53 protein-coding genes (2 of these 53 running past the window's edge) are annotated in these 54,953 nt (G+C 69.4%); 35 read left to right on the forward strand and 18 right to left on the reverse strand.

The window, feature by feature from the left end; all coding sequences use genetic code 11:
• The 4 genes in view from AC07RM_RS10465 to gloA2 are tightly spaced (at most 45 nt apart) and all read left to right on the forward strand, a layout consistent with a single transcriptional unit that may run on beyond the window.
• On the forward strand, positions 1-287 hold the final stretch of the coding sequence (locus AC07RM_RS10465) for an alkene reductase (protein WP_495334411.1). It extends 817 nt beyond the left edge of the window; the window shows 287 of its 1,104 coding nt (coding positions 818-1,104); the start codon falls outside the window, past its left edge; its stop codon occupies positions 285-287.
• A 45-nt stretch (positions 288-332) separates the two neighbouring features.
• Entirely contained in the window at positions 333-818 is a 486-nt protein-coding gene (locus AC07RM_RS10470; protein ID WP_093343645.1) for a RidA family protein, read from the forward strand.
• Complete coding sequence (locus AC07RM_RS10475) at positions 815-1,288, forward strand: GNAT family N-acetyltransferase (protein WP_495334412.1); 474 nt, start codon at positions 815-817, stop codon at positions 1,286-1,288. Before AC07RM_RS10470 ends, AC07RM_RS10475 begins: the two co-directional genes overlap by 4 nt.
• Positions 1,285-1,689 carry an SMU1112c/YaeR family gloxylase I-like metalloprotein gene (gloA2, locus tag AC07RM_RS10480; RefSeq protein ID WP_495334413.1) on the forward strand — a complete coding sequence of 135 codons (405 nt, stop codon included), beginning with the start codon at positions 1,285-1,287 and terminating at the stop codon, positions 1,687-1,689. Before AC07RM_RS10475 ends, gloA2 begins: the two co-directional genes overlap by 4 nt.
• On the opposite strand, the gene AC07RM_RS10485 is transcribed toward gloA2, so the two are convergent.
• The gene (locus tag AC07RM_RS10485; RefSeq protein ID WP_398495220.1) at positions 1,686-3,092 is read right to left on the reverse strand and encodes a sensor histidine kinase; all 1,407 of its coding nucleotides are present in this window, start codon (positions 3,090-3,092) and stop codon (positions 1,686-1,688) included. The two genes, gloA2 and AC07RM_RS10485, sit on opposite strands and share 4 nt — an antisense overlap.
• 13 nt (positions 3,093-3,105) lie before the next feature.
• The gene (locus AC07RM_RS10490; protein WP_093343640.1) at positions 3,106-3,795 is read right to left on the reverse strand and encodes a response regulator transcription factor; all 690 of its coding nucleotides are present in this window, start codon (positions 3,793-3,795) and stop codon (positions 3,106-3,108) included.
• Between the two features lie 137 nt (positions 3,796-3,932).
• On the opposite strand from AC07RM_RS10490, the gene AC07RM_RS10495 reads away from it, so the two are divergent.
• The 5 genes from AC07RM_RS10495 to AC07RM_RS10515 all read left to right on the forward strand — a co-directional run bounded on the left by AC07RM_RS10495 (position 3,933) and on the right by AC07RM_RS10515 (position 8,279).
• The gene (locus AC07RM_RS10495) at positions 3,933-4,805 is read left to right on the forward strand and encodes an alpha/beta hydrolase (RefSeq protein WP_093343639.1); all 873 of its coding nucleotides are present in this window, start codon (positions 3,933-3,935) and stop codon (positions 4,803-4,805) included.
• 160 nt (positions 4,806-4,965) lie between these two features.
• On the forward strand, positions 4,966-5,256 hold the full coding sequence (locus tag AC07RM_RS10500; protein ID WP_093343637.1) for a phosphopantetheine-binding protein: 291 nt from the start codon (positions 4,966-4,968) through the stop codon (positions 5,254-5,256).
• Complete coding sequence (locus tag AC07RM_RS10505) at positions 5,253-6,554, forward strand: beta-ketoacyl-[acyl-carrier-protein] synthase family protein (RefSeq protein ID WP_495334414.1); 1,302 nt, start codon at positions 5,253-5,255, stop codon at positions 6,552-6,554. Before AC07RM_RS10500 ends, AC07RM_RS10505 begins: the two co-directional genes overlap by 4 nt.
• Positions 6,555-6,600: 46 nt before the next feature.
• The gene (locus AC07RM_RS10510) at positions 6,601-7,737 is read left to right on the forward strand and encodes a sterol desaturase family protein (protein WP_495334415.1); all 1,137 of its coding nucleotides are present in this window, start codon (positions 6,601-6,603) and stop codon (positions 7,735-7,737) included.
• Between the two features lie 59 nt (positions 7,738-7,796).
• A complete protein-coding gene (locus AC07RM_RS10515; RefSeq protein ID WP_296788401.1) occupies positions 7,797-8,279 on the forward strand; it encodes a GNAT family N-acetyltransferase in 483 nt (160 codons plus the stop codon).
• A gap of 7 nt (positions 8,280-8,286) precedes the next feature.
• On the opposite strand, the gene AC07RM_RS10520 is transcribed toward AC07RM_RS10515, so the two are convergent.
• Positions 8,287-10,545, reverse strand: a complete 2,259-nt coding sequence (locus tag AC07RM_RS10520) for a heavy metal translocating P-type ATPase (protein ID WP_495334416.1) — start codon at positions 10,543-10,545, stop codon at positions 8,287-8,289.
• 147 nt (positions 10,546-10,692) lie between these two features.
• Here AC07RM_RS10520 and AC07RM_RS10525 point away from each other — a divergent pair, with 147 nt between their 5' ends.
• Entirely contained in the window at positions 10,693-10,887 is a 195-nt protein-coding gene (locus tag AC07RM_RS10525) for a heavy-metal-associated domain-containing protein (protein WP_057591827.1), read from the forward strand.
• A gap of 68 nt (positions 10,888-10,955) precedes the next feature.
• On the forward strand, positions 10,956-11,303 hold the full coding sequence (cueR, locus tag AC07RM_RS10530) for a Cu(I)-responsive transcriptional regulator (protein ID WP_398495232.1): 348 nt from the start codon (positions 10,956-10,958) through the stop codon (positions 11,301-11,303).
• Positions 11,304-11,307: 4 nt separating this feature from the next.
• On the opposite strand, the gene AC07RM_RS10535 is transcribed toward cueR, so the two are convergent.
• On the reverse strand, positions 11,308-12,282 hold the full coding sequence (locus tag AC07RM_RS10535; RefSeq protein ID WP_490877042.1) for a YcjF family protein: 975 nt from the start codon (positions 12,280-12,282) through the stop codon (positions 11,308-11,310).
• 560 nt (positions 12,283-12,842) lie between these two features.
• Here AC07RM_RS10535 and AC07RM_RS10540 point away from each other — a divergent pair.
• Both AC07RM_RS10540 and creC read left to right on the forward strand, forming a co-directional pair.
• The gene (locus AC07RM_RS10540) at positions 12,843-13,655 is read left to right on the forward strand and encodes a response regulator (RefSeq protein ID WP_495334417.1); all 813 of its coding nucleotides are present in this window, start codon (positions 12,843-12,845) and stop codon (positions 13,653-13,655) included.
• Complete coding sequence (gene creC / locus AC07RM_RS10545) at positions 13,652-15,088, forward strand: two-component system sensor histidine kinase CreC (protein ID WP_093343627.1); 1,437 nt, start codon at positions 13,652-13,654, stop codon at positions 15,086-15,088. Before AC07RM_RS10540 ends, creC begins: the two co-directional genes overlap by 4 nt.
• Before the next feature lie 4 nt (positions 15,089-15,092).
• On the opposite strand, the gene AC07RM_RS10550 is transcribed toward creC, so the two are convergent.
• The 4 genes from AC07RM_RS10550 to creD all read right to left on the reverse strand — a co-directional run bounded on the left by AC07RM_RS10550 (position 15,093) and on the right by creD (position 20,944).
• The gene (locus AC07RM_RS10550; RefSeq protein WP_495334418.1) at positions 15,093-15,704 is read right to left on the reverse strand and encodes a hypothetical protein; all 612 of its coding nucleotides are present in this window, start codon (positions 15,702-15,704) and stop codon (positions 15,093-15,095) included.
• 80 nt (positions 15,705-15,784) lie between these two features.
• Positions 15,785-18,169 (reverse strand): penicillin-binding protein 1A, encoded by a 2,385-nt coding sequence (locus tag AC07RM_RS10555; RefSeq protein WP_495334419.1) that lies wholly within the window; start codon positions 18,167-18,169, stop codon positions 15,785-15,787.
• Positions 18,170-18,182: 13 nt separating this feature from the next.
• A complete protein-coding gene (locus AC07RM_RS10560) occupies positions 18,183-19,499 on the reverse strand; it encodes a glycoside hydrolase family 3 N-terminal domain-containing protein (protein ID WP_495334420.1) in 1,317 nt (438 codons plus the stop codon).
• Positions 19,496-20,944 (reverse strand): cell envelope integrity protein CreD, encoded by a 1,449-nt coding sequence (creD, locus tag AC07RM_RS10565; protein ID WP_495334421.1) that lies wholly within the window; start codon positions 20,942-20,944, stop codon positions 19,496-19,498. The genes AC07RM_RS10560 and creD overlap by 4 nt, the downstream gene beginning before the upstream one ends.
• A gap of 187 nt (positions 20,945-21,131) precedes the next feature.
• On the opposite strand from creD, the gene AC07RM_RS10570 reads away from it, so the two are divergent.
• Genes AC07RM_RS10570 through AC07RM_RS10590 form a run of 5 tightly spaced genes read left to right on the forward strand, consistent with a single transcriptional unit; the run spans position 21,132 to position 26,757 of the window.
• Positions 21,132-23,204, forward strand: a complete 2,073-nt coding sequence (locus tag AC07RM_RS10570; protein ID WP_495334422.1) for a VIT and vWA domain-containing protein — start codon at positions 21,132-21,134, stop codon at positions 23,202-23,204.
• A gap of 17 nt (positions 23,205-23,221) precedes the next feature.
• Positions 23,222-24,157 (forward strand): exosortase Q, encoded by a 936-nt coding sequence (gene xrtQ, locus AC07RM_RS10575; protein WP_495334423.1) that lies wholly within the window; start codon positions 23,222-23,224, stop codon positions 24,155-24,157.
• A 43-nt stretch (positions 24,158-24,200) separates the two neighbouring features.
• Entirely contained in the window at positions 24,201-24,728 is a 528-nt protein-coding gene (locus AC07RM_RS10580) for a hypothetical protein (RefSeq protein ID WP_495334541.1), read from the forward strand.
• Positions 24,725-26,014 (forward strand): biosynthetic peptidoglycan transglycosylase, encoded by a 1,290-nt coding sequence (locus AC07RM_RS10585; RefSeq protein WP_495334424.1) that lies wholly within the window; start codon positions 24,725-24,727, stop codon positions 26,012-26,014. The genes AC07RM_RS10580 and AC07RM_RS10585 overlap by 4 nt, the downstream gene beginning before the upstream one ends.
• Positions 26,011-26,757, forward strand: coding sequence for a GNAT family N-acetyltransferase (locus AC07RM_RS10590; RefSeq protein WP_495334425.1), 747 nt, complete (start codon positions 26,011-26,013; stop codon positions 26,755-26,757). The genes AC07RM_RS10585 and AC07RM_RS10590 overlap by 4 nt, the downstream gene beginning before the upstream one ends.
• An 11-nt stretch (positions 26,758-26,768) precedes the next feature.
• Here AC07RM_RS10590 and AC07RM_RS10595 read toward each other — a convergent pair whose 3' ends face one another.
• Positions 26,769-27,500: a TetR/AcrR family transcriptional regulator gene (locus tag AC07RM_RS10595; RefSeq protein WP_495334426.1), complete on the reverse strand. Its 732-nt coding sequence runs from the start codon at positions 27,498-27,500 to the stop codon at positions 26,769-26,771.
• Positions 27,501-27,631: 131 nt separating this feature from the next.
• Here AC07RM_RS10595 and AC07RM_RS10600 point away from each other — a divergent pair, with 131 nt between their 5' ends.
• From AC07RM_RS10600 to AC07RM_RS10620, 5 genes are all read left to right on the forward strand, one after another.
• The gene (locus AC07RM_RS10600; RefSeq protein WP_495334427.1) at positions 27,632-29,101 is read left to right on the forward strand and encodes a carotenoid oxygenase family protein; all 1,470 of its coding nucleotides are present in this window, start codon (positions 27,632-27,634) and stop codon (positions 29,099-29,101) included.
• The gene (locus tag AC07RM_RS10605) at positions 29,098-29,661 is read left to right on the forward strand and encodes a hypothetical protein (protein ID WP_208511711.1); all 564 of its coding nucleotides are present in this window, start codon (positions 29,098-29,100) and stop codon (positions 29,659-29,661) included. Before AC07RM_RS10600 ends, AC07RM_RS10605 begins: the two co-directional genes overlap by 4 nt.
• 52 nt (positions 29,662-29,713) lie before the next feature.
• Positions 29,714-30,613, forward strand: coding sequence for a pirin family protein (locus tag AC07RM_RS10610; protein ID WP_057591842.1), 900 nt, complete (start codon positions 29,714-29,716; stop codon positions 30,611-30,613).
• Positions 30,614-30,705: 92 nt separating this feature from the next.
• A complete protein-coding gene (locus AC07RM_RS10615) occupies positions 30,706-31,779 on the forward strand; it encodes a flavodoxin family protein (RefSeq protein WP_093343610.1) in 1,074 nt (357 codons plus the stop codon).
• Between the two features lie 150 nt (positions 31,780-31,929).
• Positions 31,930-32,502 (forward strand): Spy/CpxP family protein refolding chaperone, encoded by a 573-nt coding sequence (locus AC07RM_RS10620; RefSeq protein WP_093343608.1) that lies wholly within the window; start codon positions 31,930-31,932, stop codon positions 32,500-32,502.
• Positions 32,503-32,602: 100 nt separating this feature from the next.
• Here AC07RM_RS10620 and AC07RM_RS10625 read toward each other — a convergent pair whose 3' ends face one another.
• Positions 32,603-33,040 (reverse strand): serine/threonine protein kinase, encoded by a 438-nt coding sequence (locus AC07RM_RS10625; protein WP_093343607.1) that lies wholly within the window; start codon positions 33,038-33,040, stop codon positions 32,603-32,605.
• 377 nt (positions 33,041-33,417) lie between these two features.
• On the opposite strand from AC07RM_RS10625, the gene AC07RM_RS10630 reads away from it, so the two are divergent.
• Genes AC07RM_RS10630 through AC07RM_RS10640 form a run of 3 tightly spaced genes read left to right on the forward strand, consistent with a single transcriptional unit; the run spans position 33,418 to position 36,424 of the window.
• On the forward strand, positions 33,418-34,146 hold the full coding sequence (locus AC07RM_RS10630; RefSeq protein WP_172705372.1) for an endonuclease/exonuclease/phosphatase family protein: 729 nt from the start codon (positions 33,418-33,420) through the stop codon (positions 34,144-34,146).
• A 14-nt stretch (positions 34,147-34,160) separates the two neighbouring features.
• The gene (gene clsB, locus AC07RM_RS10635; protein ID WP_093343605.1) at positions 34,161-35,432 is read left to right on the forward strand and encodes a cardiolipin synthase ClsB; all 1,272 of its coding nucleotides are present in this window, start codon (positions 34,161-34,163) and stop codon (positions 35,430-35,432) included.
• Entirely contained in the window at positions 35,429-36,424 is a 996-nt protein-coding gene (locus AC07RM_RS10640; protein ID WP_495334428.1) for a lysylphosphatidylglycerol synthase domain-containing protein, read from the forward strand. Before clsB ends, AC07RM_RS10640 begins: the two co-directional genes overlap by 4 nt.
• On the opposite strand, the gene AC07RM_RS10645 is transcribed toward AC07RM_RS10640, so the two are convergent.
• Positions 36,415-36,990 carry an acyloxyacyl hydrolase gene (locus AC07RM_RS10645; protein ID WP_495334429.1) on the reverse strand — a complete coding sequence of 192 codons (576 nt, stop codon included), beginning with the start codon at positions 36,988-36,990 and terminating at the stop codon, positions 36,415-36,417. The genes AC07RM_RS10640 and AC07RM_RS10645 overlap by 10 nt on opposite strands.
• Before the next feature lie 226 nt (positions 36,991-37,216).
• Between AC07RM_RS10645 and AC07RM_RS10650 the strand changes: the two genes are divergently transcribed.
• Positions 37,217-37,738: a polyhydroxyalkanoate granule-associated phasin gene (locus AC07RM_RS10650; protein WP_495334430.1), complete on the forward strand. Its 522-nt coding sequence runs from the start codon at positions 37,217-37,219 to the stop codon at positions 37,736-37,738.
• A 7-nt stretch (positions 37,739-37,745) separates the two neighbouring features.
• On the opposite strand, the gene AC07RM_RS10655 is transcribed toward AC07RM_RS10650, so the two are convergent.
• The 6 genes from AC07RM_RS10655 to dnaA all read right to left on the reverse strand — a co-directional run bounded on the left by AC07RM_RS10655 (position 37,746) and on the right by dnaA (position 45,968).
• Entirely contained in the window at positions 37,746-38,993 is a 1,248-nt protein-coding gene (locus AC07RM_RS10655; protein WP_495334431.1) for a metallophosphoesterase, read from the reverse strand.
• 119 nt (positions 38,994-39,112) lie between these two features.
• Positions 39,113-39,601 carry a hypothetical protein gene (locus tag AC07RM_RS10660; RefSeq protein ID WP_093343599.1) on the reverse strand — a complete coding sequence of 163 codons (489 nt, stop codon included), beginning with the start codon at positions 39,599-39,601 and terminating at the stop codon, positions 39,113-39,115.
• A gap of 127 nt (positions 39,602-39,728) precedes the next feature.
• Positions 39,729-40,250 (reverse strand): hypothetical protein, encoded by a 522-nt coding sequence (locus tag AC07RM_RS10665; protein ID WP_208511718.1) that lies wholly within the window; start codon positions 40,248-40,250, stop codon positions 39,729-39,731.
• Between the two features lie 347 nt (positions 40,251-40,597).
• A complete protein-coding gene (gene gyrB, locus AC07RM_RS10670; protein ID WP_093343598.1) occupies positions 40,598-43,219 on the reverse strand; it encodes a DNA topoisomerase (ATP-hydrolyzing) subunit B in 2,622 nt (873 codons plus the stop codon).
• A gap of 141 nt (positions 43,220-43,360) precedes the next feature.
• Positions 43,361-44,467, reverse strand: a complete 1,107-nt coding sequence (gene dnaN / locus AC07RM_RS10675; RefSeq protein WP_093343596.1) for a DNA polymerase III subunit beta — start codon at positions 44,465-44,467, stop codon at positions 43,361-43,363.
• A gap of 121 nt (positions 44,468-44,588) precedes the next feature.
• Positions 44,589-45,968 (reverse strand): chromosomal replication initiator protein DnaA, encoded by a 1,380-nt coding sequence (gene dnaA, locus AC07RM_RS10680; protein ID WP_093343595.1) that lies wholly within the window; start codon positions 45,966-45,968, stop codon positions 44,589-44,591.
• A gap of 374 nt (positions 45,969-46,342) precedes the next feature.
• Here dnaA and rpmH point away from each other — a divergent pair, with 374 nt between their 5' ends.
• The 7 genes from rpmH to AC07RM_RS10715 all read left to right on the forward strand — a co-directional run bounded on the left by rpmH (position 46,343) and on the right by AC07RM_RS10715 (position 52,039).
• The gene (gene rpmH / locus AC07RM_RS10685) at positions 46,343-46,477 is read left to right on the forward strand and encodes a 50S ribosomal protein L34 (RefSeq protein ID WP_007834827.1); all 135 of its coding nucleotides are present in this window, start codon (positions 46,343-46,345) and stop codon (positions 46,475-46,477) included.
• An 86-nt stretch (positions 46,478-46,563) separates the two neighbouring features.
• Positions 46,564-46,986 carry a ribonuclease P protein component gene (locus AC07RM_RS10690; RefSeq protein WP_093343593.1) on the forward strand — a complete coding sequence of 141 codons (423 nt, stop codon included), beginning with the start codon at positions 46,564-46,566 and terminating at the stop codon, positions 46,984-46,986.
• Positions 46,983-47,270: a membrane protein insertion efficiency factor YidD gene (gene yidD, locus AC07RM_RS10695; protein WP_093343592.1), complete on the forward strand. Its 288-nt coding sequence runs from the start codon at positions 46,983-46,985 to the stop codon at positions 47,268-47,270. The genes AC07RM_RS10690 and yidD overlap by 4 nt, the downstream gene beginning before the upstream one ends.
• A complete protein-coding gene (gene yidC, locus AC07RM_RS10700; RefSeq protein WP_296775589.1) occupies positions 47,267-48,955 on the forward strand; it encodes a membrane protein insertase YidC in 1,689 nt (562 codons plus the stop codon). Before yidD ends, yidC begins: the two co-directional genes overlap by 4 nt.
• A 76-nt stretch (positions 48,956-49,031) precedes the next feature.
• Positions 49,032-50,441, forward strand: coding sequence for a tRNA uridine-5-carboxymethylaminomethyl(34) synthesis GTPase MnmE (gene mnmE, locus AC07RM_RS10705; RefSeq protein ID WP_495334432.1), 1,410 nt, complete (start codon positions 49,032-49,034; stop codon positions 50,439-50,441).
• Positions 50,442-50,547: 106 nt separating this feature from the next.
• Entirely contained in the window at positions 50,548-51,009 is a 462-nt protein-coding gene (locus AC07RM_RS10710; protein WP_093343587.1) for a Crp/Fnr family transcriptional regulator, read from the forward strand.
• 76 nt (positions 51,010-51,085) lie between these two features.
• Positions 51,086-52,039 carry a zinc-ribbon domain-containing protein gene (locus AC07RM_RS10715; protein WP_495334433.1) on the forward strand — a complete coding sequence of 318 codons (954 nt, stop codon included), beginning with the start codon at positions 51,086-51,088 and terminating at the stop codon, positions 52,037-52,039.
• Between the two features lie 12 nt (positions 52,040-52,051).
• On the opposite strand, the gene AC07RM_RS10720 is transcribed toward AC07RM_RS10715, so the two are convergent.
• Complete coding sequence (locus AC07RM_RS10720; RefSeq protein WP_093343585.1) at positions 52,052-54,037, reverse strand: monovalent cation:proton antiporter family protein; 1,986 nt, start codon at positions 54,035-54,037, stop codon at positions 52,052-52,054.
• A 166-nt stretch (positions 54,038-54,203) separates the two neighbouring features.
• Here AC07RM_RS10720 and AC07RM_RS10725 point away from each other — a divergent pair, with 166 nt between their 5' ends.
• On the forward strand, positions 54,204-54,953 hold the 5' portion of the coding sequence (locus tag AC07RM_RS10725; protein ID WP_261212095.1) for a KpsF/GutQ family sugar-phosphate isomerase. Its footprint extends 252 nt past the window's final position; the window shows 750 of its 1,002 coding nt (coding positions 1-750); the start codon lies at positions 54,204-54,206; its stop codon lies off the right edge, out of view.

The following is a 54,953-nucleotide window of genomic DNA, read 5'->3' on the forward strand; positions in this document are numbered from 1 at the left end:
GCCCGCGCGAGATCGCCGACCGGCCCTTCGACTACGAAGCGCTCAAGGCCGCCTACCGCGACGCCGGCGGCAAGGCCGCCTGGATGGTCAACAACGGCTACGACCGCCCGCTCGCCGAGGAAGCCGTGAAGGAAGGCGACGACCTCGTGGCCTTCGGCAAGCCCTTCATCTCGAATCCCGACCTGGTGCGCCGCCTGCGCGAGCACGCGCCGCTCAACGAGCTCGACAAGGCCACCCTGTACGGCGGCGGCGCCAAGGGCTACACCGACTACCCCGCGCTGGCCTGAGCCCGCGGGCGACCGGCGCGCGGTGCTTTCGGGTACCGTTGCGCCATGTCGCAGATCGAGAACCAGCTGGCCGCGCGCGGCCTCGTCCTTCCGCCCGCCGTCCAGCCGCCACCGGGCGTGGTGCTGCCCTTTCGCTTCGTGCGCATCGTCGGACGGCGCGCCTTCGTCTCGGGCCACGGCCCGCTGAATGCCGACGGCAGCATCGCCGCGCCGCTGGGCAAGCTCGGGCGCGAGCTCGACGTGGAACAGGGCTACGCGGCCGCGCGCCTCACCGCGCTCGCGATGCTCGGCAGCCTGCAGCGCGCGCTCGGCGACCTCGACCGCATCACGGCCTGGACGCGCGTGTTCGGCATGGTCGCCTCGGCCCCGGGCTTCGACCGCCAGCCCTCGGTCATCAACGGCTTCTCCGACCTCGTGCTCGAGCTCTTCGGGCCCGAGGTCGGCGCGCATGCGCGCAGCGCGGTCGGCATGGCCGAGCTGCCGTTCAACATCCCGGTGGAGATCGAGGCCGAGGTGGAGATCGCCGAATGAGCGAAGCGCCGCGCTGGACCCTGCGCCGCGCCGAAGCGGCCGATGCCGATGCGATCCGCGACTGCGCGGTCGCCGCCTTCAGCGTCTACCTGCCGCGCCTGCAGATCGTGCCGCTGCCGATGCGCAAGGACTACGCAAGCGCCATCGAGTTGCAACAGGTGTGGGTCGCCGCCGATGTTGCGGATGCCACGGAGATCGCGGCCGCGCTCGTGCTCGACATCACCGACGAAGGCTTCCTGATCGACGTGATCGCGGTGCAACCGAAGCACCAGGGCAGCGGCGCGGGCCGCGCGCTGCTCGAGCTCGCCGAGCGCGAGGCGCTGCGCCAGGGCTTCGATTCGATCTACCTGTTCACCAACGAGAAGATGAGCGAGAACCGCGCGCTCTACGAACGCATCGGCTATGTCGAATACCGGCGCCTGGTGCTCGAGAACCGCACGCGCGTCTTCCTGCGCAAGGCGCTGCGATGAACGCCACGCCCAAGCTCGCGCGCATCCACCATGCCGCGATCATCTGCTCCGACTACGCGGTGTCGAAGCGCTTCTACAGCGAGGTGCTGGGCCTGCGCATCGTCGCCGAGCACCTGCGTGCCGAGCGCCATTCGTACAAGCTCGATCTCGCGCTGCCCGACGGCTCGCAGATCGAGCTGTTCTCCTTTCCCGATCCGCCGCCGCGCGTCTCGCGCCCCGAGGCGCGCGGGCTGCGCCACCTGGCTTTCGAGGTGCCCGACGTGCGCGCCGCGGCCGACGTGCTCGAGGCGCAAGGCGTCGTGGTCGAGTCGATCCGCGTCGATGAATACACGGGCCAGCGCTTCACCTTCTTCGCCGATCCCGACGGGCTGCCGCTCGAGCTCTACGAGGCCGCGCCCTAGCCCTTGCGCGTGAAATCCACGCTGACCTTCAAGCCCGTCGGCTCGGCCGCCTCGAGCCGCAGCTCGGCCCCCAGCAGCTCGGCATAGCGTGCCACGATCGACAGGCCCAGCCCCGAGCCCTGCCCCAGCTTCTGCCCCGCCGGGCCCTGTGCCCAACGCTGCATCAACAGGCGCTGCGCATCGAGCGGAATGCCGGGGCCGTCGTCGATCACGCTGAGCACTTCGCCACTGACTTCGACCGTGATGGTGCGGCCGCCATAACGCAACGCGTTGTCGATCAGGTTGTCGAGGATGCCCTCGACCAGCGCCTCGTTGGCCTGCACCGTCACGCTGTCGTCGAGGCCGCGCGCGCCCAGGTCCACGCCGCGCGCATCGGCACGCGCGAGGTGCCGCAGCACCGTCTGCTCGGCCAGCGCATCGAGCCGCACGGGCGCGGTCTCGAGGCTGGTGCTGGCCTCGTCGGCCAGTGCGAGCGCGAGCAGCTGGTCGATCAGGTGGCTTGCGCGCTCCTGGCTCTTGGCCACCTGCTCGAGCTGCTCGCGCCACACCGAGGGCTTCTGCTGCGCGAGCCCGTAGTCGGCCAGCGCGCGAATGCCCGCGAGCGGCGTGCGCAACTCGTGCGCCACGTTGCCCACGAATTCGCGCTGTCCGCGCACGCTGTGGCCCAGCCGCTCGAACAGCGCATTGACCGCTTCGCCGAGCCGCTGCAGCTCGCGCGAAGTCTGCACCACCGTCACCGGCGAGAGGTCGCGCACGTCGCGCCGATCGAGCGCCTGCTGCAGGTCGCCGAGCGGCCGCAGATCGCTGCGGATCCCATGCCAGAGCCACACGGCGAGCAACATCAGCAACAGCACCTGCGGCGCCAGCGCATAGCCCAGCAGCTGCCGCACGAGCGCCGTGCGGCTCAGCGTGGTCTGCGCGATCACCACGCGATAGGGCATCGCGACACCGGGTTCGGCATCGTGCTCGAGCACCACCGCGCGCATCGGCTTGCCCTGGTAGGTGACGTCGGAGAAGCGATAGCGCGCGCCGCCCACGGGCAGTGGCGCCTGCAGGTCGTCGGCACCCGAGATCAAGGTGCCGTCGAGCCGCTGCACCGAGAAGTTGACCTTGTCGATCTGGTCGAACAGCACCGTCGCCACCTCGCGCGGCGTGAGCAGCAGCTCGATGCCGCGCTCGCCCGCCTGCACGTTGGCCGACAGCGCATAGGCGTCGTCGAGCATGCCGCGATCGAAGGCCTGTTCGGAGAAGTAGTTGGCGATGACCAGCGCGATCACCGCGCCCACCATCCAGCTCAGCGCGAGCGGCACCAGCACGTTGCGCAGCACGCGCCGCGTGAGCGTGGACACCGCGCGCGGCGGCCTGGGCGCGATGCGCGCGTGCGCTGCTTCGCTTTCGCTCACGGTCGCGGCGCGCTCAGACTTCGGCTTCGAGCAGGTAGCCGATGCCGCGCAGCGTGCGGATGCTCGCGCCCGAACCGACCAGCTTCTTGCGCAGCCGCGAGATGAAGGCCTCGAGCGCGTTGTCGCCCAGCGATTCGTCGAAGCTCGAGAGCTTGTCGGACAGCGCACGCTTGCTCACCGTGCGGCCCGGCGGGCTCATGAGTTCCCACAGCACCTCGAACTCGCGCGCCGGCAGGTCGAGCGGACCGCTCGCGGTGGAGAAGCGCCGAGCCTTGCGGTCGAGCTTCAACTGGCCCAGCAGCACGATGTCTTCGGTGCCCTTCGCGCGCCGCACCAGCGCGCGCAAGCGCGCCTCGACCTCGGCCAGGTCGAAGGGCTTGCCGAGGTAGTCGTCGGCACCGGCATCGAGGCCCGCGATGCGTTCCTCGGTGCGGCCGCGCGCGGTCAGCACGAGCACCGGCGTGCGATCGCCGCGCGCACGCGCCTGTCGCAACGCGGTGAGTCCGCTCGCGAGACCGCTGGTCGCGCTCGCGGTGGCGGGCAGGTTCAGATCGAGCAGCACCGCATCGAAGGGCTGCACGCGCCAGAGGTGGTCGGCGTCCTCGACGTTGGTGGAAACATCGACGCGGTGACCGGCGTCCGCGAGGCTGCGAAGCATCACGTCGCGCAGCACGGCATCGTCTTCGACTAGCAGGATTCGCATGATTTTCGAGTGGGTTGAGGTGCCTATTCTTGCTCGCGGGAGGGTCAGCAGGCGGTCAGTACGACACGCGATAAACACGGCATGAGCATACGACAGCCCATCGCCGCACGGTTCCTTTTCATCGGGGCCGCATCGTCATGAGCGCACGCGAACCTTCCAGCCTGCTGAGCTTCGTGCACCCCGCCGTGCAACGCACCGCGGTCGTGCTGCTGCATGGTTTGTGCAGCACACCTGACGAACTGCTGACCGTGCAGTCCGCGCTGCGCGACGGCGGCTACGCGGTGCACCCGATGTCGATCCCCGGCTACTCCTTCGACGCCAACGCGCCGATGCAGCAGGCCGCGCCCTTCCAGCAGTGGCTCGACAGCATCGAGGCCCAGGTCACGGCCCTGCGCGAGACGCACGAGCGCGTGCTGCTCGTGGGCATCTCGGCCGGCTCGTCGCTCGCGCTCGGCGCCGCCATCCGCTGCGGCGACGCGGTCGATGCGCTGGTGCTGATGTCGACCACGCTGCGCTTCGACGGCTGGGCCATCCCGCGCACGCAGATGCTGCTGCCGCTGGCTTACTACACGCCGCTGGGCCGCTTCTGGCAGTACCGCGAACGCCCGCCCTACGGCGTGAAGAACGAGCGCGTGCGCGCCTGGATCGAGCGCGAACTGCGGCACCGCAAGATCTCGCGCGCCGGCAGCTCGGTGATCGGCGTGAGCCACCTGCGCGAACACCATCGGCTGATCCGCCATGTGCGCGCCAACCTGCATCGCGTGCAGTGCGACCGCGTGCTCGCGCTGCATGCGCAGCAGGACGAGGTGGCCAGCGTGGCCAACCTCGAGATCCTCGCGCGCGGCCTGCGCTGCCGGTCGTTCCGCAGCGTCGTGGTGAGCAACAGCTACCACATGATCACCATCGACAACGACCGCCAGCAGGTGGTGCGCGAGACCGTCGCGTTCGCCGACGAGGTCGCGCATGGCACGGGCGCCGATGCCCCGATTTCCTCTCTGAAGGCTTCCTGAAAAGGAATGCGTTCGCCACCGCGATGCCATCGATCCCACTCCACAATGAACCACGCAAGGTGACGCGGCGACGCGCGTCTTCCCTGCATTCGCAGCGCCGACCGATGGCACTTCCGCACGACGATCGTGCATCACGCTTCGCCTGAAAGGAACAAGCCCCATGTCCACTTCGCCCACCTTCAACAGCATCGCGCGCATCCTCGAGAACGACTTCCACGTCGAAGCGAACCTGGTCGCACCGCAGACCGCGCTCACCGACCTGGGCCTCGACTCGCTCGCGCTGATGGAGTTCGTCTTTGCGGTCGAGGACGCCTTCCACCTGCGCATTCCCGAGGACCGTCTCGATCCGCGCGAAGCAGGCATCACGCTGCAGCGCTTGTGCGAGGTGATCGATGCGGAGAGCGCCGCGACGGCGAACACTGCGAACGCGCCTGAGGCGGCGCACGCATGAGCAGCGGTGTTGAACACGCGGTGATCGCTGCTTCGGCGCAGCGCATCGCGGCGCCGCCGGTGCGCGTCAGCGGCATCGGCTTCGTCACGCCGATCGGCCGCACGCTCGAGGCCTTCGACGACGCGCTGTTCCATGGCCGCTCGGCCGTGCGTTCGCACACGCTCGCGATCCCCGGCATGGACAGCGTCGAGATCGCGGTGGCCGCCTGCGACTTCGACTCGAACGGCGTGCGCAGCACCTCGCGCCTGCCGCTCGATCGCGGCACCGCGATGGCGCTCGCGGCCGCGCAGGATGCCGCGGCGCAGGCCGGACTGGCGCGCGACAGCGTCGACCCCGAGCGGCTCGGCATCTTCTGGGGCAGCGGCCTCGCGGGCGCGGGCAGCTTCGACAACACCACGCAGGCGCTCTATGCCGAGCAGCGCCGCATGCGGCCGACGACCGTGCTCACCGTGATGCCCAATGCGGCGGTGGCCGAACTCGCGCTGCACTTCGGCGCGCACGGCGCGGCGATCGCCTATGCCTGCGCCTGCGCCTCGTCGGCGGTGGCGATCGGTGAAGCGATGCGCGCCATCCGCGGCGGCTGGATCGACGTCGCCATCGTCGGCGGCCACGACGCCATGCTCACGCCCGGCGTGATGGCGAGCTGGCAGGCGATGCGCGTGATGGCCGCGCCGCCGGCTGATGCACCCGAGACCGCCTGCCGCCCCTTCTCGGGCGACCGCGCGGGCTTCGCGCTCGGCGAAGGCGCCGCGGCGCTGGTGCTCGAATCGGAAGCGCATGCGCGTTCGCGCGGCGTGGCCGACACGGGCAACGGTGCGTCCTACGTGTTGGCCGGCTACGCCACCAACTGCGACGGCACGCACATCACCAACCCCGACAGCGCGGGACAGGTGCGCGCGATGCGCGCGGCACTGCGCGACGCGGGCATCGATGCCGCCCAGATCGGCCATGTGAATGCCCACGGCACCGCGACCATGGCCGGCGATGCCGCCGAGGCCGCCTCGGTGCGCGAGCTGTTCGGCAGCGCGATGCCGGTGTGCGCCACCAAGGCGATCCACGGCCATGTGCTCGGCGGTGGCGGTGCGATCGAACTGATCGCGACCTTGCGCGCACTGGCGCACGAGGCCGTGCCGCCGATCGCCAACTTGCGCGAGCCCGACGCGGCCTTCGACCTGGCCTTCGTGCGCGGCGAGGCACGCGCCGTGCCTGGCATGCGCTGGGCGATGTCGAATTCCTTCGCCTTCGGCGGCACCAATGCCGTGCTGGTCGCGGGACGCATCGACGCACCATCTCGCTGAAACTTCGCTGAAGTTTTTTCGCGCGCAGGAAGGCTCAAGGCAGGCAGTGCATCGGCTGGTGGTTCTCGTCGTGCCGGTGTTCGTGCTGCTGATGGCCTGCGAGTTCGCCTGGGGCTGGCTCAAGCAGCGCAACACCTATCGCTTCGGCGACACGGTCTCGAGCCTGAGCCAGGGCCTCTTGAGCCAGGCGCTCGCGGTTTGCACGCAGCTGTTCCAGATCGGTCTCTACGCGCTGATCTATCCGCACGTCGCGCTCTGCACCGACGCGGGCTTCTGGGACAGCGCATTCGGCTGGATCGCCGCGGTGCTGCTGTTCGACTTCTGCGACTACTGGCTGCATCGCGCGGGCCACGAGTCGGCGCTGTTCTGGGCCGCGCATGCGGTGCACCACCAGAGCCGGCGCTTCAATTTCTCGACCGCGCTGCGGCAGGAGAGCATGGTCGCCTTCCTCGGCTGGGCCTTCTACCTGCCGATGGCCGTGGTGGGCGTGCCGCCCGAGCAGTTCGGCCTCGCGGGGCTGATCGTGCTGGTCTACCAGTTCTGGATCCACACCGAGCACATCGGCAAGCTCGGCTGGTTCGACCGCGTGTTCTCCTCGCCCTCGAACCATCGCGTGCACCATGCCGTCAACGACGGCTACCTCGACCGCAACTACGGCGGCATGCTGGTGGTGTGGGATCGCCTGTTCGGCACCTTCGCCGAGGAGAGCGAGCGCTGCGTCTACGGCACGCGCAAGCCGCTCGCGGGCTTCGATCCGCTGCGCGCCGTGCTCGGCCCCTATGCGCCGCTCGCGCGCGATGCCTGGCACACGCGGCGCTGGCGCGACAAGCTCGGCGTGTTCTGGCGCTCGCCGGGCTGGCGACCGGCCGACGTGGCGGCGCGTTTTCCCGAACCCGACTTCTCGCTCGAGGCGGCCGCCGCCCTCGACGATCCACCGGTCGGCCGTGCGCGCGCGATCGCGGCCACGCTGCATTTCGCGGGCTGGGTCGGCATGACGCTGGCCTTTCTCTGGCGCGCGGACGACATGGCTTTTCGCACCGGGCTCGAACTGCTGGCGCTGACGATCGCGGGCTTCTGGGCCGTGGGCGCGGTGCTCGATGCGCGGTTGCGCTTACGCTGGGCCTGGCCCGCGCAGGTGCTGCTGCTGGCGCTGGCCGGCGCCCTCGTGCTCGCGGCCGGTTGAGCGGCCGCGCGGGATTGCTATCCTGCGGGCCCCTGACCGACCTCGAACATGGAGCCACCGTGCGCCGACTTGCCACTTCCCGCGACCTCGCTGCCGTCCATGCCCTCTACATGCACGAGAAGGTGGTGCGCTTCCTCGGCTACGACCCGATGCCGCTCGCGGACTTCCGGCCGATCCACGAGGAGCTGGTGCGCAGCGGCTGCTTCCACATCTGGGAGGTCGAGGGCCGCATGGCCGGCTTCTACCGCGCCACGCGCTATCCGGGCCGCGTGGCGCACGTCGCCTGTCTCGGCACGCTCGCGGTGGACCCGGCCTTCCATGGCCGCGGCGTGGCGCTGGCCATGGTGAGCGATGCCATCGAGCAACTGCGCGCGGCCGGCGTCAAGCGCATCGAGCTCTATGCCGAGAGCGACAACGCGCCCGCGCTGCGCTTCTACGAGAAGCTGGGCTTCGTGCGCGAAGGCACGCTGCGCAAGTTCTACAAGCGCGCCGGTGAAGCCGACTACATCGACGACCACCTGATGGCGCTGCTGCTCGATTGAGCCGAAATCAGGAACCCTTCCAGCGCCGCAGCAGCAAGGCATTGGCCATCACGCTCACGCTCGACAGCGCCATCGCCGCCCCGGCCACCACCGGGCTCAGCAGTCCGAAGGCCGCCAACGGAATCCCCGCCACGTTGTAGGCGAAGGCCCAGAACAGGTTCTGCCGGATCTTCGCCACGGTGCGTCCCGAGAGGTCGAGCGCCTGCGCCACCAGCGCGAGATCGCCGCGCATCAGCGTGATGCCCGCGGCCTCCATCGCCACGTCGGTGCCGCCATCGGCCGGCGCCATCGCGATGCCCACGTCGGCGGCCGCGAGCGCGGGCGCGTCGTTGGCGCCATCGCCCACCATCGCGACCACGTGGCCGTCGCGGCGCAGCGCGCTCACCTGCTGCGCCTTGTCGGCCGGCAGCACCTCGGCGCGCACGTCCTCGGGCGCGATGCCCAGCCGCGCCGCCATGGCGCGCGCGGCGCGCAGGTTGTCGCCCGAGATCATCACCACGCGCAGGCCGCGCGCACGCAGCGCGGCAACGGTCTCGGCCGCCTGCGGCTTGGGCTCGTCGGCAAAGGCCAGCAGGGCCAGTGCCTCGGCCGCACCGCCGGCATCGAAGCGCAGCAGTGCCGACACCGTGGCGCCCTGCGCCTGCAGCCGGTCGACCTCGGCGGCATCGACGTCGGCATCGAGCTCGCGGCACCAGCGCAGGCTCGCGAGCGCCCAGGCCCCGGCGAATTCGCCCTCGACCTCGCCACGCACGCCGCGGCCCGGCATGGCCTGCATCGAACGCAGCGCCGGCACCGCCAGTTTCTTGTCGGCGGCGGCCACGAGCACGGCGCGCGCCAGCGGATGTTCGCTGCCGCTCTGCAGGCTCGCGGCCACGGCCAGCAGCGCATCGGCATCGACGGCCCGCGCGACGGGCACGAGCGCAGTCAGCACCGGCCGGCCCAGCGTCAGCGTGCCGGTCTTGTCGAAAGCCACGGTGTCGACGCGGTGCGCGAGTTCGAGCGAACGCGCGTCCTTGATGAGGATGCCGCGCCGTGCCGCCACGCCCGTGCCCGCCATCACCGCCACCGGCGTGGCCAGGCCCAGCGCGCAGGGGCAGGCGATGACCAGCACGGCCACCGCGTGGATCAGCGCGGTCTCGATGTCGGCGCCGCCGAGCAGCATCCAGCCGCCGAAGGTGAGCAGCGCGATCACCAGCACCACCGGCACGAAGATGGCCGCCACCTTGTCGACCAGCCGCTGGATCGGTGCCTTCGCGGCCTGCGCATCCTCGACCAGACGGATGATGCGCGCGAGCACGCTCTCGGCACCGACCGCGCGCACCTCGACCACCAGCCGGCCGTCGCCATTGACGGCACCGCCGGTCAGCAGGTCGCCCGGTCCCTTGGGCACGGGCAGCGGCTCGCCGGTCAGCATCGATTCGTTGACCTCCGATTCGCCCTCGACCACGCGCGCATCGGCCGGCACGCGTTCGCCGGGGCGCACCGCGAGGCGGTCGCCCACCATCACCTCGGCCAGCGGCACGTCGCTCTCGCCGCGCGGGCCGACCAGGTGCGCCACCTCGGGCCGCAACTGCTGCAGCGCGCGGATCGCCGAGGTCGCCTGGCGCTTGGCGCGCGCCTCGAGCCACTTGCCCAGCAGCACCAGCGTGATGACCACCGACGAAGCCTCGAAGTACAGGTGCGGCATCATCCCGTGGCCCGCGTGCTCGCCGGTGGCCGAGCGCCACCAGAGCCACAGCGAGAGCCCGTAGGCCGCGCTGGTGCCGAGCGCGACCAGCAGGTCCATGTTGCCGGTCAGCGCGCGCGCCGCATGCCAGCCCGCACGGTAGAAGCGCGCGCCGAGCCAGAACTGCACCGGCGTCGCGAGCAGCAGCTGCAGCCAGGGGTCGAGCATCCAGTCGCGGCCGAAGAACTCGCCGACCATCGGCAGCATCAGCGGCGCCGACAGCGCGAGGCCGACCGCCACCGGGCCGAAGCCGTGCCAGGGCGAGAGCGCCGCGGCTTCCTCCTGCGCATCGGCCGCGGCGCGCGGCTCGTAGCCGGCGGAGCGCACCGCGCGGCGCAGCCGGGCATCGATGTCCTCGCCACCCTGCGCCTGCGCCACCACGCGCGCCGATTCGGTCGCGAGGTTCACGCTGACGTCCTGGACGCCGGGCACGCCCTTGAGCGCGCGCTCCACGCGCATCACGCAGGAGGCGCAGGTCATGCCGCCGACCGAGAGGTCGAGCGTGAGATTCGGCAGAGGCCGTTCTTGTACGTTTTCCATGGTGCGAAGGCTAAAGCTTCACACCATGGCAAGGTCAAGCGCGGCAAAAAGAGTCCCTGGACTGGACATTGACATCGTGGCAAGGTTCAGACTTCGGTTTCCGAACGGGCCAACACCCACCTTTCCATCCACGAAGGAGCAGAAACGATGAGCCAGAAATTCCAGGTCGCGGGCATGAGCTGCGGACATTGCGTGAACGCCGTGCAGAACGCGGTGCAGACGGTCGACCCCGAGGCCCAGGTCACGGTCGATCTCGAGACCGGCCATGTGGACGTGCTGAGCCAGCAGCCGCGCCAGGATCTGGTGGCGGCGATCGAGAACGCCGGCTACCGGGTGCAGTGACGGTGCCGGTCACGCACGGCCCCGTGGCGATCGGCGAGGCCGCCCGGCTGTCGGGCGTGTCCGCGCGCATGGTGCGCCACTACGAGGGCCTGGGCCTGCTGAGCGCGGTGGCGCGCACCGACAGCGGCTACCGCCAGTATGGCGATGCCGACATCCACACGCTGCGCTTCATCAAGCGCTCGCGCGACCTCGGCTTCTCGATGGAAGAGATCGCCGAGCTCGTGGGCCTGTGGCACAACCGCCGGCGCACGAGTTCGAGCGTGAAGCGCATCGCGCAGAAGCACCTCGAGGAACTGGAGCAGCGCATCGCCGACATGCAGTCGATGCGCAGCACCCTGGCCCACCTGGTGCACTGCTGCCATGGGGATGCGCGGCCCGAGTGCCCGATCCTCGACGACCTGTCGAAGACCGCCTGACGGTTCAGGCGCCCCGGACCAGCGACAGCACCTTGCCTGCATCGAGCGTGCGGGCCTTCTCCTGGATCGCCGGCAGGTAGCGCGACTGCAGGCCCTGGCCTTCCTGCACCACGCCCGAGAAGGCGTCCTTGAGCATCTGCGTCGACAGCGTACGGCCGCCCGCGTAGTAGCGCTTGGCGACATGGCCCAGCGCATAGGTGGTCGCGAAGCTCATGCCCGAACTCACGGCCTGCTTGCCGACGCCGCGCAGCAGGCCCCCGCCCACCTTGCCGAGCAGCCCGCCCAGCAGCTTGCGCCCGGCCTGCTCGAGGTACTGCGAGGTCAGGCCCACGCCCACGGTGGCGATGAAATCCTTGACGTGGCCGCTGTCGAGCTCGTAGCCGTGCGCCTTGCCGATGCGGTAGACCAGCTTCATCTGCAGCGGAATGATCGCCATGGTCGACAGCGTCTCGGGCAGCAGCTCGAGCGCGCCGTTGAGGATGGCGGCGTTGAGGATCGACTTGTCGAGCTCGGCGCTGTCGGGCGTGAGCGGCGACGCGCCCGCCGCGACGGCCGGTACCGGCGCCGCGGCCACCACGGCTCCCGCAGAGGCACCGGCCACCGCCCCGGCCGCCGCGATCTCCTCGGCCTGGTTCGAGAACTGCGCCGCCGAAGCATCGAGCCCGAGCGAGGTGCGCACGTCGGTCAGGAACATCCGCTCGGCCTGCGACTGCGCGCCGTCGGCATCGCACACGCACACCGCCATCTCGTAGGCGAGCTGCTTCGCCTCGGTGCTCTGCAGCTGCGCCGCCACCGACGGCAGCGAGACGCGCTTCATCAGCACGTCCTGGTAGAGCGTCGGCAGGTTCAGGCCGTCGGTCTGCGACAGCCCTTCGGCGATGCGCTTGATCTCCGCGCGCTCGCGTTCGTGCTTTTCGCCGTCGACGAAGGCGGCCAGCAGGCTGAGGGTCACGATGGCCTGGGTTTCGGAAGGTGTCACGGCTGGAATTTCCACAAGGTGAAGGACGAAGTTCGGTCGGAAGACCCGGGGAAGGTTCCGCCGCGCGTTCTCCCCACAAAGCGGGTGCAACTCTGTGGATAACCACAGAACTACTTTGTAGGGGCGCGGCAAGTTATTGATTTTTATGGGGAATCTACAGACCGCTTAAAAAATAGGCAATGAATTTCCTCACCCGAAAAACGCCTTTCGCAGATTTCCGGAGGGCTGTCAAAGGACAACTCTGGGGAGAGTTCTGGCACAAGCAGGTGGTTATCCACAGCGCCGGACGGATGCGCCAGGTTGTCCCTTTGGACGCGACAGCACAAAAGCACGGCTGCGCACAGTGACCGCTGTATGACAAGTGCTTGTCACATAACGAAAAAAGCGGCCTGTCCACAGAAGGGGCGGACCCTTATCTACTACTACTAATTTGAATAAGAAGAATAAGAAATAGAGAGAGACCAAAGGTCGCGCCCGAAAAAAAGTCCGAAGGCCGCGCCTCGTTGCAACGCCGTCGGCGTGGCTGGCGCCCGCCCCGTCGCGCTCGCTACCATCGCTGGATGAGCTTCAAACCGCGGATCCTGATCGCCGAGGACGAATCGGGCATCGCCGACACCCTCCAGTACGTGCTCAAGAGCGACGGCTTCACGCCGGTCTGGTGCGCCACTGCGGAAGACGCGCTGGCGCAGTTCGCGCAGGAGGCGCCGGCGCTGGCGATACTGGATGTGGGATTGCCCGACATGAACGGCTTCGAGCTGTTCAAGCGGCTGCGCACGCTGAACCAGGCCATGGGCGGACCGGAGGTGCCGATGCTGTTCCTCACGGCGCGCAGCGACGAGATCGACCGCGTGGTGGGGCTGGAGCTCGGCGCCGACGACTACGTCGCCAAGCCGTTCTCGCCGCGCGAACTGGTGGCGCGCGTGCGCACCATTCTTCGGCGCAGCGCGCGGGGCGCGCCCGGGCCCTCAGGAACGCCAGGAAGCCACGGAACGCCCGAACAGGGGGTCCCCCATGCCGGCGCGCCCCAGGCGGCGCCTGCGGCGCGCCAGGCCCCTCCAGTGCCCAGCCAGCCCTTCGTGCTCGACCAGGAGCGCATGCAGATCCGCTACTACGGCCGGCTGCTCGAACTCTCGCGCTACGAATACGGTCTGCTGCGCCTGTTGGTGCAGCGCCCGGGGCGCGTGTTCACGCGCGACGAATTGCTCGAACTCGTCTGGGACGACGCCAGCGAGAGTTTCGACCGCACCGTCGATGCCCACATCAAGACCCTGCGCGCCAAGCTCAAGGCGATCGCGCCCGAGGTCGAGCCGATCCGCACGCTGCGCGGCACCGGCTACGCACTCAACGAAGAACTGCCCGCCAGGATCTCGTGACCCGGCGCACGCGCATCTTCATCGGCATCCTGCTGATCTACACGGCCGGCATCGCCTTCCTGCTGTACCGCGTCGTCTCCGACATCGATCCGCGCTACCGCGAGTCGGCCGAGGAATCGCTGGTCGAGACCTCGCAGCTGGTGGCCAGCCTGGTCGAGCAGGACGTGATCGCGGGGGCCATCAACACGGCGCGGCTCGAGCCGCTGTTCCGCACGCTCTATGCGCGCGAGTTTTCGGCCCAGATCTACAACCTGCACAAGAGCCGGGTCGAGCTGCGCGTCTACGTGACCGACCGCGGCGGCCGCGTGATGTTCGATTCGCTCGGCCGGCACCTGGGCGCCGACTATTCGAAATGGAGCGACGTCAGCCGCACGCTGGCCGGTCTTTACGGCGCGCGCACCTCGCGCGACGTCGACGTCGATCCGCGCACCTCGGTGATGTACGTGGGCGCGCCGATCCGCTGGAACAACGAGATCGTCGGCATGGTCAGCGTGGGCAAGCCGGTGCAGAGCTTCGGCCAGTTCGTGGAGGACGCGCGGGCGCGCACGATCTGGGTCGGCGTGGGCTCGGCGCTGGCGCTGCTGCTGCTCGCGGTGATCGTCTCGGTCTGGCTGGTGCGGCCCTTCGGGCTGATCCGCGACTACTGGGGCTGGGTGCGCGCGCAGCGCAGCCTGAGCCTGCGGCGCATGGCGCGGCGCGCGGTCGACGCGGTGCGCAGCGGCTTCAGCGAGATGCGCGACACGCTGACCGGCCGCAACTACGTCGCCGACTACGTGCAGACCTTCACCCACGAGGTGAAGAGCCCGCTGTCGGCGATCCGCGGCGCGGCCGAGCTGCTGCAGGAACCCTCGATGCCGCACGAGGAGCGCGAGCGCTTCCTCGCCAACATCGCGCGCGAGACCCAGCGCATCCAGGAGATCGTCGACCGCATGATGGAGCTGACCGCGCTCGAGACCCGGCGCGCGCTCGAGCGCACGCAGCCGGTGGCGCTGGCTTCGCTGATCGAGGACATCGCGATCAGCGCGCGGAGCGCCGCGGCCCAGCGCAACATCCGCGTGCACGTGGACATCCGGGCCGAGGCCTCGGTCGAGGGCGATCCCTTCCTGCTGCGGCGCGCCGTCAGCAACCTGCTCGACAACGCGATCGATTTCTCGCCGACCGGCAGCGAGGTGCGCATGACGCTGGAGACCACCTCGCGGCTGGCACGCGTGAGTGTGCGCGACCGCGGACCCGGCATTCCCGACTACGCGCAGGAAAAGGTCTTCCAGAAGTTCTATTCGCTCGCGCGGCCGCACAGCCAGAAGAAGAGCACCGGGCTGGGCCTGGCCTTCGTCAAGGAGATCGCCGCGCTGCACCACGGCCGCATCGAGCTCGGCAATGCGACGCGCGGCGGCGCGGTGGCCACGCTCACGCTGCCGCTGCTGTCGCCCTGAGCTGCTACTCGCGCCCGATCAGCGCGAGGTAGTCGCGCCGCGTGCCTTCGCTGACCGAGGCGATCAGCTGTTCGTACGGGGTCTTGTGGCGCGCCAGCATGCGCGCCGAGGCCACCATCTTCGATTTGCAGAACCAGTGGCAGGTGTGCTGCATCAGGAACAGCTCGGCCGACAGCGTGTAGGCCTTGTCCTTGGGACTGCGGCCGGCGCGGTTGTGCATCACCTCGTTGATGCCGCGCGCATGGATCGCGAAGGCCGCGCGCAGGTCGAAGGTCTCGCGCGGAAACAGCAGGTGCGCATAGGGCAGCGTCGCCAGCGGCGAGGTGCTCACGCGCGTCTGCGCGGCATCCACGCGCGCGAACTCGGCCGCGAAATTGGCGAACTGGGCCGCGAGCCGCGCCTCGGTCGCGTCGAGCACGCCCCAGATCTGCTGGCGTCGTTCGGGATCGTCCTCGCCGAGGCAGCGCAGGTAGCCCTCGGTGAGGTTTTCCATCAGCTTCTCGATCTGGTAGTTGCCCAGGTGGCGCGCCAGCAGCGCGATGCGCCGGCGCTGGTCGTGGGACTTGAGGAGGTAGGCGCCGATGGCGATCAGCGCCACCAGGGTGAGGATTTCCATGGACTTGGGAACGGGCGGACGGGAAGAAAGGGTGTGCGCCGAGTGTAGAGACCCCGGCGCGGCCCCTGCCGCCCGCGGCCCTAGCGGAAGAAGTCCAGGATGCGGTTGCGCTCCTCGGGCTGCGGCGGCGCGCCGATCGGCACGCCGGTCAGCACCTCGACCGGCTGCGGCGCGGCCTCGGGCTCGAGGCCCAGGCTCGCGACACCGCGGCCCGGCGCGTAGTCGTCGAAGTAGAGCTCGCCGTCCACGTGCACCAGGCCCGGCGGCTCGGGCAGCTGCGCCACCGGCACGCCGCGCAGCGCGGTCTGCATGTAGCCGGTCCAGATCGGCAGGCTCAGGCTGCCGCCGGTCTCGCCGCGCACGCCGAGCTGGCGCGGCGTGTCGTAGCCGATCCAGGTCACGCCGACCATGGTGGGTTGGAAGCCCGCGAACCAGGTGTCGAAGGAGTCGTTGGTGGTGCCGGTCTTGCCGAACAGGTCGTCGCGCTTGAGCGCCTGGTAGGCCTTGAAGCCGGTGCCGTTGCGCACCACGCTCTGCAGCAGCGAGTCCATCAGGTAGGCGTTGCGCGCGGGGATCGCGCGGTTGCTTTCGTCGAGCGCCGGCGGCTCGGTTTCCATCAGCACCTTGTCCTTGGCATCGGTCACGCGCGTCACGAGGTAGGGATTGACGCGGTAGCCGCCGTTGGCGAACACCGAATAGCCGGCGGCCATCTGCAGCGGCGTGACCGAGCCCGCGCCGAGCGCCATCGGCAGGTTGGCCGGATGCTTGTCCTTGTCGAAGCCGAAGCGCGTGATCCAGTCCTGCGCGTAGTCGGTACCGATCGATTGCAGCACGCGGATCGTCACCAGGTTCTTCGATTTCATCAGCGCGGTGCGCAGCGGCATCGGGCCTTCGAAACCGCCGTCGAAGTTCTTCGGTTCCCAGGGCTGGCCGCCGTTGGCGCCGGGCTCGAAGTACAGCGGCGCGTCGTTCACCACGGTGGCGGGCGTGAAGCCCTTCTCGAGCGCGGCCGAGTAGATGAAGGGCTTGAAGCTCGAACCGGGCTGGCGCCAGGCCTGCGTCACGTGGTTGAACTTGTTCTTGCTGTAGTCGAAGCCGCCGACCAGCGCCTTGATCGCGCCGGTGCGCGGGTCCATGCCGATGAAGGCGCCTTCGACCTCGGGCAGTTGCGTGATCTCCCAGCTGTTCTTGGCCGTGCGCGCCACGCGGATCACCGCGCCGCGGCGGATCTTGATGTTCGGTTGCGCCTTGGCCGCCAGGCCCGACTGCGCGGGCCGCAGGCCTTCGCCCGTGATCTCGATCGCCTCGCCGTTCGCGCGCACCGCGCTGACCTGCTTGGGCGATGCATCGAGCACCACGGCCGCGATCACGTCGCCGTTGTCGGGATGCTCGGCCAGCGCGTCGTCGACCGCTTCGTCGACCTCCTTCGGATCGTCGGGCAGGTCGACGAACTTCTCGGGGCCGCGGTAGGGCTGGCGGCGCTCGTAGTCCATGATGCCGCGGCGCAGCGAGCGGTAGGCCGCCGACTGGTCGGCCGCCACCAGCGAGGTATAGACCTTCATGCCGCTGGTGTAGATGCTGTCGCCGTACTGCGAATGCATCATCTGGCGCACCGTCTCGGCCACGAATTCGGCGTGCAGCCGGTTCGGGTCGGCGGCATCGCGCAGGTGCAGTTCCTCCTTCTTGGCCTCGGCCGCCTGCTCGGCGGTGATGAAGCCGGTCTCCTGCATGCGGTCGATCACGTAGAGCTGGCGCGCGCGGGCGCGGCGCGGATTGGCCACCGGGTTGTTGGTGCCCGGCGCCTTCGGCAGGCCCGCGAGCATCGCGGCCTCGGCGATCGTGATGTTGGCCAGCGGCTTGCCGAAGTAGGCGTCCGATGCCGCGGCGAAACCGTAGGCACGGTTGCCGAGGTAGATCTGGTTCATGTAGATCTCGAGGATCTGGTCCTTGGTCAGCTGCTGCTCGAGCCGCAGCGACAGCAGGATCTCGTAGGCCTTGCGGCTCAGCGTGCGCTCGGAGCTCAGGTAGACGTTGCGCGCCACCTGCATCGTGATGGTGGAGGCACCCTGCTTGCGTCCGCCCTTGAGGCTGGCCACCGCCGCGCGCACGAAGCCCTTGTAGTCGACGCCGCCGTGGTCGTAGAAGCGCGCGTCTTCCACCGCGAGCACCGCGTCCTTCATGACCTTGGGGATCGCCGCGAAGGGCGTGAGGTTGCGGCGCTCCTCGCCGAATTCGCCGAGCAGCTCGCCGTCGGACGAAAACACGCGCAGCGGCTGCTTGGGCCGGTAGTCGGCGAGTTCGGAGCTGTCGGGCAGGCGCGGCGAGATCAGGGCGATGGCGACGGCGCCCGCGACCGCGAGCACCAGCACGCCCGAGCCGGCGACGATGGCGCTCCAGACGGCGATGCGCTGCCAGCGCGATGGTTCGGGGGCGTCGGGTGAGCGGGGCTTGAAGGGATTGAACATGAGGGAGGTCCTGCTATTGAGAGAGTCCGCGCAGGCGCGGGTTCCGGGCCAGCCGCGATGCGCTCGCGGCCAGCATGGCGGCGTCGATGGCGCCGCGGCTCTCGGCCTGCCGCGCGCAGTGCATCGCGTCGAAGTACTTGTCGTGGTCGTAGGCGACCAGCAGCAGGTCCACGCCGGCATTCAGCGCACGCACCGTGGCGTTGCACAGGCCCCGGTCGTAGGCTGCACCCATCGTGAGATCGTCGGTGACGAGCAGGCCGTCGTGCCCCCACGCGCCGCGAATCACGGACTGCACGATTTTGCGCGAGAACGATGCCGGATGGTCGGGGTCGAGTTCTGGAACGATCACATGGGCGAGCATGACAGCCGCTTGTGTCGAAGCCGACACCTCTTGAAACGGTTTCCAGTCATGTGTTGCAAGTCGGGCCGCGGGCGTGCGCAGGAAGCCGGCCGCATGGTGCGTGTCCTCGGCCACGCCGGCCAGTCCCGGAAAGTGCTTGAGCGTGCCTTGCACACCGGCCGCTTCGAGGCCCTGTTCGTAGGCCCGCGCCACCTCGGCGACGAGTGCCGGGTCGGCCGAGATCGCGCGTTCGTCGATGCGGGTGTGCAGGTCCCAACGGCCCGGCGCGCGGCCGGTGCGCAGGTCGACCACCGGGCTGAAGTTGAGCGTGATGCCCAGCGCGGCGAGCGCCCTGCCCTGCTGCTCTCCGTAGGCACGGGCGCGCTGCGCGAGTTCGTTCTCGGGCACGTCGGCATCGATCAGGGTGGCGAGCGAAGGCTGGCGTTCGATCAGCGGCGAGAGCCGCGACACGGCGCCGCCTTCCTGGTCGGTGGCGACGATCAGCGGCGGCAGGCTGGCCGCCGTGCGCAACTCCTGCAGGCTCGAGATCTCCTCGCGCAGTTGCGTCGCGCTGCGGCCTTTGACGTTGCGGCCGGTCACGAAGATGCCGCCGATCGCGCCGTGGCGCGCGAGCTCGCGCAGCATCGGCATCTCGGCGTTCTCGTAGCCGACGATGAAGTGCGCGCCGAGCCTGCGTGCCTGCGCGTCCGATGCGGCGAGCACTTCCGCGCGGCGCTGGCGGCTCGAGAGCTCGTCGGCCCCGCTGCAGAGCATCACCGCGCACAGCAGCCCGAGCAGCATCGGGCGCAGCGAACGACGCGCGAAGCGCCAGACGATCGCCACGCCGCCGCCCGCGAGCGTGAGCAGCAGCGGCACCTCCCAGGCGCGCAGGAAGCGCAGGTGCGGATCCTTCAGGTGCCAGGCCCAGAAGCAGAGAGCGACCAGTGCCAGCCAGCCCAGGGCACCGAGCGCGACGCGCAGCGCTTTCATGCCGGATCGGTGAGGGCCGCCGGTGCGGCTTCGGGCCGGCGCGACAGCGCATACCAGTCGACCTTGCGCGTCATCAGCATCAGCGCCGAGAGCATGCCGAAGATCAGCAGCGCGCCGAGCAGCAGCGCATTGCTCTCGGAGGCCAGCAGCCCGTAGAGGGCGCCGTAGAGCACCGCGACGAAGCCCGCGAAACCGGCGCCGCGCTTCCAGCTGCCGAGCACGGCGGCGAAGTAGATGCCCAGCAGCAGCACGCTCGCGCCGGCCGCGCCCGCATAGGCGAGCCAGAAGGCCAGCTTCTCCGACAGTGCCAGCAGCAGCAGGAAGAAGATCGCGATCGACAGGCCCACCAGGCCGTACTGCACCGGGTGCAGCCGCAGCTTGCGGAACAGCTCGAACATGAAGGCGGCCATCAGCACCAGGCCGATGAAGAGCGCGCCGTACTTGCCCGCGCGAGTGCTCATCGAATAGACGTTGATCGGCTGCGCGAGCGAGACATCGAAGCTCTGCGGGTTGAAGGGCTGCGGGCCGGCGCGCACATTGCCGTTGGCCGAGGCCGCCGTCGCGTCGGCGCGGCCCGCCAGGTCGACGCGCACCTGTTCGCGCGCCGAGCTCACGAGCGAGGACACGCGCCAGTGTGCATCGAAGCCTTGCGGCGTGACCTCGCGCTGCGCCGCGAGGAAGCGGCCGCCGAAGCTCGGATGGGCCCAGGGTGACTTCAGGTGCGCGCTGGTTTCTTCCGCGATCGGCACCATCGACAGGGTGTCCTGGCCGACCAGCGAGAGCTTCATCTCGAAGGGCAGCGGCGCGCGCGACTGCCATGCGGCCAGGGCCGCGCCGCCGAGCGGCGCGTGGATGCCGTTGGCGAACCAGGAGTCGTCGGGCAGGCCGGGCACGCGCTGGCGCAGTCGCAACTCGGCGCCGTTCACCGTCAGCGCGGGCGAACCGTCGAGGCCGCGCAGGTCGCTCACGTTGAAGGCCACCAGCGGGGCCTTGAATTCGATCTTCGACCCGGGCTCGCTGTGCGCGACCGCCTCGGGGTCGAAGGCCGCGAAGCCGCCCGACAGCGTGGCGTCGAGCGTGTAGAACGGGATCTTGAAGATGCCGCGGTAGCGCTGCTGCGGCGTCATCGAACCCTCGATGTGCAGCTTGTCGGGGAACACCACGTGCGCCATCTCCTTGCTGCGCGCTTCCTGGCCGATCACCTTGCCCTGCGCGTCGCGCAGTGGCTCCATCCAGCGCTCGACGTAGGGCACCAGCAGCAGCGGGCCGACCACGGTCTGCGGGCCCGCGTAGGTGGCGGCCAGTTCGGCGGCGGCCTCGCGCTGGCTGTCGCCGCGCTCGTTGTTGATGCGGTCGATCTCGGCCAGCGGAATGCACAGCAGCAACACCAGCAGCAGCAGCCCGCCCACCTTGGCCAGCATCGAATCCTTCAGCAGTTGAAGCATGTTTTCTCTCCTCGTTGACGACGGACCGGATGCTCGCCGTGCGATCCGAAGCCCGTGTGAAGCGTGGCGGCGCGGCGACTTCACGCGGACTTCACACAGCGCGGCGGACTTCAAGAAGCCTTCCCAATGCCTTCTCGCAGGCTGGCGACAGTGCAGGCCATCCGATACACAGAGAAGAGGACCCGACATGCACACCCCCTCCACCCATCGACCCGGCCGCTGGCTCTGGCTGGCGACGCTGAGCCTCGCGGTCGCGGGCTTCGTCGCGCTGAGCCTGAATCCCGTGCATGCGCAGGAAGCGGCCGCGCCGCGCCTGAAGACCGAGAGCCCGTATTTCTTCGTGAAGAGCGACGATCCCTCGATCGACCGCCTGCCGCTCAAGGGCACCGAGGTCTCGGTGAAGATCTCGGGCGTGATCGCCGACGTGACGGTGACCCAGACCTACCGCAACGAGGGCCAGCGGCCCATCGAGGCCAAGTACGTGTTCCCGGGCTCGACCCAGGCGGCCGTGAGCGGCCTCAACGTGCGACTGGCCGACCGCCTGATCACCGCGCAGATCCGCGAGAAGCAGCAAGCCAAGATCGAATACGACACCGCCAAGCGCGAGGGCAAGACCGCCGCGCTGCTCGAGCAGCACCTGCCGAACGTGTTCCAAATGAACGTCGCCAACATCCTGCCGGGCGACGACGTGAAGGTGGAGCTGCGCTACAGCGAGCTGCTGGTGCCGCAGTCGGGCAACTACGCGTTCGTGTTCCCCACCGTGGTGGGCCCGCGCTACAACAGCCCGCAGTCCTCGAACGCGCAGGCGCCCTGGGTCGGCCAGCCCACGCTGCGCGCGGGCGTGGCGGCCGGCACCACCTTCCGGCTCAAGGCCAGCATCGACACGCCGATGGGCCTGAAGGAGATCCGCTCGATGACGCACGCCATCGCCGTGAAGAAGAGCGACGAGGACCGCCATGCCGAGATCGAGCTGGCCGCCGACGGCCGCCCGGCCGACAACCGCGACTTCGTGCTCGACTACCGCCTCGCGGGCGAGAAGATCGAATCGGGCCTGATGCTCTACAAGGGCCAGGGCGAGAACGCCGAGAACTTCTTCCTCGCGATGGTCGAGCCGCCCAAGGCCGTGGCCGCCAGCGCCATCTCGCCGCGCGACTACATCTTCGTGGTCGACATCTCGGGCTCGATGCACGGCTTTCCGCTCGACACCGCGAAGACGGTGCTCGAGCGCCTGATCGGCGGCCTGCGCCCCAGCGACACCTTCAACGTGCTGCTGTTCTCGGGCAGCAACAAGATGCTGTCGCCGGCCTCGGTGCCCGCGACCCGCGCCAACATCGAACAGGCGCTGGCCACCATCAAGAACTTCGAGGGCGGCGGCAGCACCGAGCTGATCCCGGCACTCAAGCGCGTGTATGCCGAGCCGAAGGACGAGAAGGTCTCGCGCACCGTGGTGGTGGTGACCGACGGCTACGTGACGGTCGAGCGCGAGGCTTTCGAGCTGGTGCGCAACAACCTGTCGAAGGCCAACGTGTTCGCCTTCGGCATCGGCTCCTCGGTCAACCGCAGCCTGATGGAAGGCATCGCGCGCGCCGGCATGGGCGAGCCCTTCATCATCACCGACCCGGCGCAGGCGCCCGAGCAGGCCGCGCGCTTCCGCCGCATGGTCGAGTCGCCGGTGCTGACCAGCGTGAAGGCCACCTTCGGCGGACTGGACGTGTACGACGTGGAGCCGCAGGCGCTGCCCGACGTGCTGGGCGAACGGCCGGTGATCGTGTTCGGCAAGTGGCGCGGCGAAGCGCGCGGCCGCGTGATCGTCGAGGGCCAGGGCGCCGAAGGCCCGTACCGCCAGGAAGTGCGCATCGATGCGCGCACGCGCCAGGACACGGCCGCGCTGCGCACGCTGTGGGCGCGCCATCGCATCCAGAGCCTGAGCGACCAGGAAGCGCTCGAAGGCAGCGCCGCCTTCAAGGACCGCATCACCGAGCTCGGCCTCAAGTACGGCCTGCTGACCCAATACACCAGCTTCATCGCGGTCGACAAGGTGGTGCGCAATGCCGCGCCGCAGGACAGCGCCAGCGTGAACCAGCCGCTGCCGATGCCTCAGGGTGTCAGTGATACCGCCGTGGACGGCGGCGCGCTCAGCGCCGAGGTGCCGAGCACGCCCGAGCCCGAGACGCTGGGCGCCATCGCGGTCGTGCTGTCGGTGCTGGCGATGCTGCGCCGCCGCGCGCGCCGCCAAGATGCACGCCGTTTCACGGCCTGATGCGGGAGCACGACCTCATGTCCCTGGCAACGCTTGCCCACCGCCATCCACGCATCGTGGATTGGGGGATCCGCATCGACCGATTCCCGGCCGCCGCCTGGCTGGCCCTGCAGTTCGCCGCGCTGGCGCCGACCTGGGGCTGGATGCTGCGGCGCATGGTCGACGGATCGGACGATCCGCTCGGGCTGCTGGCGCTGGTCGCGCTCGCGGCGCTGGCCTGGCAGTGCCGCGGCGAACTGCGCGCCGCGCCGCGGCTGGGCTGGCTCGCGCTGGCCGGCACCGGCACGCTCGCGGCGACCGTGCTGCGCACCGGCCTCGGCAGCCTGCCCGCGCTGCCGCCGCTCGCGGCCGGCCTGCTGGCGGTGCTGTCATTGGCGGCGGGCCTCATGGCCTTCCTGCCGCGCCGCGTGGCGGCCGTGCCGGTCGCGGGCCTCGCGGTGCTGGCGTTGCCGCTGCTCTCGTCGCTGCAGTTCTATGCCGGCTATCCGCTGCGCGTGGTGACGGCCGAGGCCAGCCGCTGGTTGCTGGCACCGGGCTTCGAGGTGGCGCGCGAAGGCAGCACCTTGCTGATCGACGGCCGGATGGTGATCGTCGATGCGCCGTGTTCGGGCGTGCAGATGGTCTGGCTCGGCTACTTCACGGCCTGCGCCGTCGCGCTGTGGGCGCGGCGCGCCGACCGTGGCTTCCTGGCCCGGCTGCCGCTGGTCGGCCTCGCGGTGCTGGCCGGCAACATCGTGCGCAACAGCGTGCTGATCGCCTGCGAGGGCGCCGGCCATCCGCTGGCGCCGTGGGCGCACAACGCGCTGGGCCTGGTCGTGCTGGCGCTGGTGTGCGGTGCCATCGCGCGGCTGATGGCGCGCGAGCGAAGCGGCGCGGGCCTCGATTTCGTCATGCGGCCCGTTCCGGGCCTGATCACCACCCAGGGAGGCCGCCGTGTCGACACTGCCCATTGAGCGTCTGTTCGAACGCCTGTTCGCGAATCACTTCATCAACCGCATGGGCCACAAGACGCTGTTCGCCATCGCGATGCTGCTGTGCATCCTGTGGTCGGGCGCCGCCGCGCTGCGCACGCCGGCCGTGGCCGCGCCCGTGGCGAGCACGATCGAGTGGCCGCGCGAATGGGAGGGCGCCGCGCTGCGTCCGCTCGCGCTCAGCGAGGTGGAGCAGCGCTTCGCCGACCGCTTTCCAGGCGCCATCGGCCGCATGACCGACGGCCGCCAGACCCTGGTGATGCGTGAGGTGCGCGAACCCACGCGCATGCTGCATCCGGCCGCCGACTGCTATCGCGCGCTCGGCTACCGCATCGCGCAGGAGCGGCTGGAGCACCAGGTGCAGGCCGGCGAGTCGCATTTGTGGCGCTGTTTTGTTGCGCAACGGCACGGCGGGCAAAAGTTCCGCGTCTGCGAGCGCATCGTCGACGCCGATGGCGCCGCTTTCACCGACACTTCAGCCTGGTACTGGGCGGCAGCCAGCGGCCGGTCGAACGGACCGTGGCAAGCCGTCACCGTGGCGAGACCGATGTGAACCCATTGCTGAAAAAGACCCTGCGATTTCTCCTCTTCGGCCTGCTGGCTCTGGTAATCACGGCCGGCGTGGCGATCTTCCTGATCGTCAAGCTCGCGCTGGCCCCCGCGCCCGGCGAATGGCGCACCACGGTGAAGGCCGGTCCGCTCGCCTTCGAGACCGGCGTGCCGACCGCGGTGCGCATCGCCACCTCGCCCTGGTTCGCGCCGTGGCTCGACGGCCGCTCGCTCGACACCGGCCACGGCACCGTGCGCTTCGCCTGGAAGGCGGCCGACGGCCTGCTCGAGCTGCACTGCGCGCCATGCAGCGTCGAGTTGCCGGCGCTGGGCGCGCAGCCGATCCGCGTGCAGCAGCTGGTGGCCACGGTGCGCCGCGACGGCAACACGCTCAACGGCACGCTCGGCGCCACGCCGCAGGGATCGCCCGTGGGCGATCCCGCCGCCACGCTGCAGGGCAAGTGGGAAGGCCGCCTCGCGCCGAAGAACCTGCAGCTCAGCGTCGACATCCAGGATGCGCCGATCGCGCGCTGGTACGCGGTGCTGGTGCCCGGCCTGCCCGAGCTGCAGCGCGCGCGCATCGGCGGCACGCTGGCATTGCACGGCCATGTCGTGCTGCCCGAAGCCACCTTCTCGGTGCTGCCCAGCGTCAGCCAGTTCACGGTCGAGGGCCTGGGCACCGAGGCCATGCTGGGCGCGCGCACCAGCTGCGGCCCCTCGGCCAGGTTGACCAACGACAGCTGGCTCGCGCGCGCGGTCATCGCCGCGGAGGACCAGCGCTTCTTCACCCACACCGGCTACGACCTGACCGAGATCCTGGCCTCCATCGACAACAACCAGAAGGAAGGCGCGCAGAAGCGCGGCGGCAGCACGCTCACGCAGCAACTCGCGAAGCTGCTGGCGACCGGCAGCGAGCGCACGGCCGAGCGCAAGCTGCGCGAGCTGCTCTACGCGGTCGAGATGGAACAGACGCTGGGCAAGGCGCGCATCCTGCAGCTCTACCTCGACAACGCGCCCTGGGGCGGCAACCTGTGCGGCGCGGAAGCCGCGGCCAAGCGCTATTTCAAGCGCAGCGCGCGCAGCCTCGAACCGGCGCAGGCGGTCTGGCTCGCGGCCATGCTGCACAAGCCGCAGGCGGTGCTCGAGCAGTGGCGGCGCGACGGCACCATCGATCCCGACCGCGTGAAGTGGGTGGCCGAGGGCGTGCGCGGCATCAGCCGCAATCAGCGTGAGGCCTTGCTCAAGAGCGTGGCCAGCGCGAAGTTCGCGCCGCCGGAGCCGAACCCATGAGCGCCGAGGTCGAAGCGATCGAGCGCGCCACGGTCGCGGCCGTCTCGCCCGATGCCGTCGGCGCCATCGAGGGCTGGCTGCTGCCCTTCGATCACGGCACGGTCTCGCGCGCCCGCTCGGCCGTGCCGCTGCGCCATGCGCCGGCGGCCGAGGGCACGCTCGAGCGGATCGAGCAAGACTACGCCGCGCAGGGGCTCCCGCCCATGCTGCGGCTGGCCGATCTCGCCTGCTTCGACGGCCTGCGTGCCGAACTCGAAGCCCGGCGCTATCGCGGCGCCAAGCCCACGCTGGTGCAGACCGCCACCTTGCGCCGGATGCAGGCCGTGGCACCGGCCGGCGCGCTGCCGGCCGAGGTCGACACCGCGCCCGACGAGGCCTGGGCGGCGCTGTTCCTCGGCGAGGGTTTCGATCCCGTCGACGGCGCCCACCGCGTGCGCGTGCTGGCGCGTGCCCAGGGTTCGCTCTATGCGAGCGTGCGCGAAGGCGGCCGCACCGTGGCCGCGGGCGCGATGGCTTTCGGCCATGGCTGGGCCAGCGTGCACGGCATGCGCACCGACGCCGCGCAGCGCGGCCGCGGCCTGGCCGGGCGCGTGCTCGCGGGGCTGGCGCAGGTGGCGGTCGAGCGGGGGTTCGAACGGGTGTTCCTGCAGGTCGAGGCGCAGAACGATCCCGCGCTGGCGCTGTACCGGCGCGCCGGTTTCCAGACGCGCTGGCAGTACCGGTACTGGCAGCCGTCGGCCTGAAAACGGCGGACTCAGCCCCGCGGCTCGAGCTCCAGCCCGAAGCGCACCTCGTCCAGTGCCGCGTCGACCAGCGCCAGCGGATCGTCGAAGCCCGGCGCGAGCTTGAGGATGCCGCGCAGCCGGTGATCGATCAGCAGCACCGCGAGCCCGTGCACATAGCCCCAGGCCGAGGTCATCTGCATGGCTTCGGCATTGCTCAGCGAGGTGGGCGGGCTGTCGGGCAGCCGCGGCGCGCCGCCGATGATCGAGGCCATCACGCGCATCGCCTCGGCGGCCGCGGCGCCCAGCACCGGGTGCAGCATGTCGATCTTCTCGGTGCGGAACATCAGCCCGAACAGCGCCGGGTTCTCGTGCGCGAAATGCACGTAGGCGCGGCCGATCGCGTTGCGCCGCGCGCTGGCGTCGGCACCCTCGGGCGCCGAGGTGCGCATCGCGTCGGCCAGGCGATGGAACCCCACGGCGGCGAGCGAGCTCAACAAGCCGGTGGTGTCGCCGAAGTGGTGCTTGGGCGCGGTGTGCGAGACGCCCGCTTCGCGCGCGATCGCGCGCAGGCCGAGCCCGGCGATGCCGTCGCGCTGCAGCACGGTCTCGGCCGCGGCCAGCAAGGCATCGGGCAAGGCGCCGTGGTGATAGCGGCGGGCCGGCGCGGTGGACTCGGCCGGTGTGGCCGCTGTGGCCGGCGAAGATTCGGCGGTGGCCGGCTCCGTGGAACGGGGACGGCGCGGACGGGAGGCAGCAGGCATCCAAAAATCTTACCACTGGAAAAATCTCTTGACTTCATCGGAGGGCTCGACGATATTTCCACTGGAAAGATAAGCCCTCCCCGCTTTTCCAACTCCCTACCGGCCCCGGCCGACGATCCGAAGGAACCCCGATGAACGATGCCGTCACCCGCAGCGCCCCGCCTTCCAACATGGGCCCGATCGACTTCGAGACCGACGTCGGTCCGCTGCCGCTGAAGGGCACGCTGCCCGCCGGCCTGCGCGGCACGCTGGTGCGCAACGGCCCGAACCCGGTGGCGCCCGACCCGCGCGCCCACTGGTTCGCCGGCGACGGCATGCTGCATGCCTTCCACATCGCCGACGGTGCCGTGCACTACCGCAACCGCTGGGTGCGCACCCAGCGCTGGCAGGCCACGGTCGAAGGGCAGGAACGGCGCCGCGTCGGCTTCCAGAGCACCGAGGGCGAGGCACCGAAGCGCGAGGACGACGGCACCGGCAACACCAACGTGATCGGCCATGCCGGCCGCATGCTCGCGCTCGAGGAAGCGCACCTGCCGATCGCGATGACGCTGCCCGGGCTCGACACGCTCGGCGCCACCGACCTCGACGGCCGCCTGCACGGCAGCTTCACGGCCCATCCCAAGACCGATCCGCGCACCGGCGAGCTGCTGTTCTTCGGCTACGGCACGCCCGCGCCGCTGTCGGCGGGCATGAGCTTCGGCAGCATCGCGGCCGACGGCCGCGTCACGCGCTTCGAGACCTTCGAGGCGCCCTATGCCAGCATGGTCCACGACTTCATGGTGACCGAGGGCCACGTGATGTTCCCGATCATGCCGATCACCGCCAGCCTCGAGCGCGCGCAGCAGGGCCGCCCGCCCTATGCCTGGGAGCCCGAGTTCGGCACCCGCGTCGGCCTGATGCCGCGCGGCGGCACCAGCGCCGACATCGTCTGGTGGCGCGGCCCGGCCTGCTACGTGTTCCACGTGATGAATGCCTGGGAGGCCGACGGCAGCCTGTACGCCGACGTGATGCAGTTCGACACGCCGCCGCTGTTCCCGCGGCCCGACGGCTCGCCGATCGGCGCGGGCGATCCGCCCGCGCGCCTGGTGCGCTGGCAGTTCGAGCTCGCCAACCCGGCGCGCGAATTCACGCGCACCGTGCTCGATCCGCGCCCCGGCGAATTCCCGCGCATCGACGACCGCTTCGCCGGCCTGCCCTACCGCCATGGCTGGTACGTGCTGCGCGACGACGAGGGCTCCACCGAGGCACGGCGCAACTTCGCGGGCCTCGCGCATGTCGACCATGCCAATGGCGAGCGCGGCATCTATCGGTTGCCGGCGCCCGACACGATGTCGGAGGCCGTGTTCGTGCCGCGCTCGGCGCAGGCCGAGGAAGGCGACGGCTGGCTGCTCGCCACCATCTGGCGCGGCGCCACCCACACCAGCGAGCTCGCCGTCTTCGATGCGCGTGCCGTGGCCAACGGCCCGCTATGCACCGCCGCGCTGCCGCACCGCGTGCCCGTCGGTTTCCATGGCAACTGGTTCGATGCCGCGGGCAGCGTGCCCGGCGCCGCCGCGCAGGCCGATGCGCAACCCACCGTTCGCTTCGGAGCGTCGTCATGAGCATGCTGCTGGCCTTCGCGCCCTTCATCGTCTTCGCGCTGTTCGACCGCCTGCTCGGCGTGGTGCCCGCGCTCTCGGCCGCGGCGGCGCTGTCGGCCGTGCTGCTGCTGCGCGACTGGCTCACGCCGAAGCGCACGGTCAAGGTGCTCGAGATCGGCACCGTGCTGCTGTTCGGTGGCCTCGCCGTGTTCGCGCTCGCCACGCACACCGAGTGGTCGCTGCTCGGCGTGCGGCTGCGCGTCGACGCGGGGCTGCTGCTGGTGGTGCTGGCCTCGATGGCCATCGGCCAGCCCTTCACCCTGCAGTACGCGAAGGAGCAGACGCCGCCCGAGGTCTGGGTACTGCCGGGATTCAAGCTGGTCAACATGGTCATCACCGCCGCCTGGGCCGTGGCCTTCGCGCTGATGGTGCTGGCCGACGTGGCGATGGTCTATGTGCCTTCGCTGCCGCTGTGGGTAGGCATCGCGGTCACGGTCGCGGCCATCGTCGGCGCGATCCGCTTCACGCAGTGGTACCCCGAGCACATGCGCGCGCGCTTCGAGGCCGCGGCCGGGGGCTGAGCGCCCGCCCCCACGGGTGGCGCGGTCGGGCCATTGGTGCCACCATGGCCGGATGACCCACACGAACCACCATCATCTCCACCATCCCACCGAGCCCGTGGCCGCGCCGCGCGGCATCGACCACATCGTGGCCGGTGTGTCGGCCAGCGATGGCGACGGCGTGAAGCTCACGCGCGTGCTCGGGCAGCCGCTGCAGAAGCGGCTCGATCCCTACCTCATGCTCGATGCCTTCGGCAGCGACAACCCCGGCGACTACGTCGGCGGCTTTCCGAACCATCCGCACCGCGGCTTCGAGACGGTCACCTACATGATCGCGGGCCGCATGCGGCACCGCGACAGCGCGGGCCACGAGGGCCTGCTCGAGAACGGCGGCGTGCAATGGATGACCGCGGGCCGCGGTCTGGTGCACAGCGAATTGCCCGAACAGCAGGAAGGCCTGATGGAAGGTTTCCAGCTCTGGCTCAATTTGCCGGCCGACGAGAAGCTGCGCGAGCCCTGGTACCGCGACATCCAGAGTGCCGAGATCCCCGAGTTCACCACCGCCGAGGGCGTGCACGTGCGCGTGATCGCGGGCGCGAGCCATGGCATCGAGGGCGCCGTGCGGCGCGAGCGCACCGAGCCGCTGTACCTCGACATCACGCTGCCGCCGGGCGCCGAGTTCGCGCAGCCGCTGCCGCCGTCGCACAACGCGCTGGTCTACGTGTTCCGCGAATCGCTGTGGATCGCGGGCAGCGAGGTGCCGACGCGGCGCATGGCCATCCTCGCGAACGAGGCCGGCAGCGACGGCGTGCTGCTGCGCGCGGGCTCGACCAACCACAGCCCGGCGCGCGCGCTGCTGATCGCGGGCCATCCGTTGAACGAGCCCATCGTGCAGTACGGCCCGTTCGTGATGAACACGCCCGAGCAGATCAAGCAGGCGGTCGACGACTTCCGCCAGGGCCGCTTCGGCTGAGCCTGCGCCGACGCGGCGGTGCGGCCTGCGCCTACCGCGTGTCGGCATGGAGGTCGGCGCACGAGGCCGGGCGAGGCTTCTACGTTGCCTGCATGCCCCCCACGATCCGAAAAGGACAGGCGCCCGCCACGCTGCAGCGCGCCGAGTTCCATGAACGCTTCATGCAGGACTTCCAGGACCCGGCCTTCCAGGCCGAGTCCGAATCGCTGCGGCGCATCGAGCTGATCGCCTGGGAGGCCTACCACGAAGGCCGCAAGGCACCCGTCACGCGCAAGGCCGGGCCCGGCTATGCCGATCCCGACTACGAGCTGTCGGTCGACTGGCTCGAGGCCAAGGCGCGCATCGACGCGGCGCACGCCAAGTGGGCCGATCCGCAGAGCCATTCGCGCGTGCTGCTGGTCAATGGTTCGCCGCGCAACGACGGCACCTGCCCCGGCGAGATTTCCAAGACCTGGCGCCTGACGCAGCTCGCGCGCGAGGTGCTCGAGGGCAGTGGCGTGAAGACCGACGTGCTCGACCTCAGCCTGCTGACCTCCGACTACGGCCGCGAGATCCACCCGTGCAAGGGCTGCGTCTCGACCGCGATGCCGCTGTGCCATTGGCCCTGCAGCTGCTATCCCAACCATTCGCTGCGCCAGACCGGCGACTGGATGAACGAGATCTACGAGCGCTGGACCGCGGCGCATGGCGTGATCGTGCTCACGCCCGCCCACTGGTACCAGGCCACGAGCCCGCTCAAGCTGATGATCGACCGCCTGGTGTGCGCCGATGGCGGCAACCCCGATCCCACCAGCACGCACGGCAAGAAGGCCGAGGAGGCCAAGGCGCTCGAGCTCGAGGGCTGGGGCTATCCCAAGCATCTCGATGGCCGTGCCTATGGCGTGGTGGTGCATGGCGACGTGGCCGGCATCGAGAGCGTGCGGCGCAACCTCTGCGACTGGCTCGACTGGATGGGACTGATCGACGCGGGCAATGCGGCGCAGCTCGATCGCTACATCGGCTACTACGAGCCCTATGCCACCAGCCACGACACGCTCGATGCCGACGCCGACCTGCAGGAAGAGGTGCGCAACGTCGCGCGCGCGGTGGCACAGGCGGTGCGCCAGTTGCGCACCGGCAAGCTCAAATCGCCTGACCGGGGCCTGAAGAGGCCGCGTCCCAAGTAGCTCGCGCCCAAAAATTCACGGCCGCCCGCGCCGCCATTCACCATTCTTTACGCAGGCTCACGCGGGGCTCACGGACGGCTTACAGAAGGCTTCCACACTTCGTCTCACCAGCTGCCCATCGGCGGCGGTTCTTCGAAAGGAAGCACTCTCATGATCTCTCTCCGCCAACGCATCCTCTGGGCCGGCCTGCTGGGCTCGGCCGCCCTCGCATCGTCGGGCGCTTTCGCCCAGACGCCGGCGCCCACGACCGCGGCACCCGCCGCTGCCGTGGCGCAGGCGGATGGCGCGGCCCCGCAGCGCAAGGCCCACGCGGACCACAAGCGCATGGATCCGGCTAAGCGTTTCGAACGCATGCAGGAACATCGCGCCAAGCGTCTCGCAGCCCTCAAGGACAAGCTCAAGCTCAATGCCTCGCAGGAAAGCGCCTGGTCCAGCTACACCGGCGCGACGCAGTTCTCCGGCCCGCGTCCCGATGGCCAGCGCATGACCCGCGCCGACTTCGCCAAGCTGACCACGCCGCAGCGCATCGAACGCATGCAGGCCCGCCAGGCCGAACGCAGCGCGATGTTCGCCAAGCGCGCCGACGCCACGAAGTCCTTCTATGCCGCGCTGACGCCCGAGCAGCAGAAGACCTTCGACGCCGAGACCCTGCACTTCGGCGGCCACCGCTTCCATCGCGGCGGCCACCATGGCGGCCCCGACGCCCAACCGGCCAAGGGTTGAGCCCCGGCCCTCGGCGCTGTCGCCGAGGGTGGCCCATGACGAAGGTCCGCAACGCTTCGCGCGTTGCGGGCCTTTGTTCTGGTCGATCCGACCGATCCGATTACTTCGGCGTGCCGGTCTTCTCGGTCGGGTTGGTCGGCACCTCCGGACGCTCGCCCGGCTGGCCGAAATGCGGCTTCACCTTGCGCGCCTGCTGGCTCACCTGCCAGCGCGACTGCTCGCCGGTCGGTGCCGTCACCATGTTCGGCTGGCCGTTCATCACGGTGCTGGCCTCGCCCTTGGGCACCAGGTTGTTGGTGTTGTTGCGGTTGTGCGCACGGGCCTCGGCGCGCACGGTCTCGAGCGACACCGGCGCATTGCCGTCGGGCTGCTGCGTGGGATTGGCCACGCCGGTCGGCGATTGCGTGCTGGCCTGGCCGCCCAGCGCCGGATCGGGTGCCGCGGGCATCGAGGAGGTCTGCGCCATCGCGAAGCCGCCCGCGCCCATCAGGCCGGCCAGCAGGGTCGCTCGAAGAAGTCGTTGCTGTGCGTGTTTCATGATCGGTTTCCTTTGCGTCTCGATAGATGGTGTGGAGAAATCGCGGACGCCTTTCCCGACGTCCTGAATTCACCGTAGGAGCCGCTCCGTTCGGGCCTTGTGGGGGTGCGTCAGGGCTGCCTGTAGGAGCCGGCCGGCCGCGCGCGAAGGCGCCGCGAGCCTCTCGCGTCGGAGGGCTGGAGGCGCCACGAGAAGGTGGCGCGTTCCTACAGGCGGGCACGGATCGAGCACGTACAACCCGAAATCCGATGTCCTCCACACCGATCTTCACGAACGAATCCGTCGCAAACGCGGAAACCGCCCGCGCCGTGGGCGCGAATCCGCCCGGCCCCGTCACCGCGGCCGGACTCGCGGCCGCGCCCGTGTCGCTGAAGGTCATGACGGTGAACACCCACAAGGGCTTCACCGCGCTCAACCGCAAGTTCATCCTGCCCGAGCTGCGCGATGCGGTGCGCACCGTGGGCGCCGACGTGGTGTTCCTGCAGGAGGTGCTGGGCACCCATTCGCGCCATTCGCGCCGCGTGAGCAACTGGCCCGAGGCGCCGCATTACGAATTCCTGGCCGATACGATGTGGCCGCAGTTCGCCTACGGGCGCAACGCGGTCTATCCCAAGGGCCACCACGGCAATGCGCTGCTGTCGAAGTTTCCGATCGTGCATCACCGCAACCACGACGTGTCGGTGGCCGGGCCCGAGAAGCGCGGGCTCTTGCACTGCGTGCTGCGCCTGCCGGGCCGCACGGTCGACGTGCATGCGATCTGCGCCCACCTCGGCCTGGCCGAGGCGCATCGGCAGCAGCAGCTCGAGCTGCTGTGCCACATCGTGCGCGACGAGGTGCCGGCCGACGCGCCGCTGATCGTGGCCGGCGACTTCAACGACTGGCGCGGCCGCGCGCATGCGACCCTGGCCGAGGGCGCGTCGCTGCGCGAGGTGTTCGTGCATGCGCACGGCCACGCGGCCAAGACCTTCCCTTCGCGTTTCCCGGTGCTGCCGCTGGACCGCATCTACGTGCGCAATGCCGGCGTGCACGCGCCGGTGGTGCTGCCGCGCCGGCCCTGGTCGCACCTGTCCGACCACGCGCCGCTGGTGGCCGAGATCGATCTCTGAAAGCGCATCCATCCATGAGCAACGGCAACCACTGGGTCGCGGGCAACCGCATCGAACTGCTCGAGAACGGCGAGCAGTTCTTCCCGCGCGTGTTCGAGGCGATTCGCGCGGCACGACGCGAAGTGGTCATCGAGACCTTCATCCTGTTCGAGGACAAGGTGGGCCTCGACCTGCACGCCGCCATGTGCGAAGCCGCTCGGCGCGGCGTGAAGGTCGACCTGATGATCGACGGCTTCGGTTCGCCCGACCTCTCGCGCGAGTTCCTCGAGGAATTGAGCAGCGCCGGGGTGAAGGTGCGCGTGTTCGATCCGGGCCATCGCTTCCTGGGCCAGCGGCTCAACGTGTTCCGCCGCATGCACCGCAAGATCGTGGTGATCGACGGCGAGCGCGCCTTCGTCGGCGGCATCAACTACTCGGCCGACCACCTGATGGACTTCGGCCCGAAGGCCAAGCAGGACTACGCGGTCGAACTCGCCGGGCCGATCGTGGCGCAGATCCACCACTTCGCGTTGCGCGCGATCGCGGTCGGCGGCAAGGGGCCGGGCTGGTTCCGGCGCCGGCTCAGGCAGGCGCCGCCCGTGGGCGACACGGTGGCCGGCGAGGCCGAGGTGATGTTCGTCACGCGCGACAACCGCCACCACACCAACGACATCGAGCGCCATTACCGCGCCGCGATCCGCAGCGCGCGCGAGCGCATCGTGATCGCCAACGCCTACTTCTTCCCGGGCTACCGGCTCATCAAGGAACTGCGGCGCGCGGCGCGGCGCGGCGTCGACGTGCGGCTGATCCTGCAGGGCGAGCCCGACATGCCGATCGTGAAGACGGCCGCGAGCATGCTCTACCACCACCTGCTGCATGCGGGCGTGCGCATCTACGAATACTGCGAGCGGCCGCTGCACGGCAAGGTCGCGCTGATGGACGACCGCTGGAGCACCGTGGGCTCGAGCAACCTCGATCCGCTGAGCCTGTCGCTCAACCTCGAGGCCAACGTGGTGGTGCGCGACGCGGCCTTCAACACGCTGCTGCACGAGCGCCTCGACCACCTGATGCAACACAGCTGCAAGCAGATCGACACCGCCGACCTCGCGAGCGAATGGAGCGGCTGGCGGCTGGTGCGCAGCTTCTTCATCTTCCACTTGATGCGCTGGTATCCCTCGCTGCTGGGCTGGCTGCCGCGCCACGTGCCGCGGCTGAAGCCCGTGGAGGTCACCGACCTCGGCGACCGGCGACGCAAGAACCACGGCGACGGCGTCGAGGGCGCGCCCGCGTCGACGGAGGCCGCATGACGACGGCGGCTGGCGGCCGCCTGCATGCGTTGCCCGCCAGCGGCTGGCGCCGTGCCTGGCCCTGGGCCAAGCGAACGCTGGTGTGGGGCTTCTTCGGGCTCGTGGCCTGGCTGCTCGTGAGCCAGGCGCGTTCCATCGACTGGCACGAGGTCGGCGACGCGATCGCCGCGCTGCCGCCCCTCACGCTGCTCGGCGCGGGCCTGCTCGCGGCCTGCAGCTTCGCGCTCTACAGCACCTACGACCTGCTGGGGCGCCACCTCACGGGCCATCCGCTGCGCGCCGGCACGGTGATGGGCGTGACCTTCATCAGCTATGCCTTCAACCTCAACCTCGGCTCGCTGGTCGGCGGCGTGGCCTTCCGCTACCGGCTCTATTCGCGGCTGGGGTTGCGCAACGACACCATCACGCGCGTGCTGGGCTTCAGCATGCTCACCAACTGGATCGGCTACCTGGTGGTGGCCGGGGCCGCGTTCTTCTTCTGGCCGCTGGGCCTGCCGCCGGCGTGGAAGGTCGATGGCGAGGAGTTGCGGCTGCTGGGCGCGGCGCTGCTGGTGCTGGCCGCGGTCTATCTGCTGCTGTGCGCCTTCGCGCATGGGAAGCGCTGGCATGTGCGCGGGCACGAACTGCGCACGCCGACCCTGCGCATGGCGCTGCTGCAGTTCCTGCTGTCGTGCACCAACTGGTCGCTGATCGGCGGTGTGATCTGGCTGCTGCTGCAGGGCCAGGTCGCCTATCCGCAGGTGCTGGCCGTGCTGCTGGTGGCCGCGGTGGCCGGCGTGATCACGCACGTGCCGGCGGGGCTCGGCGTGCTCGAGGCGGTGTTCGTCGCGCTGCTCGCGCACCAGGTGGCCGAGGCGCAGTTGCTGGCCGCGCTGCTTGCCTACCGCGGCCTCTACTACCTGCTGCCGCTGGTGGTCGCCACGCTGGCCTACTTCGCGACCGAACTGCGCGCGCGGCGCGGGCGCCGGGCCCGCATCGCGCATCAGAAGTGATAGGTGTAGCGCACCCGCACGAAGTTCTCGCCGGGGTTGGGCTTCTTGATGCCGCCGTTGGAGAAGTGCTGCACGCGCAGCGACAGGTCGTGTTCCCCATGCTCGCCGAAGCTGCGGCCCACACCGAGCACCTCGGTGAACTGGAACGCGGTGCTGAAGCTGCGGTCGGGCGTCCGGTAGACATGGTCCATCACGCTACCGCCCACGCCGCCTTCGACGTACCAGGACGAGCCGCCGTGCGCGAAGCGCCAGCGCCAGGTGTAGATGGCGCCGATCTGCACGTAGTCGCGCCGGCCGTCGTCGAGCGCGGGCGCGTGCCAGTCGCTGAGGAAGACGTCCCAGTAGGTGGTGAGCGCGCCTTCCTGCACCGGCTGTCGCGGTGACCACGGCAGCGTCATCCCGACGGTGAAGGCATTGGTGCTGCCCATGTCGCCGTGGGGCGCGCGTCCGCCTTCCACGTAGAAGCCGCGCTGGCTGTCCTCGAAGGCGTGGGCGCTGCTGCCCAGCAAGCCCAGCAGTCCGGCCAGCACGGCGGCACGGAGCGGGGTGGAAGCGTTGAATCTCATGATCCGGATCGCCAAAGCGAATGATGAAAACTGAAGGTCATATTCACTTTGCGTTCAGTTTCGTGTCGTGCCGCTACGCGATTTCCACGTCGAGAAGTAGGACTTCATCACCAAAGCTGCAAAACGCCACGGAATGCGCTCAGGTTCTTGTTGCACTGCAGCATTCGCCACGCGGCAGGCCTATAGTGGGCCGATCTCCCTCGCAGGCATTACGCCGCTCCCCACGATGTCGTCCACTTCTTCCCTTCCCTCCTTCAGCGTTTCGTCATGGCCGCTGTGGCCGCTGCGCGAATGGACCGAGCTCGCGCTCAAGACGCAGGAGATGCTGCTGTCGTCAGGCACCGTGATCCGCCTGCGCACCGAGCGCATCGCGCAGGCGGGGCTCGCGCCGAGTGCCGACGACCTGGTCGAATTCCGGCGCATGGGCGACGAGAAGCTCGAGGCCGCGCATGCCTCGGGGTTCGCGATGGCGCGGCAATGGCACAGCAGCCAGATCGGCCTCGCGAGCCGCATCTGCCAGCAATGCCTGCATGGCGCCGCGGCCTTTCTTTCGCTGGCCGGCAGCGTCACGCCGGCACAGGCGGCCGAGCATGGCGATGCGCTGATCCGCGCGGCCTCGCGCGCCGCGAACGCGGCCCAGCGCTGGCCGAACAGCACGGCGCGCATCGCGAGCGAGGGATTGAAGCCGATCCACGCGGTGGCCACCGCCAACGCGCGGCGGCTCGGCGCGCAGCAGGCCGCAGGCTGAGCCTCGCTCAGCCGCGCGCCGGCATCAGCGTCAGCAGCGTGATCTCGGACGGGGCGCCGAAGCGCTTGGGCGGGCCCCAGTAGCCGGTGCCGCGGCTCACGTAGATCCACATGTCCTGCAGCCGGTGCAGGCCCGCGGTGAAGGGCTGCTGCATTGGCACGAACAGATTCCACGGGAAGAACTGGCCGCCGTGCGTGTGGCCCGAAAGCTGCAACTGGAAGCCGGCCGCGGCCGCCTTCGGTGCGCTGCGCGGCTGGTGCGCGAGCAACACGCGCGTGTGCACCAGCGGCGGTGCGTCGTCGAGCGCGCGCTGCGGATCGCTCTCGTGCGAGGCATCGAAGTGGCCGGCCGTGTAGTCGGTCACGCCGGCCAGCACCAGCTGGCTCTCGAAGGTTTCCTCGTCGTTCTGCGCGCCGCGCACGTTGCGCGTCTGCAGCACCACGTGCTCGTTGAGCAGCACCTGCAGGCCGAGGCGGCGCAGTTCGTCGATCCAGGCATGGGCGCCCGCGTAGTACTCGTGGTTGCCGGTCACCACGAAGGTGCCATGGCGCGCGCGCAGCCCGGCCAGCGGCGCGATGTGCTCGCGCAGCTCGGGCACGGTGCCGTCGACCAGGTCGCCGGTGATCGCGATCGCGTCGGCGCCGAGCCGGTTCACCGCGTCGACGATGCGCTGGATGTAGCTGTTGCGGATGGTCGGGCCGACGTGGATGTCGCTGAGCTGCACGATCGTGAAGCCCTTGAGCGCGGCCGGCAGGCCGCGGATCGGCACGTCGACGTGCTTCACGTCCGCGGTGCGGCGCGCATTGACGAAGCCGATCAGCGAGACGAGCGTGGCCAGCGCGAACACCGCCAGCGCGCTCCAGGGCCGCAGCGTGTCCCACGGCACCGCGAGGCCGGCCACGCGCTGCGCGACCCAGGTCAGCAGCAGGCCGGCGTCGCGCACCAGCGTCAGCACGAACAGCGACGAGAACCAGCCCATGCTCAGCAGGCCGGTCCATTGCAGTGCGGCGTGCAGCGGCTTCTTGCGCGGCGCGTGCCGCGACAGGAAGGGCAGCGGAATGGTCAGCGCCGACACCACCAGCGCCAGCAGGCCGATCGGCCAGGCCGGCGTGAGCCCCGCGGCCGCGGGCAGCAGACGCAGGGCGATGTAGGCATGCAGGAGCGCGGTCAACACGCTCAGGGGACGGATCGGCATCGGGGCAATGGGTTCGGGCACTGCCCGGGACACGTCATCTGCAAGGCGCATGCCGTGCATTCAAGTCGCTGCCACGCTATTTTTTCAGTAGCGCAGCATGCCGGGATGACGGGTGCCGGGGTGCGGACGGCGACGTGAGCGCCTGCACCCGGCGTCCGTGCCGCCGTGCCTTCGTGCGCTTACTGCACCGCGCGCGTGCCGGCGGCGGCCATGTCGGTGCCCGCCGGCCAGAGGAAGGTGGCCTTGGTGGGCGTGCCGAACACCACCTGCAGCGGCTGCTTGAGCGTCTGGCCGCGCAGCGTGGCCTCGACCTGGTAGCTGCCGGGCTCGAGGCGCGCCACCATGAACGGTCCGCCCGCCACCACGTTGTCGAGCAGCGCCACGCCGCGGCCATCGCGCACCGTGACGTGCACGTCGGCCGCGAAGTCCGCGCCCTGGTGGTCCTTGATCGCGAATTCGAAGCTCGCCGGCCAGCGCGGCAGGACCGTTTCCATCAGCTTCGCCTCGTCGCTGCCGATGCCGCCGCTCATGTATTCGATGCCGTGCGACATGCGGATCGGCGGGTTGAACGCGGCTTGCGCGGAGGTGGCGAGCGCGCCGAACGCGAGGGCGCCGCACAGCAGGGCGGCGGCCAGCGGCCGCGCGCGCGGTGAAATCCGGGGGGTCATGATCAGTCCTTTCTTTCCATGCTCTCGTGGCGGAAAACCACGGCGCCACTGTGCGGCGCACGGCTTAGACAGGACTTAACGAAACGGCGCGGCGGGTGGCCGCCGGCCGTGGAAGCGGCTTGGCGCCTCAGCGCGCGGCGCTGGTCTGCGCCATCGCCTGCGTTTCGGGCTGCGGCGGCAGCACCGAGGCCATGTCGAAGTTCGACGGCCACATGAAGGTCGCCTTCGACGGGATGCCCGCGAACACCACCAGCGGCTGCGTCAGCGTGAGGCCGCCGAGCGTGACGTTGACGTCGTAGGCGCCCGGGTCGAGCCGCGCGAGCATGTACGGGCCCTGCGACAGCGCTTCCATGATCGGACGGCCGGTGTAGCGCTCGCGCACCTCGACCTTGGCGCGGGCCGGGAAGCTCGCGCGCTGCGCGGGGCTGCCATTGATGCCCAGCTCGATCGTGGCGGCCCAGCGCGGCGCGACCATCTGCATGAAGGCAGCTTCGTCCTTGTTGGTGCCGCCGCACATGTATTCGACGCCCTGGGCGGTCTGGATGGGCGGATTCGGGGCAGCGTGGGCCGGAAGGGTCGCGCCGAGGATGGCGGCCGTGCCGCACGTTGCAAGGACGGCCAGGGACCGGCGGAAACGCATGGATTTCATTGCTTCGATGTCCTCGATCAGGGTGACGCGGAATTCGTCGAGGATTTTGCTTAGCAAGACTCGGGCTAGATATAGCGTTTACGAGGAACGATCCTCGCCGAGGCTTTGAACGCTATTGTTTTAATAGCTGGTGACGGGCTTGTGACAAGCGTTTACAGCCTGTGTGGCGATCTACCCTCAGACAAACCCTTGGGTCCCGCCGCGAGGGGCCCGCGTTGCGTGCGCGCACTCCGCCGCGAGGCGGCATGGGAATGGTGCGAAGGCGCCGGGCGCGACGATCGGGCGCCCCATGAAAAACGCCGCCGGGTGCGAACCACGGCGGCGTGACGGCGAGGGCGGAAATCGACTCAGACGTCGATGTTCGCCGCCCGCAGCGCGTTCTGCTCGATGAACTCGCGGCGCGGCTCCACCTCGTCGCCCATCAGCATCGTGAACACGCGGTCGGCCTCGATCGCGTCGTCGATCTGCACGCGCAGCAGGCGCCGCACGGTCGGGTCCATGGTGGTTTCCCACAGCTGCTCGGGATTCATCTCGCCCAGGCCCTTGTAGCGCTGGCGCGCGGTGGCGCGCTCGGCCTCGCCGATGAGCCACAGCATGGCCTGGCGGAAATCGAACACCTTCTCTTCCTTGGCGCGCTCGCCCTCGCCGCGGCGCACCACGGCGCCCTCGGGGCTCAGCAGGTTGCGGAAGGTATCGGCGGCGCCGGACAGCGCGGCGTAGTCGGCGCCGTGCACGAAGTCCTGCGTGATCACGCTGCTCTTGATGTTGCCGTGGTGGCGGCGGCTGATGCGCAACAGCGGCTTGTCGGTGCGGGCGTCGAACTCGTTGCTGACCTCGGCCGGCACGCCGGTGGTGTTGAGCTCGCGCAGCTTGGCCTGCAGCGCCACGGCCGAGGCCTCGGCCGCGGGCGTGGTGTCGAGGTCGAGCGCCACGCCGTCGGCGATGGCGCGCAGGGCCTCGGCGTCCATGAAGTTGCGCAGCCGGTGGATCACGGCCTCGGCCACCTGGTGCTTGCGCGCCAGCTCGGCCAGCGTGTCGCCGCTGAGCGTGTGGGAGGTGGCGCCGCCGGTCTCGATGCTGGCGTCCTTCAGCGCGACCTTGAGCAGGAAGGCGTCGAGCGCATTGCCGTCCTTCAGGTACTGCTCTTCCTTGCCAACCTTGACCTTGTACAGCGGCGGCTGCGCAATGTAGATGTGGCCGCGCTCGACCAGCTCGGGCATCTGGCGGTAGAAGAAGGTCAGCAGCAGCGTGCGGATGTGCGCGCCGTCCACGTCGGCGTCGGTCATGATGATGATGCGGTGGTAGCGCAGCTTGGCGACGTTGAAGTCGTCGGCGCCGCCGCCCGCGGTGGTCGCGCCGGCACGGCCGATGCCGGTGCCCAGGGCGGTGATCATCGTGAGGATTTCGTTGCTGGTCAGCAGCTTCTCGTAGCGCGCCTTCTCGACGTTCAGGATCTTGCCGCGCAGCGGCAGGATGGCCTGGAACTTCCGGTCGCGGCCCTGCTTGGCGGAACCGCCGGCGGAGTCGCCCTCCACCAGGTAGACCTCGCACAGCGCCGGGTCCTTCTCCTGGCAGTCGGCCAGCTTGCCCGGCAGGCCCATGCCGTCGAGCACGCCCTTGCGGCGCGTCATCTCGCGCGCCTTGCGCGCGGCTTCGCGGGCCCGGGCGGCCTCGACGATCTTGCCGCAGATGATCTTGGCGTCGTTCGGGCGTTCCTGCAGGTAGTCGGTCAGCAGGCGGCCGACGATGTCCTCCACCGGCGCGCGCACTTCGCTGGACACCAGCTTGTCCTTGGTCTGGCTCGAGAACTTGGGCTCGGGCACCTTCACGCTCAGCACGCAGCACAGGCCTTCGCGCATGTCGTCGCCGGTGACCTCGACCTTGGCCTTCTTGGCGAACTCGTTCTCTTCGATGTACTTGTTGATGACGCGGGTCATCGCGGCGCGCAGGCCCGTGAGGTGGGTGCCGCCGTCGCGCTGCGGGATGTTGTTGGTGAAGCAGAGCACCTGCTCGTTGTAGCCGCTGTTCCACTGCATCGCGACTTCTACGCCGATGTGCGTGCCGGGGATGCCGCCGTAGGTGTCGGCCGGCTTCTCGCCCTCGGCGTAGAACGAGTTCGGGTGCAGGACGGTCTTGCCCTTGTTGATGAACTCCACGAAGCCGCGCACGCCGCCGGCGCCCGAGAAGTCGTCTTCCTTGCCGCTGCGCTCGTCCTTCAGGCGGATGCGCACGCCGTTGTTCAGGAAGCTCAGCTCGCGCAGGCGCTTGGAGAGGATCTCGTAGTGGAAATCGTTGTTCTCCTTGAAGATTTCCGTATCGGGCAGGAAGTGGACCTCGGTGCCGCGCTTGTCGGTGTCGCCGATGATCTTCATCGGCGAGACCTCGAAGCCGTTCACGGTTTCGAGCAGGCGGTTCTGCACGAAGCCGCGGCTGAACTCGAGCTCGTGGATCTTGCCTTCGCGCCGCACCACCAGGCGCAGCATCACGCTCAGCGCGTTCACGCAACTCACGCCCACGCCGTGCAGGCCGCCCGAGACCTTGTAGCTGTTCTGGTTGAACTTGCCGCCCGCGTGCAACTCGGTCAGCGCGATCTCGGCGGCCGAGCGCTTGGGCTCGTGCTTGTCGTCCATCTTCACGCCGGTCGGGATGCCGCGGCCGTTGTCGGTCACCGAGATCGAGTTGTCGGAATGGATGGTGACGACGATGTCGTCGCAGTGGCCGGCGAGCGCTTCGTCGATGGAGTTGTCGACGACCTCGAACACCAGGTGGTGCAGGCCGGTGCCGTCGGAGGTGTCGCCGATGTACATGCCGGGGCGCTTGCGAACGGCCTCGAGGCCTTCGAGGATCGTGATCGAGCCTTCGCCATAGGAGGTGTCGGGCGTGACCTCGATCGGCACCGCGTTGTCGATCTCGGGTGTGTAGACCGGTTCGGTGTGCGGCACTTCCGGCTTGTTCTCTTCTGCGCTCATTCGGATATTCCTCTATCTCTCACGGATTCACGGGGTCCACGGACTCGCGGGCACCCGGTTTTTCAGGCCTCTTGAAAGCGCAAACCCGCGGGGGCGAACCGCGGGCTGTGTGCGCCAGGGCGCTGCGACGATGCGGGGTGACTAGATCCGCATCGGCATCACGACGTACTTGAAGGACGCGTTGTCGGGGATGGTCAACAGCGCGGAGCTGTTGGAATCGGCCAGGTCCAGCTTCACCATGTCCTGGCCCATGTTGGCCAGCGCGTCGATCAGGTAGGTGACGTTGAAGCCGATCTCGATGGCGTCGCCGCCGTAGTCGATGTCGAGCTCGTCCTGCGCTTCTTCCTGTTCGGCGTTGTTCGAGGCGATGCGCAAGGTGCCCGGCTCGATGTTCAGGCGCACGCCCTTGAACTTCTCGCTGGTCAGGATCGCGGTGCGCTGCAGGCTGGCCAGGAGCGGCGCGCGGCCCAGCGTGACCGAGTTCTTGTGGTTCTTCGGGATCACGCGGTTGTAGTCGGGGAACTTGCCCTCGACCAGCTTGGTGACGAACTCCATGCCGCCGAAGCTGAACTTGGCCTGGTTGTTGGCGAACTGCATCTCGATCGCGCCTTCGGCGTCGGACAGCAGGCGCTGCATCTCGAGCACGGTCTTGCGCGGCAGGATCACTTCCTGGCGCGGCACTTCCACGTCGAGCGTGGCGGAGGAGAACGCGAGGCGGTGGCCGTCGGTGGCGACCAGGCTCAGCTGCTTGCCCTCGGCGACGAACAGGATGCCGTTGAGGTAGTAGCGGATGTCGTGCACGGCCATCGCGAACGAGACCTGCGAGAGCAGGTCCTTCAGCGTCTTCTGCGGCACGCTGAACACCGGGCCGAAGTTGGCGGCTTCCTGCACCAGCGGGAAGTCTTCCGCGGGCAGCGACTGCAGCGTGAAGCGGCTCTTGCCGCCCTTGAGCACCAGCTTGCTCGCGCTCGACTCGAGGCTCACGGTCTGGTCGGACGGCATGGTGCGCAGGATGTCGATCAGCTTGCGCGCGCCGATGGTGGTGGTGAAGTTGCCTTCGTCGCCGCCGAGCTCGGCGGTGGTGCGGATCTGGATCTCGAGGTCGCTGGTGGTCAGCTGGATCTGGCCACCGGTCTTGCGGATCAGCACGTTGGCGAGGATCGGCAGGGTATGGCGCCGTTCCACGATGCCCGCCACCGACTGCAGCGCGGCGAGGACTTTGTCTTGTGTTGCCTTCAGGACGATCATGTCTTCTACCTCTTCTCTTATCTCTTTGAATCAGCTTGGTCGATCAGGGCCCCACCGCCCCGCACAGACCGCCATTCTCCGCTGTCGCGGCGTCCGGCCTGGTTGACTTTGGTTTTCAGTTTCAACCCTTGAGCGTCTGCTCGAGCACGTGAAGCTGCTGGTTGAGCTCGGTGAGCTGCTGGCGCTCGCCCGAAATCTTGCGCACCGCGTGCAGCACGGTCGTGTGGTCGCGTCCGCCGAACAGCTCGCCGATCTCGGGCAGGCTCTTCTGCGTCAGCTCCTTGGCCAGGTACATCGCGATCTGCCGCGGCCGCGCGATCGAGGCCGGGCGCTTCTTGCTGTACATGTCGGCGACCTTGATCTTGTAGTAGTCGGCCACCGTCTTCTGGATGTTTTCCACCGAGATCTGCCGGTTCTGGATCGACAGCAGGTCGCGCAGCGCCTCGCGCGCCAGGGCGATCGAGATCTCCTTCTGGTTGAAGCGCGAATAGGCCAGGATCTTGCGCAGCGCGCCCTCGAGCTCGCGCACGTTGGAGCGCACGTTCTTGGCCACGAAGAAGGCGACTTCCTCGGGCATCTCGGCGCCCTCGACGCGGGCCTTGTTGATCAGGATCGCCACGCGCATCTCGAGCTCGGGCGGCTCGATCGCCACCGTGAGGCCCGAATCGAAACGCGAGACCAGCCGCTCGTGGATGTCCGCGAGACCCTTGGGATAGGTGTCGCTGGTCATCACGATGTGCGACTTCTTGGCCAGCAGGGCTTCGAAGGCGTTGAAGAATTCTTCCTGCGTGCGGTCCTTGTTGGCGAAGAACTGCACGTCGTCGATCAGCAGCAGATCGAGCGAGTGGTAGCGCTCCTTGAACTCGTCGAAGGTCTTGCGCTGATAGGCCTTGACCACATCCGAGACGAACTGCTCGGCGTGGATGTAGAGAACTTTGGAATCGACCCGGTCGGCCAGCAGCCGGTTGCCCACCGCGTGCATCAGGTGGGTCTTGCCCAGGCCCACGCCGCCGTAGATGAAAAGCGGGTTGTACAGATGGCCCGGCATGCCGGCCACGTGCATCGCCGCGGCGCGCGCCATGCGGTTGGCCGTGCCTTCGACCAGGGTGTCGAAGGTGAGGCCCGAATTGAGGCGGTTCTTGAAGCCCGCGGCCGGCGGTTCCTCGCCCGGGCCGGCCACGTCGCGCGGCACATCGGTTTCGGTCATGACCGCGACCGGTGCAGCACGCACGGGGATTTCCCGAGGAGCAAGCGCTAACTCGACGACCACGGGCTGGCCGTAGATCTTCTCGGCCATGCCGGCGATCTTGCCGGCGTACTGGGCCCGGATCCAGTCGAGCTTGAAGCGGTTGGCGACGAACACCGTCATGCGCGAGAGGTCGTCGGCGACCTCGGCGGTGAGGGGCTTGATCCAGGTGTTGAACTGTTGCTCGGACAGCTCCTGCGCGAGCTGATCGACGCAGGCCTGCCAGAGGCTTTCGCCGACGCCGTCAGTCGACATGGGTGCTCGGATTTTGGATGGTTCCCTCTGCCATTTTTTGCTGTTTGTATTGTGGATATTCTCTGCTGGAAGGCGCCGCGCATTCTAACTTGTCAAAACCTTATCCACATACCCCGGGCGGCCGGCGAAAGGCCCGCAAAGTCGCTCGAAGATTGTTGTGCGGCCGAATGTTTGCGATAATTGCGGGTTTCCCTGAAAACCTCTTTGCGTCTTTCGGGGTCCGACCGAAATCACCGGCCCAGCCAACAACGAAGCCGGAACCAACCGCACCCAGCGCCTTTCGCGCATTCCTCGCCCGTCGAGCCCATGGATTCCCCATGGCCCGATGACCGCGCGGAAATGCCGAAGAAACAGGGGAATCAGGAAATCTCATCATGAAACGCACCTACCAAGCATCCAAAGTCCGCCGCGCCCGTACCCACGGCTTCCTGGTCCGCATGAAGACCCGTGGCGGCCGTGCCGTCATCAACGCACGCCGCGCCAAGGGCCGCAAGCGCCTGGCCGTCTGACGCCCGACCCACGGCAGTTGCCAGCAGCAGGAACGCCGGGGCCAGCTTCGACGGCTCGCGCCAGCGGCGTGTCCAGTCCGGCTCCCATGCAGCGGCTCAAGACCCGCGCGCAATTCCAGGCCGTTCTCGCAGGTGCCACCGTGGCCCGCACTGCCCATTTCGCATTGCATCGCTGCGCGCTCGATTCCGAATCGAGCGCGCAGCTTTTTGCGTCCGACGACGTCTGGCTGGGTGCCATGGTGCCCAAGCGCTGGGCGCGCCGCGCGGTCACGCGCAATGCGATCAAGCGCCAGATCTACAGCGTGAGCGCCCTGCCCCACGCGGGATTGCCGCGCGCGGCGCACGTGGTTCGCCTGAAAGCCGCCTTCGACCGCAAGGAATTCGTGAGCGCCTCGTCCGAGCGGCTCAAGCGAGCCGTGCGGGCCGAACTCGAACTGTTGCTGGAGCGCGCCGCGCGCCCGGCACCGGCGCGCGCGCCTGCCGCGCCACCCGCACGGTCTTCTCCATGAAACGCCTGCTGATCGGCCTCGTCAAAGGCTATCGCCTGCTGCTGAGCCCCTGGCTCGGGCAGTCGTGCCGTTTCGAGCCGACCTGCTCGGTCTATTCGATCGAGGCGCTCGAGGTGCACGGCGCACTCAAGGGCAGCTACCTCACGCTGCACCGCATCGCGCGCTGCCAGCCCTGGTGCCAGGGCGGGCACGATCCGGTCCCACCGAAATCACAGCGTCGCACGAACCGGTCAGGCTCGCTGTTTTCGTCTCTTCTCTCCTCCGACAAGAAGTCTTCGTCATGAACGATATCCGCCGCACGATCCTGTGGGTGATTTTTGGGTTCTCGCTGGTGCTGCTGTGGGACCAATGGCAGGTCTTCAACGGCAACAAGCCGACCTTCCTGCCCTCGACCAAGCCCGCCGTCACGGCGCCCGCGCCCACCACCGGCGCCGCCGGCAGCAGCGTGCCGAGCGCCAGTGCCGCACCGGGCGCCAGCGCCGGCGCCGTGCCCACGCAGGCCGCGGCCGCCGCGCCGAAGGAACAGGTCACGGTCACCACCGACCTGTTCAAGGCGACCATCGACAGCGAAGGCGGCACGGTCAACTACCTCGAGCTGCTCAAGTACGACGAGAACGACCGCACCAAGCACGTGGTGCTGTTCGAAAACGGCTCGCCGGCCACGCGCTACCTCGCGCAGACCGGCCTGCTGAACCAGGTCGACACCGGCGAGCGCTTCCCGAACCACCTGACGCCGATGGCGCCCAAGGCCGGTCCGCGCGAAATGGCCGCCGGCCAGAACACCCTCGAGGTCGGCTTCGAGAGCGCCCCCGTCGGCGGCCTCAAGTACGTCAAGACCTATGTGTTCCACCGCGGCGACTACGCCATCGGCGTGCGCCATGAAGTCGTGAACGTGAGCGACCAGCCGCGCGACGCGCAGCTCTACATGCAGCTGCTGCGCCACGGCACCGTGGCCGCCAGCACCATGTTCGGCACCAACACCTTCACCGGTCCGGCCGCCTACACGAACGAGAAGAAGTTCCACAAGCTCGACTTCAAGGACATCACCAAGGGCAAGGTCGAGCCCCCGCCGGCCGCCAACGACGGCTGGATCGCGATGGTCCAGCATTACTTCGTGTCGGCCTGGCTGCTGCGCGGCGACCCGGCCAGCGAAGGCCTGAAGCGCGAATTCCGCGTGAAGGACCTGGGCGATAACCTCTACACCATCGCCATGGTGGCCACGCTGCCGAAGATCGCCCCGGGCGCGACCCAGGTGGTCAACAGCACGCTGTTCGCCGGTCCCGAGGAAGAGAAGAAGCTCGAAGCCATCGCGCCCGGCCTCGACCTGGTCAAGGACTACGGCATCTTCGCGATCATCTCGAAGCCGCTGTACTGGCTGCTCAACCAGCTGCACGGCCTGATCGGCAACTGGGGCTGGTCGATCGTGGCGCTGGTGGTGCTGCTGAAGGCCGCCTTCTACTGGCTCAACGCCAAGGCCTACGCGAGCATGGCCAAGATGAAGGCCATCAACCCGAAGATCATGGAAATGCGCGAGCGGCTGAAGGACAAGCCGCAGGAAATGCAGCAGGAGATGATGCGGATCTACAAGACCGAGAAGGTCAATCCGATGGGCGGCTGCTTCCCGATCGTGATCCAGATCCCGGTGTTCATCGCGCTGTATTGGGTGCTGCTGTCGTCGGTCGAGATGCGCCACGCGCCCTGGATCGGCTGGATCACCGACCTGTCGGCACCCGACCCCTGGTACATCCTGCCGATCGTGATGACGGCCACCTCGCTGCTGCAGACCTGGCTGAACCCGACGCCGCCCGATCCGATGCAGGCCAAGCTGATGTGGATCATGCCGCTGGCCTTCAGCGTGATGTTCATCTTCTTCCCGGCCGGCCTGGTGCTGTACTGGATCACGAACAACATCCTGTCGATCGCCCAGCAGTGGGTGATCAACAAGCGGCTCGGCGTGCTCGGCAAGTAGGCCGGCGCAGCGTCACCGTTTTTCCCGAGGGGCCGCGCGAGCGGCCCTTTGTCGTTTTTGCTGAAAGAATCCGCCCATGCTCGCCCGCGCCTCCGATCCCATCGTCGCCATCGCCACCGCTTCCGGCCGCGGCGCGGTCGGCATCGTGCGGGTGTCGGGCGCGCGGCTCGCGCCGCTGATCGAGGCGCTGTGCGCGCGGCCGCTCAAGCCGCGCGAGGCCACCTACCTGCCCTTTCGCGATGCGGCGGGCGAGGCGGTCGACCACGGGCTGGCGATCCATTTCCCCGCGCCCCATTCGTTCACGGGCGAGGACGTGCTCGAGCTCCAGGCCCATGGCGGCGCGGTCGTGCTGCAGCTGCTGCTGGCGCGTTGCCTCGAGGCCGCGGCCGAGCCCGATGCCGTCACCGGCCGCCCGCGGCTGCCGGGCCTGCGCGTGGCCGAGCCCGGCGAGTTCAGCCAGCGCGCCTTCCTCAACGGCAAGATCGACCTGGCCCAGGCCGAGGCGATCGCCGACCTGATCGACGCCAGCACCGAGGCCGCGGCGCGCAGCGCCGGGCGCTCGCTGTCGGGCGCCTTCTCGCGCGAGATTCACACCCTGCGCGATGCGCTGATCCACCTGCGCATGCTGGTCGAGGCCACGCTCGACTTCCCCGAGGAGGAGATCGACTTCCTGCAGAAGGCCGATGCCGCGGGCCAGCTGGCGCGGCTGCAGGGCCAGCTCGCGGCCGTGCAGCAGCGCGCGCGCCAGGGCGCCCTGCTGCGCGAGGGCATCAAGGTGGTGATCGCGGGCCAGCCCAATGCCGGCAAGAGTTCGCTGCTCAACGCGCTGGCCGGTGCCGAACTCGCGATCGTGAGCGCCGTGGCCGGCACCACGCGCGACGTGGTGTCGCAGACCATCCAGATCCACGGCGTGCCGCTGCACGTGGCCGACACCGCGGGGCTGCGCGAGAGCAGCGACGAGGTGGAGCAGATCGGCGTGGCGCGTGCCTGGGGCCAGATCGAGAGCGCCGATGCGGTGCTGTTCCTGCACGACCTGACGCGCGCCGCTGCGCCCGACTACGCCGCGGCCGACGCCGAGATCCTGCGGGGCCTGCGCGAGAAGCTGCCCGCGGGCGTGCCCGTGCTCGACGTCTGGAACAAGCTCGACGCGGCGGGGTCGACACCCGCGCCGGCCGAAGGCATCGCGCTGTCGGCCAAGACCGGCGCCGGCATCGAGGCGCTGCGCGAGCAGCTCTTGGCCATGGCCGGCTGGCAGGCCGTGCCCGAGGGCGTGTACCTGGCGCGCGCGCGCCATGTGCAGGCGCTGGGCCAGGTCGAGATGCACCTGGCGCTGGCGGCCGAGCACCTGGCGGCCCATGCCCAGTCGCTCGACCTGCTGGCCGAGGAACTGCGGCTGGCGCAGAACGCGCTCAACGAGATCACCGGCGAGTTCGGCGCCGACGACCTGCTGGGTGTCATCTTTTCGCGTTTCTGTATCGGCAAATAGCGACACTCGGCGCGGCCGGCGCCGTCATTGCGTAAACATTTGTAGCCGAAATGTGGGCCGTTCGCGGATACTCCGGCTGAACTGCCCGGGGGCAAGTGAGAGCAGCATGTCCATCCAGAACCTGAGCCGCGCGATCGCGGACAACACCAGCAACGATGCCTTTGCGCTGATCCTCAATGTTCAGCAGTGGGACACGCTGGCCGGGTATCTGCAGCCGCAGGACGTCACCGTCGGCGACGTGCTGATCGCCCAGGGCGCGCAGGACCGTTCGGTCTTCTTCCTCGAGAGCGGCGCGATCAGCGTGCACCGCGTGAGCAGCAAGGAGCAGATGCGCCTGGCGGTGCTCACCGCGGGCTCGGTGGTCGGCGAAGGCTCGTTCTTCTCGCGCCAGCCGCACGCGGCCAACGTGGTGGTCACGGGTGCCGGACGGGTCTGGCGCCTCACGACCACCCGCTTCTCGGAAATGTCGAACCGTCAACCGAACCTCGCGCTCGAGCTCACGATGGCGCTCGGCGCGGTCATCGCCAAGCGCATGGCGCACCGCTCCAAGCGGGTCGCGGTGACCTGAGGCGCCGCCACCAGACGACGAGCCCCATGCGGCCCCTGCCAGCCAGCATGCCTTTCCTCGATTGCCTCACTTCGCCATGGCCTTGATCTGTCCCGTCTGCAGCGCGGAGAACCGCGAGGGCGCGAACTTCTGCATGCGCTGCGGCGAGCGGCTGACGCCGGCTTCCGCGCCGCCGGTTCCGCCCGCGCCCACGCCCAATCCGAGCACGCGCTTCGAGCGCGAATGGGCCGCGACCGCGCCCGCGCAGCTGCGTGCGCCGACCATTCCCGGCGAGCTCTACGATGCGGCCGCCGTCACGCCCGGCGGCGGCAAGGGCCAGCCGCGGGACGGCGATGCCGACCGGACCGTGCTGGTCGGCAGCGGCAAGCCGAAGCGCGCGCCGAAGCCGGAAGCCTCGTCCGACGAATCCGCCGAGGCCCGGCGTGCGCGCCGCCACGAGCGCGCGCAGGCCCAGGCAGCCCAGCCGGCGGTCGGCCGCAGCGGCATGTGGCTCTGGATCGGCCTGCTGGTGCTGGGCGTGGCGATGATCGCGGCGGGCTGGTATGGCTTCGGCAGCCGCGGTGCCGCGCCTGCGGCACCCACGCCGGCTGTCGTGGCGCCCGCGCCGCAACCGGTGCCGGCACCGCCGCCCGCGCCTGTCGAGCCGGTTCCTGTTCCGGCGGCGGAAGCGCCTCCGGCCCCCGTGGCACCCGCCGCGCCGGCCGTGGAGGAATCCCCCGCGCCCGTAACCAAGCCCACCGTGGCCGCTCCGCCGAAGGCCGCGCGCAAGGCGGCGACTCCCGCAGCAGCGCCGGCTGCGACCGAGGCACCCGTGGCAGCGCCGCCACCCGCGGCGGCTCCCGCGCCGGCACCGGTGGCCGCGCCGGCCGATCCGCAATCGCAGTGCGGCGACCGCAACTTCATCGCCAAGGCCCAGTGCATGGCCGCGCAATGCGCCAAGGCCGAGTTCCGCGGCCACGCGCAGTGCGAGGCGGTGCGGCGCCAGCAGCAGCTCGACGAAGAGAAGCGCAACCCGACGCTGGTGAACTGAGCCCGGGCAGGCTCAGCCCTTCTGCAGCCGCTCGATCGCCATCGCCAGCGCGGCCGGCTTGCCCGACAGCACCAGCGTGTCGCCGTCCGACAGCACGGTGTCCTCGGCCGGCACGCGCGGCTGGCCGTCCTGGCGCCGCAGGCTCGCCACCCGCACGCCCAGGCCCTGCAGCGACAGCCGCTCCAGCGTCTGGCCGATGGCGCGCGCGCCGGCCGTGAGCGTGAAGGTGTTGAGGCGCTCGTGGTCGAGCTCGTCGGCGTTGTCGTCGTCGGCGCCGTGGAAGTAGCCGCGCAGCAGGTTGTAGCGCGCGTCGCGCTGGTCCTGCACCACGCGGATCACGCGCCGCATCGGCACGCCGACCAGCGCCAGCGCATGGCTGGCGAGCATCAGCGAGCCCTCGATGGCCTCGGGCACCACCTCGGTCGCGCCGGCGGCCTGCAGCTTCTCGAGGTCGTGGTCGTCCTGGGTGCGCACGATCACCGGCACCTGCGGCGCATGGGCGCGCGTGTTGGCCAGCACCTTCATCGCGCCGGGCACGTCGAGGTAGGTCACGACCACCGCGCTGGCGCGCGCCAGGCCCGCGGCCATCAGCGCCTGCAGCCGCGCCGCGTCGCCGAACACCACCGAGTCGCCGGCCGCGGCGGCCTGGCGCACGCGGTCGGGATCGAGGTCGAGCGCCATGTAGGGGATGCCTTCGCGCTCGAGGATGCGCGCCAGGTTCTGGCCGCAGCGGCCGTAGCCGCAGATGATCACGTGGCGCGCCGTGTTGATCGTCTTGCGCGCGATGCTCGTCATCTGCAGCGACTGCTGCAGCCAGTCGCTGGCCACCAGCTTGCGCACGATCGCGTTGCTGTACATCACGATGAAGGGCGTGGCCAGCATCGACAGCACCATCGAGGCCAGCACCGGGTTGGCCAGCCAGGGCGGCAGCAGGCTGCGTTCCTGCGCCAGCGTCAGCAGCACGAAACCGAACTCGCCGGCCTGCGCCAGGTACAGGCCGGTGCGCAGCGACACGCCCGAGGTCGCGCCCAGGCTGCGCGCGAGCAGCGTCACCAGGCCGAGCTTGAACAGCAGCGGCACCAGCAGCAGCACCGCCACCAGCACCCAGCGCTCGACCACGATGTGCCAGTCGAGCGACATGCCCACGGTGATGAAGAACAGGCCCAGCAGCACATCGTGGAAGGGGCGGATGTCGGTCTCGACCTGGTGCTTGTATTCGGTCTCCGAGACCAGCATGCCCGCGATGAAGGCGCCCAGCGCCAGGCTCAGGCCCGCGAGCTCGGTGAGCCAGGCCAGGCCCAGCGTGACCAGCAGCACGTTGAGGATGAACAGCTCCTCGCTGCGCCGGCGCGCCACCAAGGTGAGCCACCAGCGCATCACGCGCGGCCCGCCATAGAGCAGCACGCCGATCAGCAGGCAGGCCTTGAGCAGCGCGAAGCCCAGCGCCTTGGCCAGCGCCTCGGGCGGCGCGCCCAGCGCGGGGATCAGCACCAGCAGCGGCACCACCGCCAAGTCCTGGAACAGCAGCACGCCCATCACGCGCTTGCCGTGCTCGCTCTCGAGCTCGAGCCGCTCGGCCATCAGCTTGACCACGATGGCGGTGCTGCTCATGGTGAGCGCGCCCGAGAGCGCCAGCGCGGTCTGCCAGCCCAGGCGCCAGTCGGGCGGCAGGAAGGAGGCGATCAGCAGCGCGCCCACGGTGGCGATCGCCATCGTCAGCAGCACCTGCAGCAGCCCGAGCCCGAACACGTGCTTGCGCATCGCGCGCAGCTTGGGCAGGCTGAATTCGAGCCCGATCACGAACATCAGGAACACCACGCCGAATTCGCCCAGGTGCCGGATGCCTTCGGAGTTCTGCGCCAGCGCCAGCGCATGCGGGCCGATCAGCACGCCGGCCGTCAGGTAGCCGAGCATCGGCGGCAGCTTGAGGAAGCGGCATGCCACCACGCCGATCACCGCGGCCACCAGATACAAGAGCGTGAGATCGAACGAAGACATGGTGGGCGATGCTAGAGCAAGAGCCGTGCGCGCGTGGCGAGGGGCTTACCGGGGGCCGAGGCGCCGCGGGCCCCGCGCGGCGCGGCTTTCGGGCCCATTCCGGGTCGCGGCGTAGGGGCTCGCCGGGAACCGCGGGGCGGCGGGGCGCGGCCCGTAAAATCCGCCGATGCCCTCCAGCTCCCCCACGCCCCCCGTGGTCGATCCCGCCGCGATGCTCGCGCGGGCACGCGCCACCTTCGACATCGAAGCCGAAGCCGTGCTCGGCCTCAAGGCGCGCGTGGGCGACAGCTTCGTTGATGCCGTGCGCAAGATCCTCGAGGTGCGCGGCCGCGTGGTCGTGATGGGCATGGGCAAGAGCGGCCACGTCGGCCGCAAGATCGCCGCCACCCTGGCATCGACCGGCACGCCGGCGATGTTCGTGCACCCGGCCGAGGCCAGCCACGGCGACCTCGGCATGATCAAGGCGGTCGACCTCGTGCTCGCCATCTCCAACAGCGGCGAGGTCGAGGAGCTCACGGTGATCCTGCCCGTGGTCAAGCGCCAGGGCGTGCCGCTGATCGCGATCACGGGCCGCGCCGATTCCACGCTCGCCCGGCACGCCGACATCGTGCTCGACGCCGGCGTCGCCAAGGAAGCCTGCCCGTTGAACCTCGCCCCCACCGCGAGCACCACCGCCCAGATGGCGATGGGCGACGCGCTGGCCGTGGCGCTGCTCGATGCGCGCGGCTTCGGCTCGGAGGATTTCGCGCGTTCGCATCCGGGCGGGGCGCTGGGGCGCAAGCTGCTCACGCATGTGAGCGACCTCATGCGCACCGGCGCCGACGTGCCGCGCGTGGCGCCGGGCGCCAGCTTCAGCGAGCTGATGCGCGAGATGAGTTCCAAGGGCCTGGGTGCCACCGCGGTGGTCGATGCCGAG

The organism is Variovorax sp. GW821-FHT09B05 (genome assembly GCF_059418265.1).

Excerpts from the sequence above, each read along its gene's own strand:
- xrtQ (WP_495334423.1), top strand. The coding sequence starts at position 23,222 with ATGTCCCTGGCAACGCTTGCCCACCGCCATCCACGCATCGTGGATTGG.
- AC07RM_RS10610 (WP_057591842.1), top strand. The coding sequence starts at position 29,714 with ATGACCCACACGAACCACCATCATCTCCACCATCCCACCGAGCCCGTG.
- AC07RM_RS10495 (WP_093343639.1), top strand. The coding sequence starts at position 3,933 with ATGAGCGCACGCGAACCTTCCAGCCTGCTGAGCTTCGTGCACCCCGCC.
- AC07RM_RS10605 (WP_208511711.1), top strand. The coding sequence starts at position 29,098 with ATGAGCATGCTGCTGGCCTTCGCGCCCTTCATCGTCTTCGCGCTGTTC.
- AC07RM_RS10665 (WP_208511718.1), bottom strand. The coding sequence starts at position 40,250 with ATGAAATCCATGCGTTTCCGCCGGTCCCTGGCCGTCCTTGCAACGTGC.
- AC07RM_RS10470 (WP_093343645.1), top strand. The coding sequence starts at position 333 with ATGTCGCAGATCGAGAACCAGCTGGCCGCGCGCGGCCTCGTCCTTCCG.
- AC07RM_RS10640 (WP_495334428.1), top strand. The coding sequence starts at position 35,429 with ATGACGACGGCGGCTGGCGGCCGCCTGCATGCGTTGCCCGCCAGCGGC.
- AC07RM_RS10625 (WP_093343607.1), bottom strand. The coding sequence starts at position 33,040 with ATGAAACACGCACAGCAACGACTTCTTCGAGCGACCCTGCTGGCCGGC.
- creD (WP_495334421.1), bottom strand. The coding sequence starts at position 20,944 with ATGCTTCAACTGCTGAAGGATTCGATGCTGGCCAAGGTGGGCGGGCTG.
- AC07RM_RS10620 (WP_093343608.1), top strand. The coding sequence starts at position 31,930 with ATGATCTCTCTCCGCCAACGCATCCTCTGGGCCGGCCTGCTGGGCTCG.
- AC07RM_RS10660 (WP_093343599.1), bottom strand. The coding sequence starts at position 39,601 with ATGACCCCCCGGATTTCACCGCGCGCGCGGCCGCTGGCCGCCGCCCTG.
- cueR (WP_398495232.1), top strand. The coding sequence starts at position 10,956 with ATGGTGCGCCACTACGAGGGCCTGGGCCTGCTGAGCGCGGTGGCGCGC.
- AC07RM_RS10505 (WP_495334414.1), top strand. The coding sequence starts at position 5,253 with ATGAGCAGCGGTGTTGAACACGCGGTGATCGCTGCTTCGGCGCAGCGC.
- AC07RM_RS10580 (WP_495334541.1), top strand. The coding sequence starts at position 24,201 with ATGGGCCACAAGACGCTGTTCGCCATCGCGATGCTGCTGTGCATCCTG.
- AC07RM_RS10720 (WP_093343585.1), bottom strand. The coding sequence starts at position 54,037 with ATGTCTTCGTTCGATCTCACGCTCTTGTATCTGGTGGCCGCGGTGATC.
- AC07RM_RS10570 (WP_495334422.1), top strand. The coding sequence starts at position 21,132 with ATGCACACCCCCTCCACCCATCGACCCGGCCGCTGGCTCTGGCTGGCG.
- gloA2 (WP_495334413.1), top strand. The coding sequence starts at position 1,285 with ATGAACGCCACGCCCAAGCTCGCGCGCATCCACCATGCCGCGATCATC.
- AC07RM_RS10520 (WP_495334416.1), bottom strand. The coding sequence starts at position 10,545 with ATGGAAAACGTACAAGAACGGCCTCTGCCGAATCTCACGCTCGACCTC.
- yidD (WP_093343592.1), top strand. The coding sequence starts at position 46,983 with ATGAAACGCCTGCTGATCGGCCTCGTCAAAGGCTATCGCCTGCTGCTG.
- AC07RM_RS10690 (WP_093343593.1), top strand. The coding sequence starts at position 46,564 with ATGCAGCGGCTCAAGACCCGCGCGCAATTCCAGGCCGTTCTCGCAGGT.
- yidC (WP_296775589.1), top strand. The coding sequence starts at position 47,267 with ATGAACGATATCCGCCGCACGATCCTGTGGGTGATTTTTGGGTTCTCG.
- AC07RM_RS10540 (WP_495334417.1), top strand. The coding sequence starts at position 12,843 with ATGAGCTTCAAACCGCGGATCCTGATCGCCGAGGACGAATCGGGCATC.
- gyrB (WP_093343598.1), bottom strand. The coding sequence starts at position 43,219 with ATGAGCGCAGAAGAGAACAAGCCGGAAGTGCCGCACACCGAACCGGTC.
- AC07RM_RS10715 (WP_495334433.1), top strand. The coding sequence starts at position 51,086 with ATGGCCTTGATCTGTCCCGTCTGCAGCGCGGAGAACCGCGAGGGCGCG.
- AC07RM_RS10655 (WP_495334431.1), bottom strand. The coding sequence starts at position 38,993 with ATGCACGGCATGCGCCTTGCAGATGACGTGTCCCGGGCAGTGCCCGAA.
- AC07RM_RS10500 (WP_093343637.1), top strand. The coding sequence starts at position 4,966 with ATGTCCACTTCGCCCACCTTCAACAGCATCGCGCGCATCCTCGAGAAC.
- dnaN (WP_093343596.1), bottom strand. The coding sequence starts at position 44,467 with ATGATCGTCCTGAAGGCAACACAAGACAAAGTCCTCGCCGCGCTGCAG.
- AC07RM_RS10590 (WP_495334425.1), top strand. The coding sequence starts at position 26,011 with ATGAGCGCCGAGGTCGAAGCGATCGAGCGCGCCACGGTCGCGGCCGTC.
- mnmE (WP_495334432.1), top strand. The coding sequence starts at position 49,032 with ATGCTCGCCCGCGCCTCCGATCCCATCGTCGCCATCGCCACCGCTTCC.
- AC07RM_RS10560 (WP_495334420.1), bottom strand. The coding sequence starts at position 19,499 with ATGAAAGCGCTGCGCGTCGCGCTCGGTGCCCTGGGCTGGCTGGCACTG.
- AC07RM_RS10650 (WP_495334430.1), top strand. The coding sequence starts at position 37,217 with ATGTCGTCCACTTCTTCCCTTCCCTCCTTCAGCGTTTCGTCATGGCCG.
- AC07RM_RS10550 (WP_495334418.1), bottom strand. The coding sequence starts at position 15,704 with ATGGAAATCCTCACCCTGGTGGCGCTGATCGCCATCGGCGCCTACCTC.
- AC07RM_RS10595 (WP_495334426.1), bottom strand. The coding sequence starts at position 27,500 with ATGCCTGCTGCCTCCCGTCCGCGCCGTCCCCGTTCCACGGAGCCGGCC.
- AC07RM_RS10475 (WP_495334412.1), top strand. The coding sequence starts at position 815 with ATGAGCGAAGCGCCGCGCTGGACCCTGCGCCGCGCCGAAGCGGCCGAT.
- rpmH (WP_007834827.1), top strand. The coding sequence starts at position 46,343 with ATGAAACGCACCTACCAAGCATCCAAAGTCCGCCGCGCCCGTACCCAC.
- AC07RM_RS10615 (WP_093343610.1), top strand. The coding sequence starts at position 30,706 with ATGCCCCCCACGATCCGAAAAGGACAGGCGCCCGCCACGCTGCAGCGC.
- AC07RM_RS10490 (WP_093343640.1), bottom strand. The coding sequence starts at position 3,795 with ATGCGAATCCTGCTAGTCGAAGACGATGCCGTGCTGCGCGACGTGATG.
- AC07RM_RS10630 (WP_172705372.1), top strand. The coding sequence starts at position 33,418 with ATGACGGTGAACACCCACAAGGGCTTCACCGCGCTCAACCGCAAGTTC.
- dnaA (WP_093343595.1), bottom strand. The coding sequence starts at position 45,968 with ATGTCGACTGACGGCGTCGGCGAAAGCCTCTGGCAGGCCTGCGTCGAT.
- AC07RM_RS10555 (WP_495334419.1), bottom strand. The coding sequence starts at position 18,169 with ATGTTCAATCCCTTCAAGCCCCGCTCACCCGACGCCCCCGAACCATCG.
- AC07RM_RS10710 (WP_093343587.1), top strand. The coding sequence starts at position 50,548 with ATGTCCATCCAGAACCTGAGCCGCGCGATCGCGGACAACACCAGCAAC.
- AC07RM_RS10600 (WP_495334427.1), top strand. The coding sequence starts at position 27,632 with ATGAACGATGCCGTCACCCGCAGCGCCCCGCCTTCCAACATGGGCCCG.
- AC07RM_RS10525 (WP_057591827.1), top strand. The coding sequence starts at position 10,693 with ATGAGCCAGAAATTCCAGGTCGCGGGCATGAGCTGCGGACATTGCGTG.
- clsB (WP_093343605.1), top strand. The coding sequence starts at position 34,161 with ATGAGCAACGGCAACCACTGGGTCGCGGGCAACCGCATCGAACTGCTC.
- AC07RM_RS10645 (WP_495334429.1), bottom strand. The coding sequence starts at position 36,990 with ATGAGATTCAACGCTTCCACCCCGCTCCGTGCCGCCGTGCTGGCCGGA.